47 protein-coding genes and 1 pseudogene (2 of these 48 cut by a window edge) are annotated in these 57,671 nt (G+C 35.1%); 24 read left to right on the top strand and 24 right to left on the bottom strand.

What is annotated here, in order from left to right:
- Together PI23P_RS10280 and PI23P_RS10270 are read right to left on the bottom strand one after the other, a co-directional pair.
- Positions 1-314, bottom strand: partial view of a hypothetical protein gene (locus PI23P_RS10280; protein ID WP_238300020.1) — the 5' end (the start) only. Its footprint begins 661 nt before the window's first position; the window shows 314 of its 975 coding nt (coding positions 1-314); it begins with the start codon at positions 312-314; the stop codon falls past the left edge of the window.
- A 1,703-nt stretch (positions 315-2,017) separates the two neighbouring features.
- On the bottom strand, positions 2,018-3,190 hold the full coding sequence (locus PI23P_RS10270) for an MFS transporter (RefSeq protein WP_004570772.1): 1,173 nt from the start codon (positions 3,188-3,190) through the stop codon (positions 2,018-2,020).
- Positions 3,191-3,272: 82 nt separating this feature from the next.
- Between PI23P_RS10270 and PI23P_RS10265 the strand changes: the two genes are divergently transcribed.
- From PI23P_RS10265 to PI23P_RS10240, 6 genes are all read left to right on the top strand, one after another.
- Complete coding sequence (locus PI23P_RS10265) at positions 3,273-4,145, top strand: hydroxymethylglutaryl-CoA lyase (protein WP_004570771.1); 873 nt, start codon at positions 3,273-3,275, stop codon at positions 4,143-4,145.
- A 46-nt stretch (positions 4,146-4,191) separates the two neighbouring features.
- Entirely contained in the window at positions 4,192-5,697 is a 1,506-nt protein-coding gene (locus PI23P_RS10260; protein ID WP_238300019.1) for a bifunctional metallophosphatase/5'-nucleotidase, read from the top strand.
- A 947-nt stretch (positions 5,698-6,644) separates the two neighbouring features.
- On the top strand, positions 6,645-7,835 hold the full coding sequence (locus tag PI23P_RS10255; RefSeq protein WP_004570769.1) for a DUF4856 domain-containing protein: 1,191 nt from the start codon (positions 6,645-6,647) through the stop codon (positions 7,833-7,835).
- A gap of 91 nt (positions 7,836-7,926) precedes the next feature.
- The gene (locus PI23P_RS10250; protein WP_004570768.1) at positions 7,927-9,027 is read left to right on the top strand and encodes an imelysin family protein; all 1,101 of its coding nucleotides are present in this window, start codon (positions 7,927-7,929) and stop codon (positions 9,025-9,027) included.
- A gap of 74 nt (positions 9,028-9,101) precedes the next feature.
- A complete protein-coding gene (locus PI23P_RS10245; RefSeq protein WP_004570767.1) occupies positions 9,102-10,469 on the top strand; it encodes an HTTM domain-containing protein in 1,368 nt (455 codons plus the stop codon).
- Positions 10,470-10,472: 3 nt separating this feature from the next.
- Positions 10,473-12,890, top strand: a complete 2,418-nt coding sequence (locus PI23P_RS10240) for a TonB-dependent receptor family protein (RefSeq protein WP_004570766.1) — start codon at positions 10,473-10,475, stop codon at positions 12,888-12,890.
- Between the two features lie 447 nt (positions 12,891-13,337).
- Here PI23P_RS10240 and PI23P_RS10235 read toward each other — a convergent pair whose 3' ends face one another.
- The 3 genes from PI23P_RS10235 to PI23P_RS10225 all read right to left on the bottom strand — a co-directional run bounded on the left by PI23P_RS10235 (position 13,338) and on the right by PI23P_RS10225 (position 17,135).
- Positions 13,338-14,408, bottom strand: a complete 1,071-nt coding sequence (locus tag PI23P_RS10235; RefSeq protein WP_004570765.1) for an imelysin family protein — start codon at positions 14,406-14,408, stop codon at positions 13,338-13,340.
- A gap of 1 nt (position 14,409) precedes the next feature.
- Complete coding sequence (locus PI23P_RS10230) at positions 14,410-15,807, bottom strand: di-heme oxidoreductase family protein (RefSeq protein ID WP_004570764.1); 1,398 nt, start codon at positions 15,805-15,807, stop codon at positions 14,410-14,412.
- An 86-nt stretch (positions 15,808-15,893) separates the two neighbouring features.
- Positions 15,894-17,135 (bottom strand): imelysin family protein, encoded by a 1,242-nt coding sequence (locus PI23P_RS10225; RefSeq protein ID WP_004570763.1) that lies wholly within the window; start codon positions 17,133-17,135, stop codon positions 15,894-15,896.
- 729 nt (positions 17,136-17,864) lie between these two features.
- On the opposite strand from PI23P_RS10225, the gene guaB reads away from it, so the two are divergent.
- On the top strand, positions 17,865-19,340 hold the full coding sequence (gene guaB, locus PI23P_RS10220) for an IMP dehydrogenase (RefSeq protein WP_004570761.1): 1,476 nt from the start codon (positions 17,865-17,867) through the stop codon (positions 19,338-19,340).
- Between the two features lie 70 nt (positions 19,341-19,410).
- On the opposite strand, the gene PI23P_RS10215 is transcribed toward guaB, so the two are convergent.
- Positions 19,411-19,923, bottom strand: coding sequence for a VOC family protein (locus PI23P_RS10215; RefSeq protein WP_004570760.1), 513 nt, complete (start codon positions 19,921-19,923; stop codon positions 19,411-19,413).
- A 112-nt stretch (positions 19,924-20,035) separates the two neighbouring features.
- Between PI23P_RS10215 and PI23P_RS10210 the strand changes: the two genes are divergently transcribed.
- The 3 genes from PI23P_RS10210 (at position 20,036) to PI23P_RS12435 (ending at position 23,365) form a co-directional block, all read left to right on the top strand.
- A complete protein-coding gene (locus PI23P_RS10210) occupies positions 20,036-20,356 on the top strand; it encodes a winged helix-turn-helix transcriptional regulator (RefSeq protein WP_004570759.1) in 321 nt (106 codons plus the stop codon).
- 191 nt (positions 20,357-20,547) lie between these two features.
- A complete protein-coding gene (locus PI23P_RS10205; protein ID WP_026288375.1) occupies positions 20,548-23,043 on the top strand; it encodes a M14 family zinc carboxypeptidase in 2,496 nt (831 codons plus the stop codon).
- A gap of 163 nt (positions 23,044-23,206) precedes the next feature.
- Positions 23,207-23,365 carry a YqaE/Pmp3 family membrane protein gene (locus PI23P_RS12435; RefSeq protein WP_004570756.1) on the top strand — a complete coding sequence of 53 codons (159 nt, stop codon included), beginning with the start codon at positions 23,207-23,209 and terminating at the stop codon, positions 23,363-23,365.
- Positions 23,366-23,415: 50 nt separating this feature from the next.
- Here PI23P_RS12435 and PI23P_RS10200 read toward each other — a convergent pair whose 3' ends face one another.
- Positions 23,416-23,754, bottom strand: coding sequence for a tRNA-binding protein (locus tag PI23P_RS10200; protein WP_004570755.1), 339 nt, complete (start codon positions 23,752-23,754; stop codon positions 23,416-23,418).
- Position 23,755: 1 nt separating this feature from the next.
- Positions 23,756-24,223, bottom strand: a complete 468-nt coding sequence (locus tag PI23P_RS10195; RefSeq protein ID WP_004570754.1) for an Mpo1 family 2-hydroxy fatty acid dioxygenase — start codon at positions 24,221-24,223, stop codon at positions 23,756-23,758.
- Between the two features lie 786 nt (positions 24,224-25,009).
- Between PI23P_RS10195 and leuC the strand changes: the two genes are divergently transcribed.
- The 6 genes from leuC (at position 25,010) to PI23P_RS12430 (ending at position 31,132) form a co-directional block, all read left to right on the top strand.
- Positions 25,010-26,407, top strand: coding sequence for a 3-isopropylmalate dehydratase large subunit (gene leuC / locus PI23P_RS10190; protein ID WP_004570753.1), 1,398 nt, complete (start codon positions 25,010-25,012; stop codon positions 26,405-26,407).
- An 81-nt stretch (positions 26,408-26,488) separates the two neighbouring features.
- Positions 26,489-27,088, top strand: coding sequence for a 3-isopropylmalate dehydratase small subunit (leuD, locus tag PI23P_RS10185; RefSeq protein WP_004570752.1), 600 nt, complete (start codon positions 26,489-26,491; stop codon positions 27,086-27,088).
- Positions 27,089-27,109: 21 nt separating this feature from the next.
- Positions 27,110-28,630, top strand: a complete 1,521-nt coding sequence (locus PI23P_RS10180) for a hydroxymethylglutaryl-CoA lyase-like TIM-barrel protein (RefSeq protein ID WP_004570751.1) — start codon at positions 27,110-27,112, stop codon at positions 28,628-28,630.
- A 186-nt stretch (positions 28,631-28,816) separates the two neighbouring features.
- Positions 28,817-29,872: a 3-isopropylmalate dehydrogenase gene (leuB, locus tag PI23P_RS10175; protein ID WP_004570750.1), complete on the top strand. Its 1,056-nt coding sequence runs from the start codon at positions 28,817-28,819 to the stop codon at positions 29,870-29,872.
- 102 nt (positions 29,873-29,974) lie between these two features.
- Complete coding sequence (locus tag PI23P_RS10170; RefSeq protein ID WP_004570749.1) at positions 29,975-30,808, top strand: hypothetical protein; 834 nt, start codon at positions 29,975-29,977, stop codon at positions 30,806-30,808.
- 156 nt (positions 30,809-30,964) lie between these two features.
- Positions 30,965-31,132, top strand: a complete 168-nt coding sequence (locus PI23P_RS12430; protein ID WP_004570748.1) for a T9SS type A sorting domain-containing protein — start codon at positions 30,965-30,967, stop codon at positions 31,130-31,132.
- A gap of 297 nt (positions 31,133-31,429) precedes the next feature.
- Here PI23P_RS12430 and PI23P_RS10165 read toward each other — a convergent pair whose 3' ends face one another.
- From PI23P_RS10165 to PI23P_RS10155, 3 genes are all read right to left on the bottom strand, one after another.
- Positions 31,430-32,362, bottom strand: a complete 933-nt coding sequence (locus tag PI23P_RS10165; RefSeq protein ID WP_004570747.1) for a peptidylprolyl isomerase — start codon at positions 32,360-32,362, stop codon at positions 31,430-31,432.
- Positions 32,363-32,460: 98 nt separating this feature from the next.
- The gene (locus tag PI23P_RS10160; RefSeq protein ID WP_004570746.1) at positions 32,461-34,053 is read right to left on the bottom strand and encodes a peptide chain release factor 3; all 1,593 of its coding nucleotides are present in this window, start codon (positions 34,051-34,053) and stop codon (positions 32,461-32,463) included.
- 44 nt (positions 34,054-34,097) lie between these two features.
- The gene (locus PI23P_RS10155) at positions 34,098-34,805 is read right to left on the bottom strand and encodes a peptidylprolyl isomerase (protein ID WP_004570745.1); all 708 of its coding nucleotides are present in this window, start codon (positions 34,803-34,805) and stop codon (positions 34,098-34,100) included.
- A gap of 118 nt (positions 34,806-34,923) precedes the next feature.
- Between PI23P_RS10155 and idi the strand changes: the two genes are divergently transcribed.
- Both idi and PI23P_RS10145 read left to right on the top strand, forming a co-directional pair.
- Positions 34,924-35,442 carry an isopentenyl-diphosphate Delta-isomerase gene (gene idi / locus PI23P_RS10150; RefSeq protein ID WP_004570744.1) on the top strand — a complete coding sequence of 173 codons (519 nt, stop codon included), beginning with the start codon at positions 34,924-34,926 and terminating at the stop codon, positions 35,440-35,442.
- Positions 35,435-35,848, top strand: a complete 414-nt coding sequence (locus tag PI23P_RS10145) for a 6-pyruvoyl trahydropterin synthase family protein (protein ID WP_004570743.1) — start codon at positions 35,435-35,437, stop codon at positions 35,846-35,848. Before idi ends, PI23P_RS10145 begins: the two co-directional genes overlap by 8 nt.
- A 60-nt stretch (positions 35,849-35,908) precedes the next feature.
- Here PI23P_RS10145 and PI23P_RS10140 read toward each other — a convergent pair whose 3' ends face one another.
- The 4 genes from PI23P_RS10140 to PI23P_RS10125 form a co-directional block, all read right to left on the bottom strand.
- Positions 35,909-38,122, bottom strand: a complete 2,214-nt coding sequence (locus PI23P_RS10140) for a M1 family metallopeptidase (RefSeq protein ID WP_004570742.1) — start codon at positions 38,120-38,122, stop codon at positions 35,909-35,911.
- 141 nt (positions 38,123-38,263) lie between these two features.
- The gene (locus PI23P_RS10135; protein WP_004570741.1) at positions 38,264-40,393 is read right to left on the bottom strand and encodes a M1 family metallopeptidase; all 2,130 of its coding nucleotides are present in this window, start codon (positions 40,391-40,393) and stop codon (positions 38,264-38,266) included.
- A gap of 23 nt (positions 40,394-40,416) precedes the next feature.
- Entirely contained in the window at positions 40,417-40,917 is a 501-nt protein-coding gene (locus PI23P_RS10130) for a DUF6702 family protein (RefSeq protein ID WP_004570740.1), read from the bottom strand.
- Positions 40,918-40,997: 80 nt separating this feature from the next.
- A complete protein-coding gene (locus PI23P_RS10125; protein WP_004570739.1) occupies positions 40,998-41,744 on the bottom strand; it encodes a hypothetical protein in 747 nt (248 codons plus the stop codon).
- A 101-nt stretch (positions 41,745-41,845) separates the two neighbouring features.
- On the opposite strand from PI23P_RS10125, the gene pepE reads away from it, so the two are divergent.
- Positions 41,846-42,547: a dipeptidase PepE gene (gene pepE, locus PI23P_RS10120; protein WP_004570738.1), complete on the top strand. Its 702-nt coding sequence runs from the start codon at positions 41,846-41,848 to the stop codon at positions 42,545-42,547.
- Here the strand turns inward: pepE and ribB are convergent.
- Genes ribB through tpx form a run of 6 tightly spaced genes read right to left on the bottom strand, consistent with a single transcriptional unit; the run spans position 42,544 to position 49,253 of the window.
- Positions 42,544-43,689: a 3,4-dihydroxy-2-butanone-4-phosphate synthase gene (ribB, locus tag PI23P_RS10115; RefSeq protein WP_004570737.1), complete on the bottom strand. Its 1,146-nt coding sequence runs from the start codon at positions 43,687-43,689 to the stop codon at positions 42,544-42,546. The genes pepE and ribB overlap by 4 nt on opposite strands.
- A gap of 4 nt (positions 43,690-43,693) precedes the next feature.
- Positions 43,694-45,142, bottom strand: coding sequence for an LptF/LptG family permease (locus PI23P_RS10110; RefSeq protein ID WP_004570736.1), 1,449 nt, complete (start codon positions 45,140-45,142; stop codon positions 43,694-43,696).
- A 60-nt stretch (positions 45,143-45,202) separates the two neighbouring features.
- Positions 45,203-45,862 (bottom strand): outer membrane lipoprotein periplasmic chaperone LolA1, encoded by a 660-nt coding sequence (gene lolA1, locus PI23P_RS10105; protein WP_004570735.1) that lies wholly within the window; start codon positions 45,860-45,862, stop codon positions 45,203-45,205.
- A 30-nt stretch (positions 45,863-45,892) separates the two neighbouring features.
- Entirely contained in the window at positions 45,893-48,337 is a 2,445-nt protein-coding gene (locus tag PI23P_RS10100; RefSeq protein ID WP_004570734.1) for an FtsK/SpoIIIE family DNA translocase, read from the bottom strand.
- Positions 48,338-48,370: 33 nt separating this feature from the next.
- Positions 48,371-48,751, bottom strand: coding sequence for a diacylglycerol kinase family protein (locus tag PI23P_RS10095; RefSeq protein ID WP_004570733.1), 381 nt, complete (start codon positions 48,749-48,751; stop codon positions 48,371-48,373).
- Between the two features lie 4 nt (positions 48,752-48,755).
- On the bottom strand, positions 48,756-49,253 hold the full coding sequence (gene tpx / locus PI23P_RS10090) for a thiol peroxidase (protein WP_004570732.1): 498 nt from the start codon (positions 49,251-49,253) through the stop codon (positions 48,756-48,758).
- Positions 49,254-49,381: 128 nt separating this feature from the next.
- Here tpx and PI23P_RS10085 point away from each other — a divergent pair, with 128 nt between their 5' ends.
- A complete protein-coding gene (locus PI23P_RS10085) occupies positions 49,382-50,773 on the top strand; it encodes an MATE family efflux transporter (protein WP_496559457.1) in 1,392 nt (463 codons plus the stop codon).
- 97 nt (positions 50,774-50,870) lie between these two features.
- Complete coding sequence (locus tag PI23P_RS10080; protein ID WP_004570730.1) at positions 50,871-51,095, top strand: DUF8828 family protein; 225 nt, start codon at positions 50,871-50,873, stop codon at positions 51,093-51,095.
- Between the two features lie 63 nt (positions 51,096-51,158).
- Here PI23P_RS10080 and PI23P_RS10075 read toward each other — a convergent pair whose 3' ends face one another.
- The 3 genes from PI23P_RS10075 to PI23P_RS10065 are packed head-to-tail and all read right to left on the bottom strand — an operon-like array spanning position 51,159 to position 53,474.
- Positions 51,159-51,677 (bottom strand): OmpH/Skp family outer membrane protein, encoded by a 519-nt coding sequence (locus PI23P_RS10075; RefSeq protein ID WP_238300018.1) that lies wholly within the window; start codon positions 51,675-51,677, stop codon positions 51,159-51,161.
- A gap of 45 nt (positions 51,678-51,722) precedes the next feature.
- The gene (gene miaA, locus PI23P_RS10070) at positions 51,723-52,649 is read right to left on the bottom strand and encodes a tRNA (adenosine(37)-N6)-dimethylallyltransferase MiaA (protein ID WP_004570728.1); all 927 of its coding nucleotides are present in this window, start codon (positions 52,647-52,649) and stop codon (positions 51,723-51,725) included.
- Complete coding sequence (locus tag PI23P_RS10065) at positions 52,650-53,474, bottom strand: ion transporter (protein WP_004570727.1); 825 nt, start codon at positions 53,472-53,474, stop codon at positions 52,650-52,652.
- Between the two features lie 190 nt (positions 53,475-53,664).
- On the opposite strand from PI23P_RS10065, the pseudogene PI23P_RS12820 reads away from it, so the two are divergent.
- The 3 genes and pseudogenes from PI23P_RS12820 to PI23P_RS10045 all read left to right on the top strand — a co-directional run.
- Positions 53,665-54,930: pseudogene (locus tag PI23P_RS12820) on the top strand (DUF4331 family protein).
- Between the two features lie 164 nt (positions 54,931-55,094).
- Complete coding sequence (locus tag PI23P_RS10050) at positions 55,095-56,390, top strand: tetratricopeptide repeat protein (RefSeq protein ID WP_004570724.1); 1,296 nt, start codon at positions 55,095-55,097, stop codon at positions 56,388-56,390.
- A 26-nt stretch (positions 56,391-56,416) separates the two neighbouring features.
- Positions 56,417-57,671: the 5' portion of a TonB-dependent receptor gene (locus tag PI23P_RS10045; protein WP_004570723.1), read on the top strand. The gene runs 971 nt beyond the window's last position; only the first 1,255 of its 2,226 coding nucleotides appear in the window; its start codon is at positions 56,417-56,419; the stop codon falls past the right edge of the window.

The following is a 57,671-nucleotide window of genomic DNA, read 5'->3' as shown; positions in this document are numbered from 1 at the left end:
AGCAAAGCAAGTTGGGCAGTTAAGGAAACTGCAGTGCTTTCTCTTTCTTCTGAGTCTAAAAGCAAACTGTCTAACTGATACTGGAATAGGGTAGAGGATGCTTGATAGTTTAAGGCTTCTTCGGTAGCTGCGTTATTTTTGAGTTGCAGTGTATCTGAAAGCAATTGAAATGCTTCTTTGTCCTTGTTGGCGTTGCTGAGTTGATTGCTTAGATTTTTGTTCGCTTGCACTACTTTTTGGTGGTCTTGCAAGCATACGCAAGAGCTGAAGAACATCGCGAACATCCAAAGTACTATACAGGTTTTCTTTTTCATAATTATAAAATTTTAATGTATCAATTAAGTAACGCCTCGTTTTTTAAATTCGTGATACTCAAATGTAAGAGTAGGTGCTGAGAAAGAGCTGGGATTGTTGTGGCAGAAAGTGCGGAATTAAAACAGACAGGATTTGTGTTTTTTTTGGATTGATCTTTTAGTGTTGTATTTCGGAGTAAAAGTGTTGTTTCTAATTTTCCCATAATACGCTTGCTTCAAGTTGTTTAATGATTGGAATATTTAAATCCAAAGCAATAGGTGTACACTAATTTTACAGCAATGTTTCTCGGTTCTTATGAAAGAGGAACAACCGCCTTTGAAAAAACGGTATGCTGATACCCTAAATATATAGCATAAATAGGTAGGTGTCAATCCCTACAATCAGTATAAATTTCAGCACCCTGAAAATGGTAGGTCGATTTTTTATTCTTAACGTTTTCTTAGTATCAGCAGCTATAAAGTGTCTGCTTTGGACACAAGCTTTTTCAGCGAATTACATGACAATTTATAAGGTTGCTAAATTTTCGCGTTATTTCTTTGATACCGATAACAATCCAATGTGCTATTTTTATAGGATTTGATCAAAATGAATTGATAGAAGACAGGTGGAGGTCTTTTATAAAGGGATATTGCAACGGCAACAGGGTCCTTTGAAAATAGGTTTTGGTTATTATAATTGAATCGGGCTTTTTTTACTAATTGTGCCAGTTAAATATGATTTTTTTTGCGTGCTTGTGGCTCTAAATAGTAAAAATTTATTTTCTTACGAGAAAACAGTTTTTTTAGAGTCAACGTTTTAGCCCTTTTGAGAAAATGATGCATTTTTTGTGCACTTCCGCAGTGAATGCTTTGTTCATTTTAAGTTGCATACTGTCATCAAAAAAAGCCAGGGTGTACAACTGCTTTTTGAGATACAAACACGGCTCTTCCGAAACCTTTATTGCTAGACTTTTGTTTTTGAAACCGAACAACAAAGCGTTTATTCAAGCATTTAGATGTGTACTACTTTTTAATTTGTCTTATTTTTTTTAGAAAATTATAGAACGAAACAATAGGTTTTAAAATATTGGGAATCTGCGAACAAATATGGAGTGAGGTCCAAGTATGAAAATAGCGATCTCCAAGTAACCAAGCAATACTACTACTACTACCTGATACAAGTGCAGTGATGCTTTTAAAGCGACTGCTCAGGGATTACGAAGCTTCAACTTGAGTCTGTAAAAAATGCAGTCTATATTTTGAAGAACCTACTAATTTTTGGATGCGAGACGCCACTTCCGCAATCATTTTGTGATTTGTCGCGGCAGCTGCAATCGCAAAATATTCGGCTTGTTAGATTTACATCGTTAGCACTCCGCTTACTTTGTTATTTGTCCCTTTCAATTTAAACAAATTTAAGACACCTTTCAATCTTTGCATACAGGAAAATTAAGAGTCACCAGATGCAGTGATACAGTGTCTTATTATTACTAAAGAGGTGTAATTAAAATCGCAATAATGTTTACTTTAAGTTGTGAAATGTAAAAATTAAATTAGTATGGTGCTAAATACAATTGAGTAGTAGCTTGAGAATCGTGTTTTTGAAGTCTTCGACGAAGTCACAAAGTGCATGCTATGGTTTGCAGCGATTACCAAGTGGATTTCAATTTATTCGTGTAAAATCGCATTCAAGCTTTAATAAAATGAAAGTAAGGTCTGCTTCTCTACAGACGTTTTCTACTTTTCAAGGCAAGAACACCAAAGAGAGGACCGATTGCCAATATCCAATAGATAAAGTCTGAACTTGTAGTTTGATGCAAACCACTTAATATTTGTATGCTAAAAATAGTAATCGCAAAACCTAGGCAGTTTACAATAGTGAGTGCTGTCCCTGTATTTTCACGCGGAGCATTTTGCGCCACTAACGTCGCAAAAAGGGGGGAATCTGCAATTACAAGCATGCCCCAGAGAAATAGGAAGATGATAAACACAGTCTCATTTGCTATCCATAAAAGTAGCGGGGTCGCCAAGCAGCAAATACCAGAGAGCAATAAGGTATAAAAAGCTGTTTTTTGGGTTCCAAATTCTTTGGCGAGATAACTTCCAATAACGCAGGAGATACCGCCAATACCGATGCTAAAAAAAGAGAGTAATGGAATGTTAAAAGTCACATCTGGCCTCATTTCTGCGTATGTTTTTAGTAAGATGGGTACAAAAGCCCAAAAAGCATACAGCTCCCACATGTGTCCGAAATAACCAAAAGCTGCTTTTCTAAAAGCGCTATTTTTAAAGAGTTGAAAGCAACTGTTTAAATCGATGCTATTTTTCTTTTTTCGAAAGGGTCCGTCTGAAACAAATAACCACAAGATAGCTCCACCAAAAGTAGCAAGTACAGAGATGGCCAAGAGCACTGTTTTCCAAGAATAGTCTCCCATACTATTTTTTAACAAGTGAGGTAATGCTGTTCCAAGTGCTAGAGCACCCACAAGAAATCCTAAAGAAGTCCCCAAGCCTTTTTGATAATAATCTGTGGCAATTTTCATTCCTACAGGGTAAATTCCCGCTAAAAAAAAGCCCGTTAAAAATCGAAAGGCTAGTAAAGTTGCAGTTGTATTTCCATCCCAGATAAGACAGATATTAGAGAGTGCTCCTAAAAGTGCGCACACAAAAAAAACTTTAGAGGGTGAGAACCGGTCCACGACGGTAAATAGCGCAAACAAAAGGGTTCCGATAATAAATCCAAATTGAACCGCAGACGTGAGATTGCCTAAGGCGTTTGTATTTAAATTAAAATGCGTTACAAGCGCTGTTAAAACAGCGTTTCCTGCAAACCACAAAGTGGTGCAACAAAACTGCGCAATAACGATAAGCGGGAGTACTGCATTCTTTTTTTTCATTCCGAAGACGAAAGTACAAAAAGAAGGTAATAATCAATCGAAAAGAGATGGCAACTTCATTAGTTTCTATATCTTTGAAATGATGAAAAGAGTCAAAATCATAGAATGTCCGAGAGATGCGATGCAAGGAATAAAATCTCATTTTATTTCGACAGAAAAAAAAGCATTGTACATCAACGCCCTGTTGACTGTTGGTTTTGATACCATTGACTTTGGAAGTTTTGTCTCTCCAAAGGCCATTCCACAAATGCGAGACACTGCAGCCGTATTGTCAAAGTTAGAGCTCTCTACTACCGAAAGTAAGTTGTTGGCAATTATTGCGAATGTTAGAGGTGCAGAACAGGCAGCACAATTTGAAGAAATAAATTATTTAGGCTATCCCTTTTCTATTTCAGAGAACTTTCAAATGCGAAATACGCACAAAACAATTGCGGAGTCTATTGCTGCGCTGGACGAAATATTACAGATTGCAGATCGTTCGAAAAAAGAGGTTGTAGCCTACATGTCTATGGGTTTTGGAAATCCATATGGAGATCCTTGGAATGTAGATATTGTGGGAAGATGGACAGAAAAACTGTCTAAAATGGGGGTGAAAATATTATCTCTTTCAGATACCATTGGAAGTTCTACGCCCGAAGTAATCGATTATTTGTTTGCCAATTTAATACCAGCGTATCCAACAATTGAATTTGGGGCACATTTACACACAACACCAGACAGTTGGTTTGAAAAAGTAAATGCAGCCTATAAAGCTGGATGTACTCGTTTTGACGGTGCAATCAAAGGGTATGGTGGTTGTCCGATGGCAAAAGACGCGCTGACAGGGAACATGCCTACCGAAAAGTTACTTTCCTATTTTACAACAGAAAAAGCAACGACCAATATTAGACCGATGCGTTTTGAAAGTGCCTATAATAAAGCGTTGGAAGTTTTTGATGTTTCGAAGCAAGATTGAAAGTAAAAATGAAAACGTCTGTATGTGGGGTTTTAAAAATTAGAGTATGATGAAATTTATAAAAATAATAGTAGCCTCATTTTTTTTATGTACAGCGTGTACAAAAGACGATGGTAGAATAGACTTTACATTTTTACAATTAAACGATGTCTATGAAATAGCAGCAATACAAGGAGGAGAATTTGGTGGAATGGCCAGAGTAGAAACTGTGCACCAAGAGTTGTTAAAAGAGAATAAAAATACCATGCTTTTCATGGCAGGTGATTTTTTAAGTCCCTCTTTATTAGGAACCTTAAAAGTAGGAGGCAACCGTGTTGGTGGAAAACAGATGGTTGAAGTAATGAATGCTATGAATTTTGATTTGGTGGCTTTTGGGAATCATGAATTTGACATTCCTAAAAAAGACCTTCAAGAAAGATTGAATGAAAGTAACTTTCCTTGGATTTCGGCAAATGTTCAGTTAAAAACAGCCGATGGTGCAGTTCCTTTTTACAAAGAAATAGCGGGAGAAAAGAGAGCTGTAAATGAAACTTTTATACAAGAGTTTATAGATGAAGATGGTACTGCAATAAAAGTGGGTTTTATAAGTGTTTGTATTCCATCAAACCCAAAAGAATTTGTGCAATATGGCGATATGTATCAGCGAGTAAAAGCTTCGCATGCCGCTTTAAAAGGCAAAGTAGATGTAGTTTTTGGATTGACCCACGTGAAATTAGAAAATGATAAGAAGATTGCAGTCTTGCTTCCCAACTTACCACTAATTATGGGGGGACATGAGCACGAAAATAGTCTTAACTTTGTGGGGGATGTTCAAATCGCGAAGGCAGACGCCAATGCAAAAACGGTATATATTCACCGCATCTCTTACGACAAAAAGACAAAGAAAACCTTCGTTGTTTCTGAGTTAAGAGAAATAAATAGTCAGATAAAAGAGGATAAAAAAGTAGGACAAATTGTGCGTAAATGGCAAACAATATTAACTTCAAAAATTAGAGAGACCATACACAATCCAACAGATATTATTTATACGACTGCGATTCCTTTAGATGGAAGAGACACACCTATAAGGAATGTACAAACAAATTTAGGACAGGTGATTACCGAAGCCATGTCTTTTTCCTATCAAGATGAGATAGATTGTGCCCTGGTAAATGGAGGTTCAGTAAGAATTGATGATCAGTTGACAGGAAATATTACGGCAGTATCCATTTTTCGGGTTTTGCCTTATGGTGGCGCCATTTTGAAGGTTAAAATCAAAGGGAGTTTGTTACAGCGCGTTTTAGAGTACGGAGACTCAGCAGCAGGCACTGGTGCCTATTTACAGCGTTTTAATGCCGAAAAACTGGACGGAAATTGGCAAATTAAAAAGGAGCTTCTAGATTTGGATAAAACGTATACGGTGGCTTTTTCAGAATATTTGTTAAAAGGTTTTGATATTTCTTTTTTATCTGGCGCAAATGAAGGCGTTTTAGAAATCTACACACCCTCAGAAACAGAGTTGGCTTATGATATTCGAAAAGGAGTAATTTCGTATTTAAAAGCAAAAGAATAAAAAAATATGCTTTAATAGGTGTTCAATATTTTAGGCACTGAGATGCAATTATGAACACATTCTAAATAGATTTCTAGGTTTTGAATGCAGCGGTATTGAATGCAGCGGCAATGTAAATATAGATTCCTTATTATTTCTTGGCTTGCCAATGTTGTATTGGCAGTGCACTAAGAACAATCAATACAACAGGCAAACAACCTTGTGATAAAGCAGAAAATAATTGTGTGCAATCTGTAGTTGTTTGCGCTCCTTTAGCGCTTCTATACACAGCGTGATAGCCTTCACTTATTTTTTTAAAGTTTCAATCCAAAATTTAACAAAAGCTTCAAAAAAAATTATTGCAGTCCTCTTTATTGTAGGTTATTCTTATTTGTTCGAATTCTTAAATCTCTTTAGAGATACAAAGTGTAGCAAGAGGAATCCCTAAATAAGAATAATAATTTTTAATTGGCGAATTGGTGTGATCACATATTGCATTCGTGTTTATCGCACCGCAACTTATTTTTACAATGAATTAAAAGCGGATAAAATAATGCAGAATTCTCAATTCAATAATTATAGAAGTGAATTCAACAAAAAACTTGATGTACATTATTTTTTTGTTGAACAATTTCAGGAATATAGAAAGACAAAAGCAAAAAGGTAACACCGTACACAACTGGAATAGAAAAAGTGACTTCTAGTGCATAAAGAAGATCAATATGTTGACATGTGCGACGGTATCAACGTTTTTTTGATAAAAAAGCACGCATCTTAAGGTTGTTATTAGTCAGTTTATTAGATTTCATATATTTAATTTAATTCTATAATACTGTAAATCAGTTTCTTATATGTTTTTTTTAGTATTGTTTTAATTTATTCTAAATAAGCTTTGTTAGAAGTAGATAGGAGCACTATATTTGTACAAAATTTAAGAATTATCTTTAATTAATCTAAATAATATTAAAATGAAAAAAGTACTTTTATCAATCAGCTGCATTATTTGTTTAATGTCCTGTAATAATACTAAAACAGAGTCTACAGAGACTGTTGCACCGTCAACCTACACTTTTGAACGCAATGGAGCTTCTTCTGTAAGCTTTGGTGGACAAACAACAAGAATTGAAATGGGAGGAGAATTTGTTTCAGCCCTTAAAGATGAGATGAAGACGGTTGAAAGTTTAAATGCAATGTTTTCACATACTGAAGGAGCCGATAATTTTTCAGAGGCAGATTTAAACGCATCTTCAAAAAGTGTGCGAAGTAAAGTAGCAGCATCAACCGATTTTTATGGAACGAATGCAACGGATGCAGCGGCTATAAAAGCAGATTTCGATTCTTGGATTAGTGCACAAACAACTGAAGTATTTCCAAATTGGGATACGGAAGCTACTACAGGAGTAGCGGGTCAAATCCAACAAGCAGGTGGAGGTTCTAAACGATATGTGAGTGCAAAAGGAATAGAATACGATCAATTGATCGCTAAAGGACTGATTGGTGCTTTAATGGCAGATCAAATTCTAAACAATTACTTGAGTCCAGCTGTTTTAGATGAGGCATCGAATGTTGCTGACAATGATGGTGAACTTCTAAATAGTGGTAAAAATTATACGACTATGGAGCACAAGTGGGACGAAGCTTTTGGATATTTATATGGAACGGAAGCAGACATTACCGCTCCTGTTTTAAACAATGACAGTTTTTTAAACAAGTATCTTGCTAGAGTAAATGGCGATTCTGATTTTTCAACAATAGCAGAAGAAATTTACAATGCTTTTAAATTAGGTAGAGCTGCAATTGTGGCTAAAGATTACGGTACAAGATCAGAACAAGCAGAAATATTAAGAGAAAAAATATCGGAAGTAATTGGTGTGAGAGCAGTATACTACTTAGTGTCAGGCGGAAAGGATTTAGCAACAGATAAAGCGAAGGCTTTTCACAGTTTATCTGAAGGAATCGGTTTTGTTTACAGCTTACAATTTACAAGAATGCCAAATTCAACAGCACCTTATTTTACAAAGGCAGAAGTGGATGGTTTTATGGCAACCTTACAAGCCGGTAATGGTTTTTGGGATATTACTCCAACTGCTTTAAATGAAATGGCAGCAACTATTGCAGCTAAATTTAACTTTACACTTGAAGCAGCAGTAAGCGAATAAATAAATAGTGTAAATAACTTACCAAAAGCAATCTTAACTGGTTGCTTTTGGTTATTTTTGTATCCTTATTAAGATTCAATAAAAATATAATATGTTTAGAAAATTTATACTCCTTTTTGTAGCCGCTATTGCTATAAATGCTTGTTCTTCATCTGAAGAAATGAGCCCAATAATTACCGATAGTTTTGATAGAAGCGCATTGTTAGAAAATATAGCAGACAACATAATGATTCCTGCATACGAAGACTTTAGTGTTGAAATGAGCGCACTTAAATCGCAGGGTGAAGTATTTACGACAACACCCAATCAAATGAACTTGGAAGCTTTAAGAGTTTCTTGGTTTGCTGCTTATAAATCATGGCAATACATAGAAATGTTTGATATTGGCAAAGCAGAAGATTTGCAGTTCAAGTTTTACATGAATATTTATCCAGTGACAGTGAGTGATATTGAAGGTAATATTGCTAGCGAAAGTTATGATTTAAACAGTGTAAACAATCAAGATGCGCAAGGATTTCCTGCTTTAGACTATTTATTATACGGTCTGGCTGACACCGATGCTGCAATTTTAGATAAATATGTGACCGCAGAAAATAAAGAGAGTTACAAAAATTATATCGGAGCAGTTTTAGAACAGATGAATACACTTACTACAACTGTAGTTTCAGATTTTAAAGCGCAACGCAACAGTTTTGTTATTAGCATAGAAAATACAGCAACGAGTAATATTAATAAGTTGATAAACGATTATATCTATTATTACGAAAAAGGATTGCGAGCGAATAAATTTGGAATTCCATCAGGTGTTTTTTCAGATACACCTTTGCCAGAGAAAGTAGAGGGTCGTTACAATAGCACTGTTTCTAAAGAATTGGCCTTAACTGCGGTAATGGCAGTTCAAAATTTATTTGAGGGAAAACATTACAAGGCTTCAACAACAGGGGTTAGTCTAAAGTCATATTTAATCAAATTAGATAGAACAGACATTGCGACGAGTACTACTAGTCAATTCAACATCGCAACAGCACAAATAGAAACCTTAGCAGACAGTTTTGCAACTCAGATTGATACGGATAATATTGCAATGACAAAGGCGTACGATGAACTGCAAATAGCAGTTCGTTTATTAAAATTAGACATGTTGCAGGCATTCAATATCAGTGTAGATTACCAAGACGCTGACGGGGATTAAAACGAATTTGATAATTTAAATAGCAACCTGATGTTCTATTGAAATTTCAATAAAGATCAGGTTTTTTTATGTTGATGAAAATACTTAAATACAACTTAAAAGAACAAACAAATGCTGCGCCTCTGGCCATATTTCGTTTGTTTTTTGGCTTGATGATGTTTGCGAGCATTGTCCGGTTTTGGGCGAATGGATGGATAGAAAAACTCTATTTGGTGCCAGAGTTCCACTTTTCATACTTGGGTTTTAGTTGGATAAAACCAATTGGAAATTATACCTATTTACTTTTTATAATCTGTGGAGTTTCGGCACTCTTTGTCGCCATAGGGTATAAATACAGAATTGCAATAGGGATCTTTTTTCTCTCTTTCTTGTACATCGAGTTGATGGATAAAACAACGTATTTAAACCACTACTATTTTATAAGCATTGTTACCTTTCTTTTGCTGTTTTTACCCGCAAACGCCTATTTTTCGGTAGATGCTTTTCTTCGGAAAAAACAGTACCAGCAAGTGCCAAAATGGACTATTGACAGTCTCAAACTAATGCTATTTATCATTTATCTCTCTGCAGGATTTGTGAAGTTAAATTCTGATTGGTTGTTTCGAGCCATGCCCTTAAAAATATGGTTGCCTTCGAAATATGATTTGCCAATAATTGGTGAAAATTTAATGCAACAAAATTGGTTTCATTTTGCGATGAGTTGGTCGGGCATGCTGTATGATTTGACAATTCCTTTCTTACTATTGTACAAAAGAACGCGATTTGTTGCTTTTTTATTCGTGGTTTTCTTTCACGTTTTTACTAGAGTGCTGTTTCCTATTGGCATGTTTCCTTTTATTATGATTGTCTCTGCGCTCATTTTCTTTGATGCAACACTGCATAATAAAATGATAGATTTTCTTCGGAAATATGTACTAAAGTCAAAGCGCGTGCTGCTGTCAACTCCGAACTTTTATTTTTCAAAAGTTAAAAGAAAAGTTGTTTTAGCTATATTTTCAGTATTTTTTATAGTCCAAATTTTATTTCCATGGCGTTCGCTATGCTATCCTGGTGAGCTGTTTTGGACAGAAGAGGGATATCGATTTTCGTGGCGCGTAATGTTAATGGAAAAAGCAGGAAGTACCAACTTTAAAATTGTAAACTTAGCTACAGGACGCTCTTTTAGCGTAAATAACACGGACTTTTTAACTGCTTTTCAAGAAAAACAAATGAGCTATCAGCCTGATTTTATTTTGGAATATGCTCATTTTTTAGGAGATCACTTCACAAAACAAGGCCATAAAAATGTCGGTGTTTTTGCCGATAGCTATGTTGCTCTAAACGGCAGGTTAAGCACGCGTTTTGTTGATGAAAAAGTAGATTTATACCAGCAAAAAGCTTCATTTAGTCACAAAAAATGGATTCTTCCATTTCAGTCAGAAATAAAAATTAAAGGAATATAAATAATGAAAGCAAGCGTTCTAATTCTCTTTTTATTTTTTTTACAAACTTTTGTTTATGGTCAATACAAGATATCAGGAACTGTGGTTTCAGATGCTAATAAACCAATAAATAAAGTTCAAATTTATAACGAATCGGGAGCTTTGTTGGCGCAAACAGGTATTTTAGGGAAGTTTAATTTTTCCACAAAAAGAGAAGCTTTGCAATTGATTTTTTATGTGGAGGAATACCAGCTTAAAAACGTATACCTGCAATTGGTGGATTATGTAGATTTAAAAGTGACCTTAGAAATTTTTTCACAAAACCTATCAGAAATTCAAATCAAGGCGAGAACGGTAAAAGTTTTCGAATTGAAAAGATTGAAAGATGTAGAGGGAACCTCTATTTTTGCAGGCAAAAAGACAGAGGTTGTCTTGGTAGATCAGTCTGCGGCAAATTTAGCAGCGAACAACGCCAGACAAATATTCAATCAAATTGCGGGTTTAAATATTTTTCAGAATGATGATGCTGGTTTGCAATTAAATATTGGAGGTAGAGGATTAAATCCAAACAGAACGGCGAACTTCAATACACGGCAAAACGGTTATGATATCAGTGCAGATGTTTTAGGGTATCCAGAGAGCTATTACACACCGGCATCGGAAGGTTTAAAGGAAATTCAGATTGTGAGAGGCGCTGCCTCTTTACAATATGGGACTCAGTTTGGAGGATTAATTAATTTTATTACCAAGAAACCAAGCACAAAGCCGCTAGAAGTGGTCACTAGAAACACGGTAGGGAGTTTTGGTTTGTACACCAATTTTACCAGTTTTAGCGGAACCAAGGGAAAGTTTTCTTATTACACTTACCTAAATTATAAACAGGGAAACGGATTCAGACCCAATTCTAATTTCGATTCTAAAAATATATTTACACATCTAGAATACAAGCTTAATGAGAAAGATGTGCTTTCTTTTGAAGTCACGTATCTAGACTATTTAGCACAACAGCCTGGGGGTTTAACAGACCGCACTTTTAATGAGAATCCTTTGCAAAGCAATCGTGCAAGAAACTGGTTTAAAGTTGATTGGTTGTTATATAATTTTAAATGGGAGCACGTTTTTTCTAATAAAACGAATTTTTCTTTTAACTTATTTGGCTTAGATGCAACGAGAAAAGCATTGGGCTTTAGAGAGCGCAGAGTTGATTTGGCAGACAGTGGGGGGGCGAGAGAATTACTAATAGGAGACTTTAATAATTTTGGTTTTGAGGCTCGTTTCTTAACAAAATACACGGTTTTTGGAAAAAAAGCGACGTATTTAATAGGAACCAAGTTATACAAAGCAGACAATACAGATTTTCAGGGTCCTGGCACAAATACGGCAGATGCCAATTTTACTAGTGCATCGAGTGCCTTCCCAGATTATCGAATTCAAGGTAGTTTTAGAAATCCAAATACAAACATTGCCTTGTTTGGTGAAAATATCTTTTACATTACCGACAAAATATCCATTACACCAGGAGCGCGTTTGGAATACATTAAAACAGCGAGTACGGGATTGGGCAAAATTACAAATACAGATAGTGCTGGAAACCCTATTGGGAGTATAGAAAATGTGGTGGACAGCGCAAAAGAGCGTTCCTTTGTTTTGTTAGGCTTTGGTGCGAGCTATAAAAAAAATGCAGTTGTAGAATTTTACGGAAATATTTCTCAAAACTATAGATCTATTACCTTTTCAGACTTAAATATAGTAAACCCTTCCAATGCAGTGGATAGAAATTTGCAAGACGAGAAAGGTTTCTCAATAGATTTTGGAGTGCGTGGAAATTGGAATAATTGGCTGTCTTTCGATGCAAATTTGTTTGGCCTTTTCTATAAAGAGCGCATTGGATTTTTATTCACGCAAATTCCACCCATCAATAATGTAGGCCAACTAAGAACAAATATTGGAGATGCTAGCATCTTTGGAATAGAGTCCGTTTTTGATTTCAACTTACAGAAAATCTTAAAAATGAGTAGGGAGCATACCTTTAATTATTTTATAAATACTTCTTTCATAAATTCTGAATATACAAAGGCAATTACAAGTGGCATCTTAGGTAAAAAAGTGGAATTTGTCCCTGACGTAAATATAAAAACTGGATTAAAATTTGGATTTAAAAATTTTAGTTCCAGTTTGCAGTATACTTATTTGTCTTCGCAATACACAGATGCACAAAATTCTGGATCAGGCGATGTTAGTGGTGTTGTAGGTGAAATTCCTGCCTATGGCATTTTAGATTTTTCTACATCTTATAAGTACCAGTTTGCAAAAATAGAAGCGGGTATAAACAATCTATTGGACAACTCTTATTTTACAAGAAGAGCAACGGGATATCCAGGCCCAGGAATCATTCCTTCTGCCCCGAGAAATTGGTATGTAGGTTTAGAATTTAAATTTTAAGAACTCCATTATGGACTGTGCATGCAACAGTTACAGATCAAGTGTTGGCAACCTTCAGTTTTATTAAAATAACAAGTTTTTTTGGTACTGGTATCTTTCGTTTACCAACATTCGAACGTTTTTGATTTTCTCCTTTTTGTAGTTGCAATTGATAGGAGGTGAGAAGCCTGATTTGATGTCAGAGAAAGCTATGGTAATGGCATTCTTTGCATCTTTTATTCTTGCCTTAGAAATAATGGTTTCCAAGACATAAGGCCTGGCATAATAACCAGCTTTGGCACTAGTAATATTGACTTAGATGATTTCCAAAGAAATAGTATTCCTGTAAGTTGGTTGTAAACTGTGGTTATTTTACAAAGAAGAGACATTCCACGGGCTGTTAAAGCGTGTGGAATGTCTCTTTAGCCCAAAGAAATTGGGAGCGAGGTTCAGAATTTAAATTTCAGGTTAATCACCGTCATTGTCTGTAAAGGTAACAGTTACAGATAACGTACTTGCAACATCCACTTTTATTAAAATAATGAGTTCTTTAATGTGCTTGTGCAACGCCGTTACAGTTGTATTCTTGTTTTCAATAGCCTTCTTTAAAGTTGTATTCGATAAAGAAGCGATATTTGCCTCAATGCTAGAAAAGGATGCGGTAATAGCGTTATTTATATCTTCTGTAGTTGCTATTTCACGAACATAGTCATCCAAGCCGTCAGGCATGCCATAATAAACCGCTTTGACAGCAGTAATATTCTCTTGGATAATGGCCAAAGAAATTTCACTTCTGTAAGCTTGTAGCATTGTCGTGTTTGTGGATGATGTATTGTCTAAACCAGCAGGTTCCCCTATTTTAAACCGCAGCACATCCTCTAATAAGAAATTCAGTTGATTTACAATCAAGTTCACACTTCCAGTAATACCAGTAGCTGTATTATTAATAAAGTAGTCACTATAGACTTCCCATTGTTCTTTTAAAGAAGTCGCTTTTATCAAAAGGTTTTTATTTAATGCAATGAGAAAATCTTTTCTACGCACATCAGAAAAGGAAGATACAGTCTGCGCTGCATTATCATTAAATAGCAAGTATTCAACAGCACTCAACCCCCTAGTTTTAGTAGGCAATTTATTGACACTATCTTCATCAATGGTTTCCGTAGCCGCCACAAATTCCTCTATTTTGTTCTCATTTGCACCCCAACTATACATAGATATGTAGATGGCAGAAGATTGAATATCTCCTAGGTTACCAACTTCAGTCTTAGCATAAGAAAGTGCTGCGTTTTTCCATAAATTTTGTAAATTTAATAAATTTTCTTGATTGGTCTGTGCCGTAAATTTTGTGGTAGCCTCATTTAATTTTTTTATATCTGAAACAAATTCAGTAATTGCAGGGTTTATGAAATCAGTGGCATACGTTTGACGATATCTAAAAAGATCAAAAGCATTTTTTTCTGACAGTTCTTCTTTATTGCATCCAAAAAGCAAAACCAAACTAATTATTAATGTACCGATGGTTAATTTATTATTCATCCTAAAGAGAGTTTATAAAAGCAAGCACGTGTTGTCTTTCTTTTTTTGTTATTTTTTTATATGTGTTTTTTGATTCTTCGGCTTCACCACCGTGCCAAAGAATCGCTTCCTCTGCATTTCTCGCCCTTCCATCATGCAATAAAAAGCTATGTCCGTTTACTTCCTGAATCATTCCAATGCCCCATAAAGGTTGCGTTCTCCATTCTTTTCCTGTGGCTAAAAAATCGGGCCTATTGTCTGCTAAAGCATCCCCCATATCATGCAGTAAGAAATCAGAAAAAGGTCTTATGGTAACATTTTCTAAAAGCGTGTTAAATGAGTACGCATTGGAGGTTTTAAAAACGGAAGTATGACAGCTGGTACATTTTAAATCTCTAAACAGTTGTTTTCCTTTTAAAACATCTTCATCCTCATAATTTCTTCTAATGGGCACTGATAAAGAAGAAGTATAAATCAGTACATTATTTAAAGAGTTGTCTGGAACTTCAGGAATTCCTCCATTTGGGGCATCGTTGCAATCCAATTGTGGAGAGGGACAATTTATATCGGGAAAAATAGAGGTGGTCAAGCCCATGTCTCCACTAAAGGCATCTGCAACCTGCTGTCTTAGTGTTGGTTGATTGGCTTTCCATCCAAATTTCCCCAATTCATTTTGATGTGTTGTGTGATTCCAAACATAATTTGCTTTTCCAGAGATTCCATCATTATCGCGATCGAATTCGTCTACATTGCTAAGTATGTCTTCTGATGACAGCGCATCAACCAAACCCAAACCAATAACTTGCTGACCAACTCTTGGAGATGTCAGAACACCTTGCAAAGATCCAAACTGTTCCTGTATAATGGTATAATTTGGTTTGCGAAGTTGATAGGTTTCTCCATCCTCAAATGCACCGTTTATAAACGTGTAAGTAAGGGCTACTTTGGCCTCAAAAGGAACGCCTATGTTTGCTCTGTCTTGAATTTGACTTCCGTAGTTTGGTGCATGTTTTGGTCCTCCAAAATCATTCGTTCCCGCTGTACTTATGCGCATTAAAAAACCTGACGAAAATGCTTGACCAGGTTCTAATGGAGAGCCTCTTCCGTCTTTATTGTGGCACGCACTGCAAGCCCTTGCGTTAAATGTTGGACCCAATCCATCTCTTGCGGTTGTAGATGCGGGAGAGCTTACCCAATTTTGACGAAATAAAGAGTTGCCAACAAAAAAAAGCAAATCAGTATTAATAGGCAAACCAGGCACGGCTTGATCAAATGCATTTGCACCTAAGAGAGAACTTGTCAGGCGTCCCGCAGATAATTCTTCCCCATTTTCATAAGTGCTTAGAGGGACATACATTTCTTCTTTGCTGCAGGAAGTACTTAAGACAGCGATAAAAAATAGAAAAATTATATATTTCATTATTATTTTTGTAAAACAAGAAACCAAATTACCTGAAAACAGGCAATTTGGTAGTCTAATTTATAATTAGGAATGTATTCAAATAATTACACGCTTGGATCAATCGTATTTCCAGTGATTGATTTCCCCGCTTGTGCAAGTTCATCTCCTTGTTTTCTTAAGGTTAAAACAGCAGACATAATGGGATTGTTAAAATTATCCAGCGTTTCATCCATTAATTGATTGTCGAAATAACCAATAGTAAAGATGACCGTAACTTTATTCATAACCTCAGATGCTGTTGCAGTTAAAGCAGTAGCCTCGTCATTGTTAACTAGTGCTAAGATATCTAACAAAGAAGTTCCAGAAACAATAGAACCATCTGTATTTTTGTACGAGCCATGAATGATATTATCAATAGACTTGGCATTTAAATACACATCTCTGTGCGTGTTGTCAGAAAAACAAGAGTGTTCATCTTCTTGATTTTGGTTTTCAACAGCAACAGCCATTCTTTCTCCGGCCAATTCCCCTTTGCTCAATTTTGCAGCTCCTGTTAAAATTTTAGTGATGGCATCGTCTGATGACATTGCTAAAAACGAGCTGCTATAGCTTGCTCCTGGTTTCCACTGATCAACAACAGATTTTACATCGTCTACTAAAAGTGCGGTAACGGCTACTAAGTATTCTCCTCTTCTAACTGCATTGGTTGCTGTTGTGAAATCGGTCAATGCCCTTTGCCCGGCCATTTTTTCAGAAGGTTGTGTATTGTCTTGTCCCCACAAAAGAAATTCTATAGCATGGAAACCAACAGTAACGTTAGACTCATTACTATCATAACCAGAGAGTTCTTTTAAAGTCTCTTTTGTCAATGACGGATATTTCTCCTTATTATTGATAATATTTTGTCTGTCATCAGACAAGTCCTGTCCACCAGTGCCCGTTGTAACATAATCTATCAAAGCTTCATCTAAAGGCCATGCATTGATATAGCCTTCTGGTTCACCCTCACCACCATCGATAGGTCCATCATAGAAGCGGTATGCTTCTGTTTGACCGTAAGGTTCTCTAGATGCTAACCAAGTGTCTTTTGCAGTTTGAAAAGTGTTTTCATTTGGTGTTGCAACAAAAGTATCTACCGCTGTTTTTAACTCGTTTAACTTGTTTAGTGCATCTGCATAGCTTGCAAAAACAATGTTTGTGTAATTGGTTACAAATTCTTTCTTTTTAACTTCAATAGCGATCGTTGGATCTAGAATGTTGTCTTCAATAGTGTCTTCGCTAGAACATGCAATGCCAACTATAGCTAAGCATGACAGGATCAAAACGCTTTTAATTTGCTTTTTCATTTTAAATTATTTAGATTGATTAAAAATAGTTTCTTTATTTTTGCGCAAAGCTACAATACAATTTGAATAAAACAATATTTATTTAGAATAAATAAAGATAAAAAACTAAAGTATTGATATGTAGCTTTTTATGTAGCACTTAAGGCAGATAAATCCATGTTCGTGCGAATTACAACAGATGCTCACGAAACGTTCACAAAAGAACATGAAGACAAAAATGCCTTGTTGTGTGCTGCAATGTATTCCATATGATAGACATCACATTTAGTAATTTATTTTTGATACTTCAAAAAGAAAATTCCGTTGATATTTAAACTCAATGGGTTTGTGTTGGAAATTAATATGTCCTTTGTGAGATTCCGCAAGTAGACAACGGACTCGCGTATGATAATTAACGTTTGATTAGAATGTATTATTAGGAATATTTAGAGATTTGCTATTTTTGCGGGTTCTGATTTTTGTGATGAAAGTGTTTCACGATTTTCGTTTGTATTGTAAAACCAAGAATTAAAAAACAGCACTTTAAAATATTTTGGATGCAATGCCAAGTTCAAAAGAGAGGCACAATTGCCCAACAGCGTTTTCTTATGATGCGCATTAATGAATGCAAGTAATTTCTTTATTTTGGTGCGTTGTGGTTTTTCTCTTAGATTTTAATGAAAACAAATAAATCCGACTAAATTCATTAATATATTGTAAATTTGCATGCAATTAGATTTTAATTGTACCATGACAGCACACGAGAACAAAATTGTAGGCGAAGGATTAACATACGATGACGTATTATTAGTACCCGCCTTCTCAGAAGTACTTCCAAGAGAGGTAAATATCCAAACTAAATTTACGAAAAACATTACCATTAACGTTCCTATTGCTTCGGCAGCGATGGATACAGTTACAGAATCTGCTATGGCAATCGCTATTGCTAGGGAAGGTGGTATTGGTGTTTTGCATAAAAACATGACAATTGCGCAACAAGCACAGGAAGTGAGACGCGTAAAACGTGCTGAGTCGGGTATGATTTTAGATCCTGTAACCTTGCCGCTAACCGCAACGATCGCAGATGCAAAAGCAAATATGAAAGAACACGGCATTGGTGGCATCCCAATTGTTGATGATCAGGGAATATTAAAAGGAATTGTTACCAATAGAGATTTGCGTTTTGAACACGAAAATACACGTCCAATTATTGAAGTAATGACCAGTGTGAATTTAGTGACTGCGGCAGTAGGAACTTCTCTAAGTGATGCTGAGAAAATTCTTCAAAATTATAAAATTGAAAAACTTTTAATCGTAGACGATGCCTATAAGTTAATGGGTTTAATTACGTTTAGAGACATTACTAAAGTAACGCAAAAGCCAATTGCCAATAAAGATTCTTTTGGTAGGTTGCGAGTTGCGGCGGCCTTAGGAGTTACTAGTGATGCTGTTGAAAGAGCTGCGGCCCTTGTAAATGCAGGCGTAGATGCGGTAATTATAGATACTGCTCATGGACATACAAAAGGAGTCGTGGACGTTTTAAAACAAGTAAAAGCAAAGTTTCCAGATTTGGATGTTGTGGTGGGGAACATTGCAACGGCTGCAGCGGCTAAGTATTTAGTAGCTGCTGGTGCTGACGCTGTAAAGGTGGGAATTGGACCCGGTTCTATTTGTACTACAAGAATTGTTGCAGGGGTAGGTTTTCCACAATTTTCTGCAGTCTTAGAAGTTGCTGCAGCCATCAAAGGAAGCGGAGTTCCTGTAATCGCAGATGGAGGTATTCGGTATACCGGGGACATCCCGAAAGCGATTGCTGCAGGTGCAGATTGTGTGATGTTAGGATCGCTTTTAGCTGGTACAAAAGAATCTCCTGGGGAAACCATCATATACGAAGGAAGAAAATTCAAATCATATCGAGGAATGGGCTCTGTAGAAGCAATGAAGCAGGGTTCTAAAGACCGTTATTTCCAAGATGTAGAAGCGGATATAAAAAAGTTAGTTCCTGAAGGAATTGTTGGGAGAGTTCCTTACAAAGGAGATCTCGACGAGAGCATCCATCAGTTTATTGGTGGTTTGCGTGCAGGAATGGGCTATTGTGGTGCTAAGGATATTGAAACGTTAAAGGAAACGGGAAGTTTTGTTAGAATTACCGCAAGTGGTATCAATGAAAGTCATCCACACGATGTAGTGATTACCAAAGAATCTCCGAATTACAGCAGAAGATAACATAATACGATTTATATACAAAAAGCTCAAGAATCTTATTCTTGAGCTTTTTTTGTTTGTAAAACTTTTTTTAATTTGAATACGCCCCTGATGAATACGTCAATTCGTAACTGTGTGTGTAGATTTCAAAAACAATTCCAAAGGGATCTTCAACATAACACATTTTAAAAGGCTTGTCTTTAGGATAGTAAGATCTAATTGGCATGCGCTGTTTTCCACCATAAGACACAATTTTATCTACGAGTTCTTCAATATTTGGATCTTGTACGCAAAAATGAAAAAGGCCGGTATTAAAAGGATTGAATTCAGGAGCTTCTTTCACTCCGTTTGGAAATGAAAATAATTCGACTCCAATGCCGTCTGAAGTTGCTAAATGCGCAATCTCAAATTCGGTCCAATCGTTTCCAAAAACATCAATACACATTTGACCAATGGCAGTTTCCTTTTCTTTCTTGACCGCCGAAGGTTCCATAATTACATACCAACCCATTACTTCTGAATAGAATTTTACGGCTTCTTTTATATTTGGAACTGTAAGTCCAATGTGTGAAAATGATTTGGGATAATTTTTAGTTGTTGACATCTATTAAAATTTAGAAGACAAAATTAAACTAACTTCGCGATATAGGCAATAACTTACTAAATAGTGGTATACATACCAAAAAGAGTAAAATGACACATGTCAACATTTTAATATGAAAAATTTGAACAAAAATAACAAATGCCCTTTGAATTACACGATGCATCTCATAGGAACAAAGTGGAAGCCTTTGATTTTATTTCACTTATTAGATGGTGGCTTGCGTTCTGGGATTTTACAAAAGAAAATTGAAGGCATTTCAAATAAAATGTTCACTCAAACCGTAAGAGAGTTAGAAAAAGACGGACTACTTACCCGTAAAGTATTCCCTGTAGTTCCTCCCAAAGTGGAGTATACATTAAGTAAAAGAGGAGCTTCTTTAGAAAAGATCTTAAGAAATTTAGACACTTGGGGCTTGGAAGATGCTGCACATTAATTGCACTATCTTAGGAATAGATGCATGTACTAAGGTGTTAAAAAATTAATACTTTTTTGCAAGTTATGTTATTTGTAGGATCTGCTATCGATTGGAGCAGCGCGTATTTATTAATTTGATTCGGAGTGTTAAAGTCTGAATACGCGCTATTTGTTTTCATACATTTGCTTTAGAACCTAATTTTAATTTCTATGAAAAACCTGTTATTTCTTTGCTTGTGTATTTCCTTATCGATGTCAGCACAAAAAGTAGCGTTGTCTTATTATTTACCTGCAAATGTTACCTACAATCAAAATATTCCAACACCAGCGTCCGTAATTGGTCATGAAGTAGGGGAGTGGCATATTACACACGATAAATTAGTGGAGTACATGAAGGTTTTAGCAGCAAGTTCTGATAGGATTGCAATTGAAAATAGAGGAAAAACTTTTGAAGACCGGCCATTGTTGCTGTTGACCATTACAGCTCCAAAAAATCATCAAAATATAGAAACCATTAGAAAAAATCACATAGCGGCAACGAACAATGAGGCCATTGATATTTCTAAAAATCCGATTATCGTGTATCAAGGCTTTTCTATTCACGGAAATGAACCCAGTGGTTCCAACGCTGCACTCGCTGTAGCCTACTATTTGGCAGCTGCAGAAAGTGCGGAAATAGACGATTTGTTGGAGAACACGGTAATTTTATTCGATCCTTCTTTTAATCCTGACGGTTTGCAGCGTTTTGCTTATTGGGCAAATACAAACAGAAGTAAAAATATCAATCCAGATCCTAACGACCGGGAGTACAGCGAAGTTTGGCCTGGAGGAAGAACCAATCATTATCAATTTGATATGAACAGAGATTGGTTGCCTGTGCAATTGCCAGAAAGCAAAGCACGAATTGCAAGTTTTCATAAATGGTTGCCAAACATTTTAACAGATCACCACGAAATGGGAAGTAATTCAAGTTTCTTCTTTCAGCCTGGAATTCCAAGCAGAACAAATCCGTTGACACCGCAAATGAATCAGGATTTAACGAGAGAAATTGGAACTTATCACGCGAAAGCACTGGATAAAATTGGATCGCTATACTATTCTGAAGAAAGTTTTGATGATTTTTATTACGGAAAAGGTTCTACGTTTCCAGACATCAACGGAGGGATTGGAATTTTATTTGAACAAGGAAGTTCAAGAGGACATGCCCAAGAAACAGTCAATGGTGTTTTAACGTTCCCTTTTACAATTCGCAATCAATTTACGGCAGCGCTGTCAACTTTAGAAGCAGCAAGAAAAATGCGCGTTAAGATTTTACAATATCAGCAAGATTTTTATGAAGAGTCTAGAAGCACAGGAGAGAACAAAGCCCTGGTTTTTGGCGATGAAAAAGATGCTGCAAAGAGTTACCATTTGGCAGAAGTGTTAAAACGTCATCAAATTAAAATCCACGAGGTAAAAACTGATTTTACTGAAAATGGGAAAACCTTTAAAAAAGGGTATAGTTATGCAGTGCCAATGAACCAAAAGAATCAACGCTTGGTAAAGGCAATGTTTGATGTGAGAACACAATTTAAAGACAGCTTGTTTTACGATGTTTCGGCTTGGACTTTTAACCATGCTTTTGGAGTAGATTATGCCGAAAACATTTCACTTTCTAATATAGGAGATGAAATCTCTAATTTGAAAATGAAAAAAGGAACCGTTTCTTTCAACAGCGCATACGGATATTTAATGCCATGGAACGAATATTACACCCCGAAAGCTTTAAATGCAATTTCTAAAAAAGGTTTGCGCTCAAAAGTTGCTATGAAAAATTTTAAAAATGGTGAAAATTCCTATGACTATGGAACTATTTTTATTCCAGTTCAAAATCAAAAATTAGACGCAGAAGAAATATTTGAATTTCTTAAAAAAATAGCTGCAGAAAGTCATGTTGTAATACACGGTGTTACAACGGGTCTGAACGACGGAATTGATTTGGGAAGTAATAATTTCAGCAATATTAAAGAGCCGAAAGTAGCAATGCTCGTTGGAGATGGAATCGCAGGAAATGATTCAGGAGAGATTTGGCATTTGTTAGATCAACGTTTTGATATGGCTTTAACGCGCTTAGACATGCGTTATTTTAGTAAAGTGGAAATTGCAAAATACACGCATATTATTATTCCTAGCAGTGCAATTGATAAAAAGTCCATCGCGCACTTAAAAACTTGGGTGAACAACGGTGGGGTTTTAATTGGATATAAAAACACGGTTAAATGGTTGGAGAAAAGTAAATTCATCAATTTAGAGTTTGACCAAACAAAAATGGATACGATTGCAGGGGTCTCTTTTGAAGACAAATCTCTAAAATCAGGTGCACAGTTTATTGGAGGTGCTATTTTTGAAGCAGCCATAGACCGATCTCATCCTATAAATTTTGGATATAAAAATGATAAAATTGCATTGTTTAGAAATTCTACACTTTTTATAAAAGCAGATAAAAAGAGTTATAACAATCCGATTCAATATACTTTAAACCCTTTATTGAGTGGTTATATTTCGAAAGAAAATGCAGAGGTTATTAAAAATACGGTTCCATTTAAAGCTCAAAAATTAGGAAAAGGCCGCGTCATTGTTTTTACCGACAACACCAACTTTAGAGCTTTTTGGTACGGAACTAATAAATTGTTGATGAACGCTATTTTCTTTGGAGACAAAATGTAATTTTTCTAAAAGGGACTCTTTTGATTTGAGTGCAGTCTGGACCCATAAAATTGTTTTAAAAAGAAGTAACAGCAATGCAAATGAAGCAAAAGTGCTTGTTTTAAATTAAAGTGTAACAAAATTAGGATTTTAACGTCTTATACTTATAGGCTAAAAATAAAATATGAGCTTTTTCAGAGTGTTATTTGCTATTATCTTTCCACCGTTGTCTGTTATAGACAAAGGGTGTGGCTCTTTTTTTATTATTTTTTTATTGACACTTTGTGGGTGGATTCCGGGTATTATTGGTGCCTTAGTGATTTTAAACAATCCTAAATATTGATTTATTTTTCGCTATTATGCATCTAGAAGGCCATAATGTAAAAGATAGATTTAGTGTACTTCGGTGCCATTTGTAGTCTTTTTAGAAGTTGCCAACAATACAACGTCTCCATCGGTATTGTAAATACCGAGAATGAGACATTCACTCATGAAATTGGCAATTTGTCGTGGTTTAAAATTTACAATTGCAGTTACCTGTGTGTTCAATAAGGCTTCTTTAGAGTACAGACTTGTTATTTGAGCGCTTGTTTTTCGGATCCCTAAACAACCAAAATCAATTCTTATTTGGTACGCAGGATTGCGCGCTTTTGGAAAATCGTCTACGGCTATAATCGTCCCGGTTCTAATGTCTATTTTTAAAAAGTCCTCAAAGGTAATCTCTGCTTTCATCTTAGTTCTTTTTTTTACTTAATTTTTGAATCAACCACAAAGGGCCAATTAGTAAAAATTGTACATCTTTTGCAAAAGAAGGCTTTTTACCTTCTACTTTATGTCCCCAAAATTGTCCAATCCAGCCTCCAATAAATAATATAAAGGAAGTAGAAAGCAGTGGGATGTTTTTGCTTAACCAGAAGTTTCCAACAACACAAAGCAACATTACAAAGAGCATTTCTATGCATTGCCAAAAACCCAGCCGCATGTAGAAAACAGAAATTAGCAGTCCAACCACAACCGCCCAATTTTCTAATAAAGGATTGTATAACTCAAAAGTATCCTCTAAAATTGCAGTAGGTATGCTCATGAGCAATCCAATAAGACTAAAGTATATAATAGGAACACAGATGTAATGTATCCTTTGATTGGTGCTATTCTGGTGACTTATGGCATATTCATCGAACCATTGTTTTGCAGTTTTCATGTCTATTTATTTTGTTTTCTAAAAAGAAATTGGTGCGCAGTTTTATAGTGGTCTTTTTCCAAATTTGGCAATGCATTTTTAAGACTTCGCCGCTGTGGTTTCTCCAAATTTTAAAACAATCCTCGTTTTTGAACATTTCTTCGCAACAAAAGGCATGATAAAAATAGTGCGATTGCCACAACAGTATTCTTTTATTTTAAATTTGTTAGCACTCAAATATACATGTAATTCTTTTGACTTTGCAACTGTCTAGTGCTTGTATCGGATACAAGTATTTGAAAATTAAAATCCAATACCAATTCAAAAAGAAAAACTCTTATTTTAAATTGAATAAAACCAATTGAGCAATATTTTACAAATGAGTGCCAAAAAAAAAAGAGTATTGAAAATAAATACATTCAGGCGATGTGCTTTTGCGTTTTAGATGGTAAGAAGTGCTCAATAAATTAATTTTAAACGTTGTATTTGTTTTTTTATACACAGCATTTGCTTCATTTTTATGATTTTAAAAAACATCAGGAACTGAATACTAAAAGGATTTTAATGGTTAAAGTTAATGCGGATTTGAACAGCGCTAATAATTGATATGGCTATTTTCATAAAATTAATAGGCAATAAAATAAATAGACATCGTATTTTAAAACAATTTATAATGTTGATATTCAATATTTTAAAACTTTCTTTAACATTTGGGGATAATACTTAAAAATGGAGAAAGCCTCAGGTACACAATAAAAACAGTATTTTTGATAGTTCGATATAATTTGAATATTTAAAGATATAAAAATGGCAAATACATTATTTGATAAAGTATGGGATTCACACGTTGTTCGTCATGTTCAAGACGGGCCGGATGTGTTTTTTATAGACCGTCATTTTATCCATGAAGTAACAAGTCCTGTTGCTTTTTTAGGATTGGAAAATAGAGGAAATAGTGTGGTGTATCCAGCGCGCACTTTCGCAACAGCAGATCACAACACACCAACAATAAATCAGCATTTACCGGTAGCAGATCCGCTGTCTGCAAACCAGTTGAACGCTTTAGAAAAAAATGCTGCGAAGTACGGTATTTCGCATTGGGGTCTTGGGGATGAAAATAACGGAATCGTGCATGTAGTAGGGCCTGAAAACGGAATCACTTTGCCAGGTGCAACGATTGTTTGTGGAGACTCACACACTTCTACACATGGTGCTTTTGGAGCTATTGCTTTTGGTATTGGAACTTCTGAGGTAGAAATGGTTTTGTCTACGCAATGTATTATGCAGCCAAAACCGATGAAAATGCGCATCAATGTAACCGGAGCTTTAGGACTTGGTGTAACCGCTAAAGATGTTGCACTGTTCATTATTTCAAAGCAAACGACTTCTGGTGCGACTGGGTATTTTATAGAATATGCGGGAGATGTTTTTGAAAACATGTCTATGGAAGGTCGGATGACCGTTTGCAACTTATCGATTGAGATGGGGGCAAGAGGAGGAATGATTGCTCCAGACGATAAAACATACGAGTATATGCAAGGGCGTTCGCAAACTCCAACAGGAGCTGCTTGGGACAAAGCCATGGAGTATTGGAAAACGTTATATACTGAAGAGACTGCCGTGTTTGATGTCGAATTTCAGTACGATGCTGCCGATATTGAACCCATGATTACCTATGGTACAAACCCAGGAATGGGAATGGGACTTACAAAATCAATCCCAACTGCAGAAAGTTTGGAAGGTGGTGTAGAGACCTATCGAAAATCATTAGGTTATATGTCTTTCAATGAGGGAGATTCCATGATTGGGAAAGAAATTGATTTTGTTTTTTTAGGATCCTGTACAAACGGGCGTATTGAAGATTTTAGAGGCTTTTGTTCCATTGTGAAAGGAAGACAAAAAGCAGCCAATGTAACGGCTTGGTTAGTGCCAGGATCACACAAAGTAGTTGCTCAGATTAAAGAAGAGGGTTTAGATAAAATAATTTCTGACGCAGGTTTTGTTTTAAGAGAGCCTGGTTGTTCCGCATGTCTGGCAATGAATGATGACAAAGTTCCTTCAGGAAAATTATCTGTATCTACCTCGAATAGAAACTTTGAGGGTAGACAAGGACCGGGTTCTAGAACCTTATTGGCATCGCCTTTGGTAGCAGCAGCGTCTGCAATACAAGGCGTGGTAGCAGACCCAAGAATGTTTTTAGCATAAAATAAAAAGTATTTAAGCAAAGCTCATAAAGGTTCTTAAAATATTTTTTTAGGCCTTAAAGCGATGTAAACACAGAAAAAAATGGCATACGACAAATTTCAAGTATTAACAAGTACGGCATATCCGTTACCAACGGAAAATGTAGATACAGATCAAATAATTCCTGCACGTTTTTTAAAGGCTACAGAGCGTGTAGATTTCGATGTCAACTTTTTCCGTGACTGGAGATACAATCAAGATGGAACTCCGAAAGCAGATTTTCCTTTAAATAAAGAAATCTATGCGGGATCTAAGATTTTAGTTGGTGGAAGAAATTTTGGCTCTGGCTCCTCCAGAGAGCACGCGGCATGGTCTGTATATGACTTTGGATTGCGTTGCGTTATTTCATCGGCATTTGCAGACATTTTTAAGAACAACTGTTTAAATGTGGGGGTTTTACCTGTGCAGGTTTCGGCAGCCTTTGCAGATACGTTATTTGCAGCAATTATGGCAGATCCAAAAACGGTAATCACCGTTGATTTACCAAACCAGAAAGTAACTTTAGTGGCAACTGGAGCCTCTGAATCTTTTGTAATTAATACCTACAAAAAAGACAATATGCTAAACGGTTTTGACGATATTGATTATTTAAAAAATATCGAAAATGAGATTACAGCTTTCGCGAAAACAAGACCCTTTTAAAAACGATTGTAAGGCAAGCGTATGGTGACCAGAAAGATTGAAATAATGGATACGACACTGCGTGATGGAGAACAAACATCAGGAGTGTCTTTTTCAGTTTCAGAAAAACTAACAATTGCTAAGCTATTACTAGAAGAACTAAAAGTAGACCGGTTAGAAATTGCGTCTGCAAGAGTTTCCGAAGGGGAATTGCAGGCAGTAAAAAAAATCACAGCATGGGCTCTTGAAAATAATTGCCTTGATAAAATAGAAGTACTCACCTTTGTGGATGAAGGAAAGTCTATCGATTGGATGCTTGAATCCGGTGCGAAAGTTCAGAATTTATTAACCAAAGGTTCTTTAAATCACCTTACACATCAACTTAAAAAAACGCCCAATCAGCATTTTACAGAGATTCGGGCAACATTGCAGGCCGCAGCCAAGTTTAACATTAAAACCAATGTTTATTTGGAAGATTGGTCCAACGGCATGCGGAATTCTAAAGAATATGTGTTTGAATATTTAGATTTTCTCACAACCCAGAAAGTTGAGCGTGTTTTGTTACCCGACACACTTGGAATATTGACGCCAGAAGAAACTTTTCGCTTTGTATTGGAAGTGCGTCAGAAATATCCAAATACGCATTTTGATTTTCATGGGCATAATGATTACGATTTAGGGGTTGCCAATGTAATGGAGGCTGTAAAGGCAGGTGTAAATGGATTACATTTAACAATTAATGGCATGGGGGAGCGCGCAGGAAATGCACCTATGGCCAGTGTAATTGCAGTTATTAAGGATTTTTTAAAAGAAGTAAAGGTTACTGTAAATGAAAAAGCGCTCCATAAAGTTAGTAGGCTTGTAGAAACGTTCTCTGGTTTTAGGATTCCTGTTAATAAGCCAGTAGTAGGAGCTAATGTTTTTACACAGACTGCAGGAATACATGCAGATGGAGATAGTAAAAACAACCTTTATTTTAATGATTTAATGCCAGAGCGTTTTGGAAGAAAACGCAAATATGCATTAGGAAAGACATCAGGAAAAGCAAACATTCAGAAAAATTTGCAAGATTTAGGATTGAGTCTAAATGATGAAGAGCTCAGAAAGGTTACCCAAAGAATTATTGAATTAGGAGATCAAAAAGAAGTGGTATCTCAAGAAGATCTCCCTTATATTATATCTGATGTTCTGGACAGTGCCACAATCGAAAAACGGGTAGTAGTAGAAAATTATGTTTTAGGACACGCGAAAGGAATGAAACCATCTACTACTATAAAACTGAAGGTAGAAGGGGTTGTTTATGAAGAGCATGCACAAGGAGACGGGCAATTTGACGCTTTTATGAATGCTTTAAAAAAGTTATATAAAATCCACAGTAAAAAAGTGTTACCGAAATTAATTGATTACGCGGTACGAATCCCTCCGGGAAGTCATTCGGATGCGCTGTGTGAAACAATTATTACCTGGAAAAATAAAGACAAGGAATTTATAACACGTGGTTTGGATTTAGACCAAACGGTCTCGGCAATTAAAGCTACAGAGAAAATGCTGAATATTATTTAAAAGTGACGGTTACTTGAAGACTTTGTAAGATAAAATAAAAACGTCTTTCTATTCGATTTACTTAGATCTTGGAAGACTATTTGAGGTTATTTTAAATAAAATCAGCGTTCATAACAAAGAAGAATATAATAATGTATCAATTGTTTCTTATGCAGATCGCTTGAGTAACAAATAAAAGAGAAACCTATGAAATTAAGTATCGCAGTATTAGCAGGAGACGGAATTGGACCAGAAGTCATCGAACAGGCAATCAAAGTATCGGATGCCGTTGCAAAAAAATTCAATCACGAACTTACTTGGAACCCAGCATTAACAGGTGCAGCGGCAATTGATGCCGTTGGAGAGCCGTACCCGGACACAACACACGATATTTGTGTTGCTGCAGATGCTGTTTTATTTGGTGCCATAGGACATCCAAAGTATGACAATGATCCTTTAGCAAAAGTAAGGCCAGAACAAGGACTTTTACAAATGCGAAAAAAACTGGGTTTGTTTGCAAACGTAAGACCTACGTTTACGTTTCCTTCTTTGTTGGACAAATCTCCTTTAAAAAGAGAGCGTATTGAAGGGACTGATTTGGTTTTTTTACGCGAATTAACAGGGGGCATCTACTTTGGTGAAAAAGGGAGAAGAGACGGAGGAGAAACTGCTTTTGACAATTGTGTTTATACCAGAGCAGAAGTGCAACGTTTGGCAGTAAAAGGTTTTGAATTGGCAATGACCCGATCAAAAAAATTATGCTGTGTAGACAAAGCAAATGTTTTAGAAACCTCAAGATTGTGGAGAGAAACTGTGCAAGCAATGGAAAAAGACTATCCTGAAGTAACGGTTTCTTATGAATTTGTAGATGCCGTAGCGATGCGTTTAGTGCAATGGCCAAACAGTTATGATGTGTTAATTACAGAGAACTTATTTGGAGATATTTTAACAGATGAGGCTTCAGTAATTTCTGGGTCTATGGGGTTAATGCCGTCTGCATCAGTAGGAACAGAAAATGCTTTATTTGAACCGATTCACGGTTCATATCCTCAAGCAACAGACTTAGATATCGCCAATCCTATGGCAACCGTGCTATCTGCGGCCATGATGTTTGAGTACTTTGGTTTGAAGGAAGAAGGTCAGGCCATTAGAGATGTAGTAAACAGTGCCTTAGATACTGGAATGGTCACTGAAGATTTAGCAGATGGAGGCAAGGCGTATGGGACGATTGAAGTTGGTGATTGGTTGGCTAAAAATGTATAGTAATTAATTTTAAAAAATAATCAAAACGTTCCTTACAGAACGTTTTTTTTTGTCTATCTCATTTTCAAATGCAATGCATTTAACGGTATTGGACCCTCTTCTATGGGCAAGGCATATGTTGTTCCCTCAGTTTTTAAAACAGAAGAACCTACGAATAATGGCAGTGCCAATAGTAGTATTCATGTGATAAGTAAACCGCTAGATGCAAGAGGGATGACTAATGTAAACGTTTCTTTTGATTGGTCAGCCGGAGTAGAAAATGATGGAACTGCACTTTTAGATTTGGGAGAATTTATATATTTACGGTATGGTGTATGCTATGAGTCCGTCGCGCAATTTTCAAATGCAGCGCTTTCAGGAATAGGAACTGGTCTTAGAGCAAATGGAACTTTTAATATGGAAATGCCAAAATTGGATGGCAATACCTTTAGTTTAATTTGGAGATGGTATAACGATGCCTTGGTGCAGGGGCTTTTCAGCTTTGCGATAGATAATGTCTTCGTAACGGGACTTTCAGCGCCTGTAGAAATAAATCGATCGCACGCAGATAGTGAAAGTGTAACAATAGGAAATCAAGTGTATGATATCAGTGATCAAGATGGAGGTGTAATTGGCATCATAGAAAATGCTGATGAAGACCTTGGTTGTGTAGCTTTAAAGGTGAAAGAAACAGGAGGTAGCAAGGTTTTTAGCAACCTTGCAGCAAGTCATTCTGGAAAAGTATTAGAAATTACGATGGACGGTGCTGTGAGTACTTCAGCCAGTTATGATATTACTTTGTACTTTTCGGAGGAAGAATTAAGCGATTATATACAACCAAATACATTGCAAATCCTTAAAATTAACAGTACCAATATTGATGCCGCAGACGGAAAGTCAAAACCCAACTACGTGATTACGGGAGGGGTTCTTGAAGAAAATACTGCACGTAAATAGCGCTCCTTTAAGGGAAGCTTTGTAGGCGGTAGTGGCACAATTGCTTTAGTCAAGCAAGAAACACTGGCAAGTAACAACTTTAATATTTCTGATTTTAAAATTTTTCCAACGGTTTTTATTAATTTCGAAATTTTGACGGTTTAAAACTCAAAAATATTGATAGACAATGTCACTATTTACAGTATTACCGGACAAGTTGTGAAAGCATTTACATTTAATAATAAGAATGATGTTCGCATCCCACTTGATAAATTATCTACGGGCATTTACTTTATGCATATCCATAATGCAAAAGCCAATGCACATAAGTTTATTGTTAAATAAACAAAGTAAAACCGTTGTCATTTCTATCTTACAGCGGTTTTTCTTTTAAAACAGTGCTATTAAATAATTGTGTAAAAAAATAATTTCTATTTATTTTTGTGCTGTATGATTTAAATAATTCTTGATTTTTGAAAATTTAAAAAACAATGATGAAGTTAAAAATTCTTTGGCTACAAAGTTGTGATATTAAAAAAAACCACCAATAGGTGGTTTTTTTTAATATGTCTAGATAAAGAGAGATTAAAATTTCGAAGCTTTTGTAAGCTAAACGATCTTAAACCTTCAAATTATAGCAGCTTACTTTACACCCATAAGTTCAACGTCAAAAATAAGTGTTGCATCTGGTGGAATTACCCCTCCAGCACCAGCAGAACCGTATGCTAAATTACTAGGAATTACGAAACGTGCTTTATCACCCACTTTTAATAATTGAATTCCTTCGTCCCAGCCAGCAATCACCTGACCAACACCCAAGTTAAAATCTATGGGTTCCTTCCTTTTGTAAGAAGAATCAAAAACGGTACCGTCTAACAATTGTCCTTTATAGTGCACAGAAACTCCAGCGCCTTTAGTCGCTTGCTTTCCGGTTCCTTCCTGTAAAATTTGGTAGCGCAAACCACTTGCAGTTTCATCGTAGCCAATAGCTACAGAATCTAATAATTCTTTTTGTTTTGCCTGCTCTTCAACTTCACGCTTTTCGCGAGATCCTTCAAAAGTTCTGAAAGCTTCCACTGCGTTAAATGCTTCTGCTACTGCACCAACTCTTAGAATTTCTACCGCTGACAGCGCATCACCTTGCGCAATGGCGTCCACCACGTCTTGTCCTTCGATCACAGCTCCAAATACTGTATGCTTGCCGTCTAGCCAAGGAGTAGGAACATGCGTAATGTAAAACTGACTTCCGTTTGTTGCAGGTCCAGAATTGGCCATTGCTAATTTTCCAGGAGCATCGTGTTTTAAATCAGGATGAAATTCATCATCAAATTTATAACCAGGATTTCCTGTACCCGATCCCTGTGGACATCCTCCTTGTACCATAAAGTCTGGAATTACTCTATGGAATTGTAAGCCATCGTAATAAGGAGTTCCTTGCCCTTTTACTGAGTTCTCCAAATTACCTTCTGATAAGGCAACAAAATTACCAACCGTTCCGGGTGTTTTTTCGTGTTCTAATTGTACTAAAATTTCACCTTTAGGCGTGGTGAATTTGGCATATATACCGTCCTTCATAATGTTTAATTTTACTTTTTTTCCCCTTCCGAAAAATCGGCAACAGTCGTGAGGTTTTTATTCAATAATTAATTCTAGACTGAAGTCGAACTAATTTTTTATTTTTCAAACTCGCTTGTAAAATGCAATTTTACTGAGGGATATTTATTTTGTGTCATTTGTATGGTAAACTCTGAATCTGCTAAAAAGACTAATTTTCCTTGTTTGTCTTTCGCTAAATACCGTTGTTTTATGCGTTTGAATTCTTTGAATTCAGTACTTTTAGGGTTTTCAGGTGCTACCCAACACGCTTTGTGTGCCTGCAAATTCTCATAAGTACATTTGGCACCATATTCGTGCTCTAATCGATATTGAATCACTTCATATTGCAAAGCACCCACGGTACCTACAATTCTTCGTCCATTCATTTCTAAAGTAAACAACTGTGCAACTCCCTCATCCATGAGCTGGTCTAAACCTTTGTACAATTGTTTGGACTTCATAGGATCTGCATTGTTCACATATCGAAAGTGTTCTGGTGAGAAGCTTGGAATTCCCTTAAAGTTTAAGTCTTCCCCTTCTGTAAACGTGTCTCCAATTTTAAAGTTACCAGTATCGTGAATTCCAACAATATCTCCAGGAAAGGATTCATCTACAATTTCTTTTCTTTCTGCGAAGAATGCATTGGGACTCGAAAACTTCACTTTTTTGCCCGTTCTAACGTGCAAATAAGGAGCGTTTCTCTTAAAGGTGCCCGACACGATTTTTATAAAAGCAAGTCGATCTCTGTGTTTAGGATCCATATTTGCATGAATCTTAAAAATAAATCCAGTGAGTTTTTCTTCTTTCGAATCTACCAGGCGTTCTTCAGCTTTTTTAGGCTGTGGAGAAGGTGCAATTTCTATAAATGCTTCTAACAACTCCTTGACACCAAAGTTATTTAACGCAGAACCGAAGAATACTGGTTGCAATGCCCCCTCTAAATATTCTTCTTGATCATAAGGTGGATACACCTCTTCAATTAATTCTATTTCTTCACGCAAGGTTTGGGCAGCCTTTACTCCAATTATGAGATCCAATTCAGGATTTGAAAGATCACTGAATTCAACTCCTTCAGAAATAGATGTTTTATTGTCTCCTGAAAATAAGTTCAATTTTCTTTCCCAAATATTATAAATTCCCTTAAAATCATATCCCATTCCAATCGGAAAACTCATCGGGGTAACACGCAGTCCTAATTTTTGTTCAACTTCATCTAGTAAATCAAATGCGTCTTTCCCTTCTCGGTCTAATTTATTTATAAAAACCAGCATTGGAATGTTCCTCATTCTGCAGACTTCTACCAATTTTTCTGTTTGAGGTTCTACACCTTTTGCCACATCTATCACAACAATCACACTGTCTACAGCGGTTAAAGTTCTAAAAGTATCTTCTGCAAAATCTTTATGACCAGGAGTGTCTAAAATGTTTATCTTTTTGTCTTTGTAAATAAAAGCTAAAACAGAAGTTGCTACAGAAATTCCCCGTTGGCGTTCAATTTCCATAAAATCTGAAGTTGCTCCCTTCTTAATTTTATTGTTTTTAACAGCTCCAGCCTCCTGAATGGCACCACCAAAAAGTAATAATTTTTCAGTTAACGTGGTCTTCCCCGCATCCGGATGCGAGATAATTCCGAAAGTTCTTCTGCGTTTAATTTCCTTTAAAAAGTTCATCTACAAAAATTGAGATGCAAAGATAGGTTTTACAAAGAGAATTATCAATCTAAAACTTCAATCGTCATTTTAATATCATCAACAGGCCATTCATCTACGCCTACTTTCACTTCTGAGATCTTGTCCATCGTGTCAAATCCCGAAATTACTTCTCCAAATACAGTATGCTCATCGTTTAAATGATGTGCCCCCTTTCTGTTGTGTACCAAATAAAACTCAAAAGGACTGGAGAGTTTGTCTGGATTATTTTCCCATTGTCTAGCGGCAGCTAAAGCACCATATTTGTGTTTTCTATGCGCTTTAAATTCAGATGCTAAAAGATAATTTCCATACAATGTTCTTTGCTCTCGCGTATATGTTTCGTCAGAATTACCACCTTGAATTACAAAGTTTTTAGCCACCCTATAAATTACAGTAGTGTCAAAATAGGTTTGTTGAACTAAAAACAAAAAATTAGCTCTGTGGACGGGAACATCTGCGAACAATCTAATTTTAATCGCTCCAAAATCAGTTTTTATTACGACCATGGATTCTTTATGCTGTTTTCCATATTCGGTAAAGAAAGCAGTCACATTTTTTTTAGTTAAGCTATCCCACGGGGTTTCAATTACTTCTTGTAGCTCTTTTTTAAGGGTTGCTGACTTTTTTTCTTTGGAACTCCCTACTTTTATTTTCTTAACTTGTTTTTTCGGTGAGCATTGTTGTGAGGAAAAAGCAAATAAAATTAAAAATAAAAAGGGAATAATTTTCATAGAAAAAAAACATTTTACCTTTCAAAGATAAATCATCTGCATGCAAGAATAGAAAAATCTTATGAACTTTATTTGAAATCTTCGATTTATTGGTACCACATTTCTTATTTTTGTAACAATGAATGAATTTGTTATTTTAGTAGACGAAAAAGACCAGCAAATAGGTTTAATGGAGAAAATAGAGGCACACGAGAAAGCACTCCTTCACAGAGCTTTCTCCGTTTTTATTTTTAATAAAAAAGGAGAGTTAATGCTGCAGCAAAGAGCAGCTTCTAAATACCATTCTCCTTTATTATGGACAAATACATGTTGTTCCCATCAACGGGAGGGAGAAAGTAATGTAAAAGCAGGTAGAAGACGGCTACAGGAAGAAATGGGTTTTGTTACCGATATTAAAGAAGTGTTTTCTTTTATTTACAAAGCTCCTTTTGACAATGGTCTAACAGAGCACGAATTTGATCACGTAATGATCGGCTCATACGAGGAAGCTCCAAACGTGAATACAGACGAAGCCGCAGGGTATAAATGGATGCGTATGGAAGACATCAAAAAAGACATGGAAAATCATCCGGCAATTTATACAGAATGGTTTAAAATTATATTTAATAAATCTTACGAAAAACTAACACATGCCTAAAGTAACCGTTCACAGAAAAGCACATTTTAATGCAGCACATAGATTGTATAGAAAAGATTGGAGTGATGAGAAAAACTTTGAAGTTTTTAACAAGTGCAGCAATCCTCATTTTCACGGGCACAATTATGAATTAATTGTTTCATTGACGGGAGAAATTGACCAAGAAACGGGATATGTATTTGATCTGGGTATTCTAAAAAATCATATTAAGGTTGAAATTGAAGACGCTTTTGATCACAAAAACTTAAACATTGAAGTGCCTGAGTTTAAAGATTTAAATCCGACAGCAGAAAATATATGTGTTGTTACTTATAAAAAACTAAGAAACTTATTGCCAGAAAATTTAGATTTAGAGGTTACTTTGTATGAAACTCCGCGAAATTTCGTGAGTTATTCAGGAGAATAATTTCAGTTTAAAAAAAAACCTCGTTTACAAATTGTAAACGAGGTTTTTTTTGGATTTATTTTATTTTGACATTTTGTCTTTAAAAGTATCAAATTTTGAGTTTTCTTTTGATGGCCAGCTGTTGTTTGAAATATCTACATCTGCAGTTTCAAAGTTTGGATCTACAACAATACGCACTACTTCTTTACTAGAAGCAAAGATTCGTTTTGCAACGGTGTCATTGCGCATCCAAATTTGGGCAGGAAACGTTTCTTTTTTAGTCGTGCCGTCGGCGTAAGTAAGCTCTACAATAATCGGCATCACCAGACCTCCTGGCTTTTCAAATTCCACAGCGTAAATATAGCCAGGCACTGAATTTCCATCCACATAGGCATCCATAGCATTTGGATTTGCATCTTCTTTTTTATCTGTGATATAGACAAGATTTCCTAAATTATCAAAATACTGTTTGTATTGTTCTTTTAATTTTAACGTTTTTTCATTTGGCTTATCTGTTAAATACAACATTTTCACTTCTTTAATACCAATATCTGTAACATCTGTTGAATAAAACCATCCTCTAAAAAACCAGTCTAAATCCATTCCAGAAGCATCTTGCATTGTTCGAAAGAAATCTTCAGGTGTTGGGTGTTTAAACATCCAACGTTGCGCATAGGTTCTAAATGCATAATCAAATAATTCAGGACCCATAATTGTTTTTCTCAACATGTATAAGCCTGCCGCAGGTTTGGTATATGCATTTGGACCAAATTGTTTAACATAGTCTCCTTGTGACATGATAGGAGAGAGGTTGGATTGATCCCCACCCATATATCGCGTAATTTCTTTTGTAGGATTTGTGGCAAAGAGTTCAGGATCATATACCAATTCGGCTAAAATTTCAACAAATGAATTTAAACCTTCATCCATCCAAGTCCATTGTCTTTCATCTGAATTTACAATCATTGGAAAGAAATTATGTCCAACTTCATGAATAATAACTCCTAACATTCCTTTTTTTGTTCTGTCAGAATATGAACCGTCTGCATCCGGTCTGCCGTAATTAAAACAAATCATTGGATATTCCATTCCTTGTCTTTCAGAATGAACCGATACAGCCTTTACATATGGATAATCAAATGTTAATTTAGAATATTCAATAAGGGTAGTTGCTACGGCTCTTGTTGAATGCTCTCCCCATAACGGGTTTCCTTCTTTAGGATATATTGAAGTTGCCATTACTGTTTTACCATTAACATTCACTGCCATCGCATCCCAAATATATTTTCTTGAAGTTGCAAATGCAAAATCCCGCACTTTATTCGCCTTAAACTTCCACGTTTTGGTTTTTGTAGTGCTCCCTTTTTCTGCCAATTCAGCTTCTTCTTGAGTTACAATTAAAACAGGATTGTCAAAAGTATTTCTAGCTTGTTCATACCTTTTGCGTTGTGTATTTGTCAATACTTCCTTTTCATTTTGAAGGGTACCTGTAGCTTCCATGATATGGTCGGCGGGCACTGTTAAGTTTACTTCGTAATCTCCAAACTCTAAAGCGAATTCACTTCGGCCCCAAAACTGCATATTTTGCCATCCTTCTACATTATTGTACACGGCTAATCTTGGAAAAAATTGTGCAATCGTATAATTCTTGTTGCCATCAGGAAACGTTTCTAAACCAGAACGTCCACCATCCTTATTAATATCATTAATTAGGTAATTCCATTGAATACTGAATTCGAATGATTTTCCAGGAGCCAATGCCTCTGGTAAGTTTATGCGCATCATGGTACTATTAATGATGTGAGAAAGTGGCTTTCCATCATTGGTTACTTTTGTGATATGATATCCAAATCCTTTCTTTTCATTCATATAAGAAGACTTGAAGTCTGCTGTGGTTACAAATGCACGTGCGCCATTGATACCTTTGGAGACTGTTAACGGAGTTTTAGAATCGTCAGCTCTCATATTTTGATCTAATTGCACCCATAAATAGGTTAAATGATCCTTAGAATTATTGTGGTAGGTAATTTCTTCATCCCCATAAATTTTATTGGTACTTTCCTCTAAACGAATGTCCATTACATAATCTACTTTCTGCTGAGTGTATTGGTGGCCTGGTGCACCAGAAGCTGCATGTTGGTCATTCGGTGTTGCCAAAACATCTTTCATCTGTCTGAATTTGTTTTGATCTGTATGTCCTTGTTGTGTTGTTTTTTGTGTTGTTTTCGATTCTTGTGCTGTTGTTACAAAAGTGACAAAAAAGAGCGCAAAGACAAATAAAGAAATTTTTTTCATTTTTAATTATTTAGTTAGTGTCCAAAGTAAGCATATCCCTGGAGCTTTGTGAAAAGGCTTTAAAATTTTAACAAATCTTTATAAAAAAAAAGCAGTATGAAATTAATTCATACTGCTTTAAAAAATAGGTTTCTGTTTGCCTTAGTTTTTCATTTTCGTTTTAAATTTACTAAAAGCATCCTTTTTCTCTCTAGGGAAACTATTGTTGGACACATCTACATCTGCTGTTTCTAGGTTGGGATCAATCACAATTTTGGTTATTTGCTTTTCTGAATGCATTGCTTTTGTAACCTGTTTGTCATTGTATCTCCAAATTTGAGCAGGATATGTTTTCTTTTCTGTGGTTCCGTCATCATACGTATATTCTACAAGAATAGGCATTACAAGTCCACCTGGTTTATTGAATGTAATCTCATAGAAATATTTAGACTTTGCTGTTTTTGATTTATTAATTTTTAGACCCTTGCTAGTATCTTCAATAAAATTAACTTTTTCATTATCGCCGTCTTCAGCATAAAATTTTCTTACGTTTTCAATGCCAATATCGGTAACGTCTGTGGAATAAAACCAACCTCTCCAAAACCAATCTAAATCAATACCAGAGGCATCTTCCATGGTTCTAAAGAAATCTGCCGGAGTAGGGTGTTTAAACATCCATCTTTGAGAATACGTTCTAAAAGCATGATCAAATAATTCTTTGCCCATAATGGTTTCTCTTAAAATCCATAAGGCCGTTGCTGGTTTTCCATATGCATTGTTTCCAAACTCATATACATAGTCTCCTTTTGACATAATGGGCGCAATTCTAGATTGATCTCCTGCCATGTATTTTACAATATTTTTAGGTAAGCCTCTTCTCATTGGAAAATTAGGGTCATATGCTAACTCAGCTAACATTTCTACATAAGAGTTTAAGCCCTCGTCCATCCAAGTCCATTGTCTTTCGTCAGAATTTACAATCATTGGAAAAAAGTTATGGCCAACTTCATGAACGGTCACTTTAATCATTAAATATTTTACTCTATCAGAGTAGCCTCCATCTGGAAGGTCTGGTCTTCCTGGATTAAAACAGATTTGTGGATACTCCATTCCCATCTGCCCATCTACAGAAATTGCTTTGTGATATGGGTAATCAAAGGTATATTTAGAATAGGTCTTTAAAGTTTGTGCAACGGCTCTTGTAGAATGATCGCCATACAACGGATTTGCTTCTTTAGAATACAAAGAATACGCCATTACTGTCTTTCCGTTAATGTCTACTGCCATTGCATCCCAAATAAATTTCCGTGAAGTGGCAAAGGCGTAATCACGCACATTTTCTGCAAAAAATTTCCAGGTTTTTGTCTTTTTTGATTTATTTTTTTCAATTTTTTCTGCTTCTTCTTGTGTTCTAATCAACACAGGAGCATCAAAAGTTGTTTTTGCTTTTTCTAATCTTTTTAATTCAGTCCGAGTTAAAACCTCGTTTTCATTTGTAAGAATACCAGTTGCGCCTAACATGTGGTCTTCTGGTGTGGTAATATTTACCGTAAAATCTCCAAATTCTAGAGCGAATTCACTACGACCCCAAAATTGGTCATTTTGCCAACCTTCTACATTGTCATAAACACATAATCTTGGGTAAAATTGGGCAATTACATAGTTGTTATTTCCGTCGGCAGGAAAGTGCTCATAACCAGATCTACCACCATCTGTTCTGTGATTGTTGATATTGTACCACCATTTTATTTTAAATTCAAAGGTGTTTCCTGACTCTAGCGGTGCTGAAAGATTGATACGCATCATCGTTTGATTTACAGTATAAGAAATTGGTGTATTATCAATATTCAACACATTTTCAATTTTAAATCCACCATCAAAAGGAGCATCTACGTATGTTTTATTAAACCGTTTAGTAGAAGTACTCTTTGGAATATCATTTGGTTGAATGTCCGGAGTTTTAGAATCTGCAGCGCGCATGTTTTGATCTAACTGCACCCATAAATAGGTTAAAGTATCATCTGAATTGTTGTGGTAGGTAATGGTTTCATTCCCATAAATACGCGTATTTTCGTCATCCAAAAGAATGTCCATTGTATAATCTACCTTTTGCTGCGTATATTTCACTCCAGGAGCGCCAGAGGCTGTCCTTTGCAAGTTTGGTGTTGGCAACAACTCTTTTAATTGTTTGAACTTATTTTGATTTGTGTGGCCTTGTTGTGTTTGCGTTTTTTGGCCAAAAGCAGTACCCGTTACAAGTATAATAGCGAGTAGTAATCTTCTTGTTTTCATTATCATAGGGATTTAATTAATTTCTATTCGTAGGTTAATTTTTCTTTATATTTATCTTTGGAAAGTAAAACACTTTTATTGTTGTTACCAACTTCTGATTTTATTAGATTTTCTTGTCTTGGAAAATGCGATAGTAATAGTGTATTTGTCACTTCGATAGAAGTCACTTTTGCTATATTTTCAATTTCCAAATAAAAATAAACCAAGTCATTGTCATATTCTTTTCCGATGTAGGAGAACTCTCTTTCCAAAGAGTTCACTTTAAATTGAAGCTTATTTTTCAAATATTGCTGAAAGTACACATCATTATCTTTTAATTCTTTTTTAGTGGTCAATTGCAGATTGATATCATAATCGGTATTCAAGGCAACTTCAATATCATCCATAAAAACGTTGATTATGATCTGTATCGATTTTGTTTCTTCTTTAAATTTTATTTGCGTTAAACTCAAATAGTATTTATGAGTAGAGAAGGCGAGAAGTGGAATAAAGAGTAATAGTAAATAGCGGTTCTTGATTTTCATAAATTTTTAAAAAACACACATGAATACTCTGTCCTTAATGATATTCTGAAGAACAAACGTAAGCATATTTTTTTATTTTTTTAAAGTTGGTTAAATTCAATTGCTTTTTTTTGCAAAAATTCGATTAAAGTAAACTCCTCTTGCAATATGCGTTTGCTAAAAAGGGTATCTGTTCTACAGTAATATAGAAATCGATATTCGTCTTCTTTTTTAATATTAAACGTCTTTGTTAGATAGTACCTCATTTTAGAATAGATCAATGCAACCTCTTTTTCTTCCTGCTGTATTTTCTTTTTCTTCTTAAGAACTTTTAAATTTCCTGACAAGATATTACTAATTAACATTAAAGCACCATCAGATGCTGTATAAATTTCACGATCCACTTGGCTCATCAGCGGTCCCCCGGCGTTTGGCAATCCTAAAGTAACCGCATTTATTTCGGGCACTACATTTTTTGGAATGGCATTGATATCTATTCCAAGGATGCCAGCTAAATCATGCCGTTTTATTTTTATTTCTTCTAATTGATATATTTTGGAAATTAAATACAACTCCAAACCTTGAAAACTAAAACTGTCGTCTTTAATCTTGTATTTTTTTTCTTGATGTTGTATCGAACTGATTGCTATCGTATCTCCAATTTTAACGAAAATCTTAAAAGATCCGTCTGCTCCAGATAGTGTTCCACGACGAGAATTTAAATTTAAAATATGTGCATTGTTAATCAGTTCTAATGAATCTCTAATAATTCCGAAAAGTGCTTTTGATTCTTGAGAATAAAAAGGAATGCTAAAAGATAATAAGCAAACAAGAATTATTTTTTTCATGCACACAAAGAAAAAGAAAGTAGGGCTTTAAAAGCTGTTAACAGTATTGTAATTTTTTGTTAATTATACATTGGATACAACAATTTTACTATTTTTGAAGTATGAAAAAAATGATCCTCGCAAGTACCTCAACAATTTATGGAAGTGACTATTTAGAATATCTAATTCCCATTTTAAAATTGCATTTTAAAGAGGTGAAAACCATTACTTTTATTCCGTTTGCAAGACCTGGAGGAATTTCTTACGATGCTTATACTAAAATGGCAAAGAAAGCATTTGCGAAAATAAATAAAGAGGTAATTGGAATCCATGAGGTTAAAAATATAAAAGAGGGCCTTTTAAATGCGGAAGCTATTTTTATTGGTGGAGGAAACACCTTTGAACTTCTCAATCAGCTGCACCAAAAGCAAATCTTGATAGACTTAAAAGAAGCTATTGAAAGAGGTATTCCTTATCTAGGGACTAGTGCAGGAAGTGTTATTTGTGGATTAAATATTAAAAACACAAATGACATGCCTATTGTATATCCACCAAGTTTTAAAGGCCTGCGGTGTATATCGTTTAATATCAATGCGCACTATTTAGATCCTGTACAAGGATCTCAACACATGGGAGAGACACGAGAAACTCGATTAAAAGAATTTCACATCTATAATGATACTCCTGTTTTAGGTCTGCGAGAAGGCAGCTGGATTTCAATAGAAGGAGATAAGGTCTCACTTCAAGGAAAGCATACTGCCAGGCTGTTTAAGAAAGCGTGTGAAGCTGTAGAGTTAGAAAGTGGCGTTCTTTTAGATCTTTAATATTTAACGTAGTCCACAATTTCCAATCCATAACCGATCATACCCACTCTTTTCGTTTGCTGAGAATTTGTAATTAATTTTAGCTTGCTAATATTCAAATCATGCAGTATTTGGGCTCCAATACCAAAGTCTCTGTTATCTAGCTTAATCTCTGGCGCTTTTATCTGGCCATTTACCTGGTTTTCTTTGAGTAGTTTTAAGCGTTTTAACAAGTTTTGAGACTGATTTTGTTGATTTACAAAGAGGATTGCGCCTTTTCCTTCCTTTGTAATTACCTGAAACATTTGTTCTAGTTTTTTATCGGCGTTGTTGGTGAGAGTTCCTAAAATATCATTATTCACTAGTGTTGAATTGACCCGCGTTAATACCTGGTCTTCTTTAGACCAAGAACCTTTTGTTAATGCGATATGAATCTGATGATTATTTGTCTGCTCATACGCACGCAATCTAAATTCTCCAAAACGGGTAATAATATTATAATCTTCTTTTTTTTCTATCAAAGAATCGTGTTCCATCCGATATGCCACTAAATCTTCAATAGAAACAATTTTTATATCAAACTTTTTTGCCACGATTAATAATTCTGGCAATCGCGCCATACTTCCGTCTTCATTCATGATTTCTACGATGACTCCTGCTGGATCTAATCCCGCCAAGCGCGCAAAATCGATAGCAGCTTCTGTATGCCCCGTTCTTCTTAATACCCCACCTTCTTTCGCTCGTAGCGGAAAAATATGACCTGGTCTCGCCAAGTCAAAAGGTTTTGTTGTTTTGTCAATTAAAGCCTTTATTGTCAATGCTCTGTCTGAAGCAGAAATACCAGTAGTCACTCCTTTACCCCGAAGATCTACCGAAACGGTGAATCCAGTTTCCATAGGATCTGTATTGTTATTGACCATCATATTTAATTCCAATTCTGCACAACGTTGTTCTGTCAAGGGTGCACAAATTAAACCCCGACCGTGCGTGGCCATGAAGTTGATCATTTCTGGAGTTGCTTTTTCTGCAGCGGCTAAAAAGTCGCCTTCATTTTCTCTGTTTTCATCATCCACAACAATGATTATTTTTCCATTTCTTACATCTTCAATTGCTGCTGCAATATCGTTGAGTTGTGTTTTGTTACTATTAGATAAAGAGGTCATATTTTTATTGATCGTTTTTAGACTTGAATTTTATAAATAAATTTTTAATAGGAGTAATTATTGCATCAATATTAAACAATCCTTTGTCTTTTGTAGCTCTGCGGGTTAAGAAAATACCAAAAGGAATCATAACCATTGCTGAAATCCAGGAGCCGAGTACTGCGCTTATGGAGCTTTCCTCTGCTAAATTTTTCCCCATTGTATTGCCAAAAAAGTAGGTTACATAAATGGCAATGGCTAAAATCATTGGCAAACCAAAACCACCTTTCCTAATAATGGATCCCAAAGGTGCACCAATAAAAAATAAGATCAGACAAGAAAAAGATAAGGCAATCCTACCATAATATTCAGAATCAAAAAAGTTTAATGTTTTTCGTTTCCATTTGATACTTGTTACATTATTTTTAACACTGGTTAACGCACTGTTCATTTTTGTTTTTGCGCCATTTAAAATTCCAATTTTGTCCTGCAATTCAAAATTAGCAAGAATGCTAGTGGTGTCAATGTCAACAGGCTGTAATGAATCGTGATACACATGCAATTTTTCCGAATCTGTTATTGAAGAAATACTCCCGGCTCTGGCTGCTATCATGTCATTATAAGAAGTTTTTAAAATCGGAATCGTATCGTTTAGTTGTTCCAATTTGAGCATTTTATAGCTATTTTTAAAGCGCTCTTCGTCCAATGCTCCATCGCCAACAAGATCTGAAATATCAATATTGAACTCATATTCTTTAAACGTTGCTTGGGAAGCAGGCATGTTCTTCTTTTTCGAATAAGATCTGGTTGTCTTCGTATGGTCTTCATAATAATAGCCATCGTAGAGTATAAAGGTCATGTATCTACTACCTTCCTCAGAAATGATTTTCCCTCGCTTTGCGGTGATTATTTTCTGATTTCCTTTACTAGAACTCAAATCATATATTAAAACATTTTTTAATAAATTCTTCTCTTCACCATATTTTTCATCAAATTTAATTTGATAGCCCGGTAAGTCACTATTAAAGCTCCCTGGAATCAATGCCAAGGCGGGTTTTTTCTTTTTAATATTATAATATAAATTCTGCTGTTTTAAGATGGCATATGGAAATATATTATTCAAAAATAAAAAGTTAATTCCACTTAATAGCAACGTTAAAAAAATAAGAGGTCTTACCAATCGCTGCAGAGAAATTCCGGAAGACTTTGCCGCAGCAAACTCGTAATTTTCTCCAAGACTTCCCAGTGCCATAATAGAAGAAAGTAAAACGGCAATAGGCATTGCTTGAGGTACGATACTTAGCGAAGTATAGTACAAGAATTTTAGAATAAAAGAAAAACTAATTCCTTTGCCTGCTATGTTTTCAAAAGTCTGCCATAGTAATTGCATTACTAAAACAAAAAGAACAATTAAAAAAGTAGCCAAGAAGGGACCTAGAAACGTCTTTAAGATATATTTATCTAAAATTTTCATGGTTGCAAAAATAGTTTCTTAAAGACGCATATGCTACTAAAATACTGTTAATTGACATTATTAATCGATCGTATAATTTTCACTAAGATATTTTGCTTTGTTAAACGTAAAAAAAGCATTAGGTAAAGTTTCATTTTTTCTAAACTCAGTAATTGTAAAGGTTGTTTTTGATCCGTTAGCACCCGTTTGGATAAGTTTGAAAATATGAGAGTTCGCTAGATCGATGCCAAGTTCTACTTTTACAATTTCTGAATTACTATCCATGGGATTTAATGTAACAAACTGGATGCGTCTTCCTTCAATATTGGAGATTTTCCCCATTTTTAAATTATAACCTTCTTTGTAAAAAGTTAATAATTTAGAAGGATAAATAAAGCCATCGTCTCCACTTAAATCATTTTCAGAAGTTGAAATTTCTCTTTCGTCACGATTGATTACATAGAGGGTTTTTCCGTCATATAAGAACTGGTTTCCTAAATATGATAAGCGATACTTTTGGTCTTGTAAGTAGATAGTTCCTTTAAGCGGTTGTTCATCACCTTCTTTTATTCCAGCATCTTCATTACTTAATGTTTGACTAAAAGCGATGTACATATTTTCATACGCACCCATTTTTTTTGAAACAGCATCTAACAGCACATGAGCATTTTCATTGCTTTGTGAAAGTACCGTAATGGACATTAAAAAGAAAACGAATGATAAGCCTATTGTATTTTTCATAATTTACTATTGTTTTTTTTTGATAAAAATTTAGTTCCCTTGTTCATTTCCTAATAGATGGTCTAACGCCACAAAATCTTGCACTAAAACCTGTCTAGCTTTACTCCCTTCAAAACCTCCAACAATTCCAGCGGCTTCTAATTGATCAATTAATCGGCCAGCCCGATTGTACCCTAGTTTTAGCTTTCGCTGTAAAAGAGAGGCAGAGCCTTGTTGTGCTGTAACTATAATTTCTGCAGCATCCCGAAACAATTTGTCTCGATCGCCAATATCAATGTCCATGGTGGTTCCACTATCATCGTCTACATATTCTGGCAATTGATATGCTTCAGCATATGCTTTTTGAGAACCAATAAAGTCCGTTATTTTTTCAATTTCTGGGGTATCAACAAAAGCACACTGGATTCTATTAATTTCATTTCCAGCAGTATATAATAAATCTCCTCTACCAATTAATTGATCTGCACCACCAGCATCTAAAATGGTTCTAGAATCTATTTTAGAAGTTACTCTAAACGCAATTCTAGCTGGAAAATTCGCCTTTATGATACCAGTAATTACATTTACTGAAGGTCTTTGTGTCGCTACAATAAGATGAATGCCGATGGCTCTTGCGAGTTGTGCAAGACGTGCAATAGGAGTTTCTACTTCTTTGCCAGCAGTCATAATTAAATCTGCAAATTCATCAATAACGAGTATGATATAGGGTAAAAATTGATGTCCATCATTTGGATTTAATTTGCGGGCTTTAAATTTTGTATTGTATTCTTTTATATTTCTTACCATGGCCAGTTTAAGCAAATCATAGCGGTTGTCCATCTCAATGCAAAGCGAGTTTAAGGTGTGCACAACCTTAGTGGTATCTGTGATAATGGCCTCTTCTACGTCTGGTAATTTTGCCAGATAGTGCCGTTCTATTTTATTAAAGAGGGTTAGCTCTACTTTTTTTGGATCTACCAAAACAAACTTTACTTCGGCAGGGTGTTTTTTATAGAGTAGCGAGGTTAAAACAGCATTCAATCCTACAGATTTTCCTTGACCTGTGGCACCTGCCATCAGTAAATGTGGCATTTTAGCTAAATCCACGACAAAAGTTTCATTGGAAATTGTTTTGCCAAGGGCTATTGGAAGTTCCATCGATGATTCCTGAAATTTCTTTGATGAAATTACAGAATGCATCGATACAACGGTAGATTTTTGATTGGGTACTTCGATACCAATGGTTCCTTTTCCTGGGATTGGTGCAATAATTCGTATTCCTAAAGCCGATAAAGACAACGCAATATCATCCTCTAAATTTTTTATTTTAGAAATTCGAATTCCGGCTTCTGGTACTATTTCATATAAGGTGATTGTTGGACCAACAGTCGCTTTAATTTCAGCAATGCCAATTTTATAGTTTTTTAAAGTTTCAACAATTTTATCTTTGTTTGCCTCTAATTCCTCTGGATCGATAGAAATAGTCTCGTTGTACTGTTTTAATAAGTTAAATGTTGGAAATTTAAAATTAGCCAACTCCAAAGTGGGATCGAATTCCCCAAAATCTTTCACCAACTTATCAGATAAATTCTCAGCAACACTTTTTTCCTCTGCAATCTCCTCGATATTAATTTCTACTTTCTTTTCATCTGTAATAACAGACGCTGTAGCCTTCTCTGGTTCGATTTTTTCTTCTACCGTAAGTCTAATCTTCTCATTTTTTTTGTGAGTATCGGAATGCTTAGAGATGGTTGGTTTTAAATCAATTACAGATTTTTCAAATTCAGACTGTTTCTTTTTATCAGAAGACAAAGGAATAGATGCTGATACTTCTTCTGCTGCGTTTGAAGTGATATGCTCTTCTTCTGCTTGTTTGTTTTGATGAGTGAAAGCTGCTTTTTTCTCTTTTATCAAATTAATTAATTGATCAAAAGTAATTTTATAACGCACAATTACGTAGGCTAAAAACAAGAAAAAAAGCAGTATTGTAAGTCCTGTTTTTCCAATAAAATCAATTAAATAGTCATTTATCTCAAAACCGATTACTCCTGAAAGTACGGCATATTTTTCAGGTAAAAACCCAAAGGTCACGGAGCATAAAATCATGGCAGTCAAACCGTAATTCCAAGAAACAATGATTTTAGATAGCTTTCTTTTAAATAGAATAAATAATCCACTTAAGAAAAGTTGATAAGCAATAATGAATCCTGCAATTCCAAAACCTCTAAAAATAAAAAAGTGACTTAAATTAGCACCAAATTTTCCTAATAAATTTTCGCTTTTTATTGCTCTATCAGAAAGGTGGTGGAGTGTGCTTTGATCTTCTTGGCCTTTAGAAAAAAACGAAATAAAAGCAATACACAAGAAAAAAGAAAATGACATTAAAAAAAATCCAAAAATTGTCTGTGCCTGTTTTGTTTTTAAAAAAGCAAAAATACTTTGTTTACTCTCTGTGGTGTCAGTTTTGTTTTTTAAGCTCGGATTTCTTTTAGCCATCGCTATTTAGGGTATTAAATATAATAGTTAGTACTAAAATAGTAAATTGATTTTTGGAATATAAATAAATCCCGCAATAATTAAAGAAGTAATTCCTGCGAACGTTGGCGCTCCAGCAGCGATATCTTTAATAAAACCTATCTTTTCATGATAGTCAGGATGCACAAAGTCGGCAATTTTCTCTACAGCTGTATTCAATGATTCAGCAACCAAAACCATACCTATAACCAAAAATTGGAACATCCATTCTGTACTAGAAATATTAAAAAAGCAGCCTAAAACAGTAACAATTATAGCCACAAAAACTTGTGCTTTGATACTGTCTTCCGTTGTTAATAACAACCAAGCCCCTTTAAATGCAAATTTTAAACTTCGCAATCTTCCCCTTACAAAACTATCCTTTGAATTTTTCATGCAACTACATTACTTTTAATGCCGCTTCATAATTTGGTTCTTCAGAAATCTCAGGAACTTGCTCAGCATAGGTTATGGTTCCTTTCTCATCAATAATTATTACAGCCCTAGAATGCAAATAGGCAAGGGGACCATCTGTAATTTCCAATTCATATGTTTTTCCAAAATCACCGGTACTAAAATCAGATAACATTTCAACGTTTGCAATCCCTTCAGCACCACAAAAGCGCGCTTGTGCAAAAGGCAAATCTTTAGAAATACACAGCACAACAGTATTTTTTAATTCAGCAGCGCTCTTGTTAAATGCTCTTACTGAGGCAGCACAAGTGCCGGTATCTAGGGAAGGAAAAATATTTAAAATTATTTTTTTTCCTAAGAAATCTTTTAAAGACTTTGTCTCAAGACTTGTTGTTTTTAGAAAGAAATCAGCAGCTTTTGTACCTACATTAGGTAAGGATCCTATTGTGTTTATTGCATTTCCTTTTAACGTGATTTGTGCCATTGTATTAGTTTTTTTATTTTTCAAAAGTAATTGTTTTTATTTGAAAAGTTAAATGAAAAAGGGAGAACTTCAAACTTATAATTATGAGTTTATTAGTACCTTTGCAACCGGAAAAAACGAATTTTAAAGTGAATATATCTCAGTACACGTCAGAGTTTAAGTACAATTGGAAATTGGCAGCACCCGTTATGTTGGGGATGTTAGGACATACGTTTGTAAGTTTTGTTGATAATATTATGGTCGGTCAAATAGGAACGGCAGAATTGGCAGCAGTTTCTTTGGGCAACAGTTTTATGTTTATCGCCATGTCTATTGGTATTGGTTTTTCTACTGCAATTACCTCTTTGATTGCTGAAGCAGATGCATCTGAAAATTTAGCACAAGCAAGATCTACCTATAAAAGCGGCTTGTTTTTGTGTACAACTTTAGGTATTTTATTATTCGGCTTTGTATATTTTTCTCATCCGTTAATGTATTTAATGAAACAGCCTAGCGAAGTAGTGGTTTTGGCAATTCCATATTTGAAGTTAGTCGCATTTTCTTTAATTCCTTTGGTTGTTTTTGAGGCGATAAAGCAGTGTAGTGATGGGATGTCTATGACAAGATATCCCATGTATGCCACCTTATTGGCAAATATTATAAATGTGATTTTAAATTATGTGCTTATTTTTGGGAAGTTTGGTTTCCCCGAATTGGGTATTGTAGGTGCAGCATACGGCACTTTAATTTCTCGAATTATCATGGTTATTTATTTGTGGCTGTTATTGCGGTACAAAGAACGATCGGCACAAATTGTAAAAAATATAAAATTCTTTGTTTTAGACCTTCCGAAAATGAAGAAAATTATTAGTTTAGGTTCACTAACAGCCATGCAAATGTTTTTTGAGGTTGCTATTTTTACTGCAGCTATTTGGCTTAGCGGTCTGTTGGGTAAAAATCCACAAGCTGCAAATCAAATTGCGTTAAACCTTTCCTCTATGACTTTTATGGTGGCGATGGGGCTTAGTGTAGCTGCTACCATTAGAGTTGGAAATCAAAAAGGTTTGCAAAATTACAAAGAGCTGCGTAGAATTGCATTTTCGATCTTTTTATTAGGCATATTGCTTGCTACTTTCTTTGCTTTTATGTTTTTTATTTTTCATGAAAGTTTGCCGAACATGTATGTAGATTTAAACGACACCGCCAATTACGCCGACAATATGGAAGTAATTTCTATCGCTGCAAAATTATTGTTGGCAGCTGCATTTTTTCAAATTTCAGATAGCATTCAAATTGTGTTTTTAGGCGCATTGCGTGGATTGCAAGATGTGAAAGTGCCTACTTTATTGACCTTTATTTCTTACTGGGTGATTGGATTTCCTGTTTCCTTTTATTTCGGGAAAGAGGATATGTACGGGAGTTTTGGTATTTGGTTAGGTTTGTTAGCAGGTTTATCAACAGCGGCTGTATTGTTATTCATCCGATTTAATACCTTAACTTTAAAACTCATAACAAAAAAATCAAAACTAGTAAAAAATTGAAATTTAGCTGAAGGTTTTTTAACAACACCGCATTTATTATCCCTCAATACCTTTTAAAGCTTATTGCAATTGCACACACATAAATAGTATAATTAACATGAATTTACCAAAATTTTTATTAGCAGACAACAGTGCTTCTCCAGAAGATATTTTTGTTTTACACACAGAGTTTCCTCGTTTTATGATTAATTTAAAAGATGATGAGATTGAGTGGTTCGAGGACTTAACTGGCGAAAATGAAGAAGATATTGCGACTGAGTTGGCAGATTTAATGGATAAAGCTGGCGTTTTTTATGATCAGGAGATGAAAGCGTATGAATAACGAAGACATCATAAATAAAAAAGCCTCCATTTTTTTAAATTGAAGGCTTTTTTACATTTTCTTTTATTGACGATCTGTAGGAGTTGAAATCCCCAATTTATCCATCACCAATTTCGTAATGTCAAAATTAGAATCAAAATAAGCAAATTGATTGCCTGTTACTGTAAATACTTGCGAATAGCCATTTTCTTTAGATACCACTGCTATTAAGTCACTCAACTTTTTATACAAAGGACGCATTAATTCGTCTCTTCTTAATTTTAGCAGCATGTTTGCGTTTTTTTGGTATTTTTGAAGTTCTTTCTCCAGTGTTGCTAATTCTTGCTGGATGGTCTTTTTTTCTAAAACACCCATCTCTTTTTCTCGCATCGCATACTTGTCTACTCTATTCTTAAAATCTACTACCTGTATATTAAAAGAGGAATCTAAGGTACTTCCGTATTTTTGTGAGGTGTCCATTGCAACTTTTGTTTCCGGCATTAAATTAACAATATAGTCACTATCGATAGTGCCTACTTTATTTTGCGCTATGGAAAAGGAAGTTGAAATAATTAGGAATGTAACGGCTATTTTTAATTTCATTTTTTTCATTTTTTAGATATTGAAACGCGCAAATTACAAAATTTATTAGTTTTTTAAGTTGTTCATTTTTTCAGCAATTTTAGAAATAATCGTGTTGGTTGGTGTTAAGTAATCGAACCAGAGCGTTGACAAATCCCTTTTAAACCAAGTCAATTGCCTTTTTGCAAAACGTCGGCTATTTTTTTTAATTTCAGAGATGGCAAATTCTTTTGTAATACTGCCGTCAAAAAAAGAAAACAACTCTCTATAACCAACCGTTTGTAAAGCGTTTAGTGTTCTGTGGGGAAATAATTTTTTTGCTTCCTCCAACAAGCCATTTGCCAGCATTTGATCTACACGCTGATTTATTCTCTGATAAATAATAGCTCTGTCCGCATTTAAACTAATGGTAATTATTTGAAAATTTCTAGGTTTTTTGGGCTTGTTTTTAAAAACAGCGTAGGGTATTCCAGTGCCAATACAAATTTCTAAAGCGCGCATTACGCGGTGTGGATTCTCTAAAGCAATGGTCTGATACGTTTCTATATCTAAGTCTTTTAATTGTTGCTGAAGTGAAGCAATTCCTTCTTTTTCCAATCGCTGGGTCAAGGCTTCGCGTATTTGCGGAGCAACTTCTGGAAAATGATCCAAGCCTTTTAAAACAGCGTCTACATACAAACCGCTACCCCCAACCATTATTTGAGTTGGATTCTCTTTAAAAAGAACGGTTAGTTTTTCTAAGGCATCTCTTTCAAATTCGCCTACATTATAGGCGTCAAAGACGCTTCTGTTTTGAATGAAGTAGTGTTTTGCCGCTGATAATTCGGCTTTATTCGGCACTGCTGTTCCGATGGTCATTTCTTTGAAGAACTGTCGGGAGTCACAAGAAATAATACTCGCATTAAAGGCTTTTGCCAGCTCAATACTCAAAGCTGTTTTTCCAATAGCTGTGGGACCAACAATGGTGATTAAGGTGTTTTTAATTATATCCATTTAATTTAATGTACTTCCGCAATGATAACAAAAAACCGCCTTTTCTATGTGCTTTTCTTTTAAACAAGCTGGGCAAGATTGCGTATTTGTATCGATATCTGAATCTTTTTTTGTCATTTCCGCACTTACAATTCCTGTTGGAATGGCAATAATTGAATAGCCTAAAATCATGATTGCGCTTGCAATTAACTGCCCTAGTGCAGTCTGTGGAGCAATGTCTCCAAAGCCTACGGTCGTTAGTGTAACAATTGCCCAGTAAATACTTTTTGGGATGTTTGTAAAACCGTTTTCCGCACCTTCGATCATATACATTATTGTTCCTAAAATGATGCAAATAATCAAAACAAAAAATAAAAATACGGCTATTTTTGCACTGCTTGATCGCAGTGCAAATAGTAGTTTGTTGGAGGCACCAATGTACCGCGCGAGTTTTAAAATTCGAAAAACCCGCAACAGTCGAAGCGCTCGCAAAGCCACCAAACCTTGAGAGCCAATAAAGATTAAAGACAAATACATTGGAATGGTGGATAGAAAATCAACCACCCCATAAAAACTAAAAATATATTTGAAAGGCTTCTTTATTGAGACAACACGGAGTGTGTATTCTATTGTAAATAATATCGTTATGATCCATTCACCAATGTTTAAGGAAGTATGAAATTTTAAATCAAAACTATCGATACTTTCAAGCATGACCAGCATTACACTAGCTAGAATTGCTATTAATAAGACGATATCAAAGAATTTACCTTCTTTGGTGTCTGCCTCGTAGATAATTTCGTGAAGGTGTTCCTTCCAAGAACGTTTTTTTACAGAATCAATCAAAATTCAGCGTGTTTTCTTTTACAATACTACAAATATTTCGTCAAATTAAAAATTATTACCATCAATTTTATCAATATCTGTAAGGGTTTTAAAAATAAATTGAAAAATAACACCTTTTTTTAAAACCAGATGTCAAAGCATCTCGTAAGTATGTTTGAGAATCAATTAAATATAAACAAAAACTCAAACAATGAAAAAAAGTAAAATTTTATTAGGAACTGCTTTACTAGCAGTAATCGGATTAATTACAGTTGCAGCTGATCACATTGATGCACCAGCAACACAGGGAACTACCGCAGACATTTCAGATTTTTATGCCTTTCAAGGAGAAAACACAGACAATTTGGTTTTTGTAGCCAATGTCCAGGGTTTATTAAGTCCTATTGCAACAGATGGCGCATCCTTTGATGAAAATGTACTGGTAGAGATTAACATTGATACTGACGGAGATAGTGTCGAGGATTTAGTGATACAAGCAATTCCAAGAGACGGAGTTATGCATTTCTTTGGTCCAATATTGCCCTCATACACTGGAAAAAATAGTGCTATTTCCGAAATGTCTTCTGTACGTGGAGAAGTGGCAATTACACCGTATGGTTCAAATGCTATCATTGCAACAAGTGATGCGGGAATAAAAATGTTTGCAGGACCAAGAGATGATCCTTTCTTTATGGACTTTGCGAGATATGGAGAAATTATTGCAGGTACTGCCACAGGTTTTAATAATCCTGGAGCCGATACATTTGCAGGTTCAAATGTGCTCTCTATTGTAGTAGAAGTTCCCAAGCAGATGATTGGTACTTCCGGTGCAATTGGCGCTTGGGTAGAAGCAAAAGTAAAACAATAACTAACAAAAATTTAAAAACAAAATATCATGAAAATCAATTTTATAAAATACACGGCTGCAATAGTACTATCATCAATAGTTTTGATAGGGTGCAGTAAAAATGATGCTGACGATAATTCAATGATGATGGCAGAAGAAATGGGACCCGATTTTTCTGGAACCTATATCTTAAAAGATCAAATTGGAAGACCTGCTGTAAACACAGTATTTGTTTCTTCAGCCAATAAAGATGAATTCAACGGTACTATTCCGTCTGAGCAAAATGCAAATTTTCAAGGAAGATTTGAAACAAATTTAAAAGCTTTAAGTCCGGCCTTTGCAAATGAAGGTGATATGAATGCTTTAGGTCAGGATGCGGCAGCATTTACCGGATTATTAGCAACAGATGTATTGGGTGTTTCTTTAGATGGTAAAACTACCTTTTATGACGGCGTTGCAGAAAATACATTGTCAGGAAGAGCGCTAGCAGATGATGTAATTACCGTAGAATTATTGTTGATTTTTGGTGGAGAAGATTTTTCCGAAAATCCAACCTTATCTAACGACAACGTAGACAAAAATGATAAAGAATTCTTAACTAGTTTTCCGTATTTAGCTTCTCCTTGGTAAAAATTATTTAGATCTGGCATATGTTTGGGGGAATGTGTGTCAGTATTTAAAAAATAACAATGAGCCTTTATATTAAATTTCTAGTGTGTTTTATTTTTAAAAGACACTAGTTATTTTTATTATTTGTAAGCAAACAAACAGACCAATAAACTAAAAAACAAACAATGAAATTTTTCCAACTACTTTTATTATTTGTAACTTTTTCTATCGCAACGAGTTGCAATACACCAAAAAACAAACAAATAACAAATATTAGAGAGTACAACGCGTTTCTAAAAAACTCAAAAAATACATCCCTTAAAAACATACAAGAAGAATCTAATTTTTGGACAAAAAAATTAGAGAAAACTCCCAATCAATATCCATACAATGTCAAATTAGCGGCAGCAAATAATGCTGTTTTTCAATTAACAGGAGAAATACAGTCTCTGAAGAAAGCAGAAGAAAATTTAAGAATAGCAAATAAAAAGACAAATTATAAAAATGCAGGCTTCCTAAGAAGCTTGTCTAAAAATTACATTTCTCAACATCGTTTTAAAGAAGCGCTAAACCTGCTTAAAAAAGCAGAAATCAATGGAGAAAATTTACAACAGACCTATTTTATGTTGATTGATGTACATCTAGAATTGGGAAACTTAGTAGCAACGGAAACCTATTTATCTAAAGTAAAAAACTTTAAAAGTTTTGAGTATTTGATTCGAATTTCTAAGTACAATGATCATTTAGGGAACTTAGACAAGGCCATTGAATATTTAGAGGCTTCTTTAAAGATTGCAAAATCATCAAATAACAAAGCACTAATCCAATGGAATTATACAAATCTAGCAGATTATTATGGGCACGCAGGTAGAATTAAAGATTCTTATAAAGCATATTTAAGTGCTTTAAAACTAAACCCTAATAATAGTTATGCAAAAAAAGGAATTGCTTGGATTGTCTATTCTTACGAGAGAAACCCCACAGAGGCGTTGCGAATTTTAGAGGTTGTAACAAAAGAAAATACAGCTCCAGATTACCATTTGTTAAAAGCAGACATTTTAGATTTTATGGGGGATGCTGTTGGTAAAAGGAAACAGATAGAAGCATATCTCGTCAAAGTATCTGATATTAATTACGGTGTAATGTATCATAAATATGACGTTTTGCTGTATGCAGAAAATATTGAAAAAAAAGAAAAAGCATTGCAAATTGCAGTACAAGAAGTCTCTGAAAGACCAACAGCACAGTCCTACGATTTACTGGCGTGGTCTTACTTTAAAAATGGGGAAATAGTAAAAGCCTTACAAATTGCAGAAAGCTATGTAATTGATAAAAGCTTTGAGCCCGAAGCAATGTTGCACACTGCTTATATTTTAAAAGCAAATGGCAACACAGAAGCTGCAAATAAACTAAAAGAGGAACTAATTAAAAGTCTGTATGAATTAGGTCCCTTAGCCGAAGATGAAATATTAGAAATATAAATTCTTGGATTCTAAAAAGGTATAAAATGAAAAGTAAATTAATTGTATTTATTTTCTTAGCAAATTGTCTGCAACTGATAGGTCAAGAATTAAAAGGCCGTGTTCTTGACGTTTTTAATGCGCCAATAGAAAATGCATATGTTTTTAACGCTGTATCAAATGCGCATACACACACTAATTTTAACGGAACTTTTAAAGTAAATAACTCTAAAGTTGGAGATACCATTCAAATTGGAATTTTAGGTTTTAAAAAGCAAAAAATAGTTCTTGAAAAAAAGAGTTTTAAAGATTTAGTAATCGTTTTAAATACCAAGATTTTTCAACTGAAAGAACTGGTTTTACGAAAAGAAATGAATGCTTTACAAACGATCGCTAAGCTAGATTTACAAGTGAATCCTGTAAACAGTTCCCAAGAACTTTTAAGAAAAATTCCGGGTTTAATTATTGGACAACATGCAGGAGGAGGAAAGGCAGAGCAGATTTTTTTACGTGGCTTTGACATAGACCATGGCACTGATATTGCTCTTTCCGTGGATGGGATGCCAATTAATATGGTTTCACATGCACATGGGCAAGGGTATAGTGATTTGCATTTTATAATTCCTGAAACCATTCAGAAAATAAATTTCGGCAAAGGACCTTATGATGCGAATCAAGGTGATTTCAACACTGCTGGTTTTGTTAATTTTTCAACAAAAAAGAGCCTTCAGAAAAACAGGGTTTCTTTAGAGGTAGGTCAGTTTAATTCTCTTAGAACTTTAGGCATGTTCAATCTTTTAGAAAATAAGAAAAATGAAGATGCATATATGGCCATAGAATACATTTCAAATGACGGTCCTTTTGACTCACCGCAAAACTTTAGTCGGTTAAATGTATTTGGAAAATACACCGCCTTTTTGAATGGGAAAGACAGGGTTACACTAACAGCTTCTCATTTCACTAGTCGTTGGGATGCTTCTGGTCAGATTCCAGAAAGAGCGGTAAAAAATGGAAATATAGATCGCTTTGGTGCTATTGATGACACCGAAGGAGGAACTACTTCAAGAACTAATTTTAATGTACAAATGCAGAAAGTTTTGTCTGAAGAGTCGGTTTTGAAAACCAATATTTTTTATTCTAATTATAACTTTGAACTGTTTTCAAATTTCACATTCTTTTTGGAGGATCCGATAAATGGAGATCAAATTAGACAATTTGAAAACAGGGATATTTTTGGAGCAAATGCTAAAGTAATTTCAGACATACAATTTGGAGATATACCAGCAAAATTCACTAAAGGTG

Source organism: Polaribacter irgensii 23-P, from assembly GCF_000153225.1.
Classification (GTDB): Bacteria; Bacteroidota; Bacteroidia; order Flavobacteriales; family Flavobacteriaceae; genus Polaribacter; species Polaribacter irgensii.
The sequence above is the reverse complement of the archived record's forward strand: the minus strand, read 5'-3'. Positions and strand labels throughout refer to the sequence as shown.

Bases quoted from the DNA above. Each gene is read 5' to 3' on its own strand.
- pepE (WP_004570738.1), top strand. From the start codon at position 41,846: ATGAAAAAAATGATCCTCGCAAGTACCTCAACAATTTATGGAAGTGAC.
- PI23P_RS10270 (WP_004570772.1), bottom strand. From the start codon at position 3,190: ATGAAAAAAAAGAATGCAGTACTCCCGCTTATCGTTATTGCGCAGTTT.
- PI23P_RS10100 (WP_004570734.1), bottom strand. From the start codon at position 48,337: ATGGCTAAAAGAAATCCGAGCTTAAAAAACAAAACTGACACCACAGAG.
- PI23P_RS10145 (WP_004570743.1), top strand. From the start codon at position 35,435: ATGCCTAAAGTAACCGTTCACAGAAAAGCACATTTTAATGCAGCACAT.
- leuB (WP_004570750.1), top strand. From the start codon at position 28,817: ATGAAATTAAGTATCGCAGTATTAGCAGGAGACGGAATTGGACCAGAA.
- PI23P_RS10210 (WP_004570759.1), top strand. From the start codon at position 20,036: ATGAAAAATTTGAACAAAAATAACAAATGCCCTTTGAATTACACGATG.
- PI23P_RS10235 (WP_004570765.1), bottom strand. From the start codon at position 14,408: ATGAATAATAAATTAACCATCGGTACATTAATAATTAGTTTGGTTTTG.
- PI23P_RS10240 (WP_004570766.1), top strand. From the start codon at position 10,473: ATGAAAGCAAGCGTTCTAATTCTCTTTTTATTTTTTTTACAAACTTTT.
- PI23P_RS10130 (WP_004570740.1), bottom strand. From the start codon at position 40,917: ATGAAAATCAAGAACCGCTATTTACTATTACTCTTTATTCCACTTCTC.
- tpx (WP_004570732.1), bottom strand. From the start codon at position 49,253: ATGGCACAAATCACGTTAAAAGGAAATGCAATAAACACAATAGGATCC.
- PI23P_RS10155 (WP_004570745.1), bottom strand. From the start codon at position 34,805: ATGAAAATTATTCCCTTTTTATTTTTAATTTTATTTGCTTTTTCCTCA.
- lolA1 (WP_004570735.1), bottom strand. From the start codon at position 45,862: ATGAAAAATACAATAGGCTTATCATTCGTTTTCTTTTTAATGTCCATT.
- PI23P_RS10180 (WP_004570751.1), top strand. From the start codon at position 27,110: ATGGTGACCAGAAAGATTGAAATAATGGATACGACACTGCGTGATGGA.
- PI23P_RS12435 (WP_004570756.1), top strand. From the start codon at position 23,207: ATGAGCTTTTTCAGAGTGTTATTTGCTATTATCTTTCCACCGTTGTCT.
- PI23P_RS10215 (WP_004570760.1), bottom strand. From the start codon at position 19,923: ATGTCAACAACTAAAAATTATCCCAAATCATTTTCACACATTGGACTT.
- PI23P_RS10200 (WP_004570755.1), bottom strand. From the start codon at position 23,754: ATGAAAGCAGAGATTACCTTTGAGGACTTTTTAAAAATAGACATTAGA.
- PI23P_RS10245 (WP_004570767.1), top strand. From the start codon at position 9,102: ATGAAAATACTTAAATACAACTTAAAAGAACAAACAAATGCTGCGCCT.
- PI23P_RS10140 (WP_004570742.1), bottom strand. From the start codon at position 38,122: ATGAAAAAAATTTCTTTATTTGTCTTTGCGCTCTTTTTTGTCACTTTT.
- PI23P_RS10250 (WP_004570768.1), top strand. From the start codon at position 7,927: ATGTTTAGAAAATTTATACTCCTTTTTGTAGCCGCTATTGCTATAAAT.
- PI23P_RS10135 (WP_004570741.1), bottom strand. From the start codon at position 40,393: ATGAAAACAAGAAGATTACTACTCGCTATTATACTTGTAACGGGTACT.
- PI23P_RS10265 (WP_004570771.1), top strand. From the start codon at position 3,273: ATGAAAAGAGTCAAAATCATAGAATGTCCGAGAGATGCGATGCAAGGA.
- PI23P_RS10165 (WP_004570747.1), bottom strand. From the start codon at position 32,362: ATGAAGGACGGTATATATGCCAAATTCACCACGCCTAAAGGTGAAATT.
- idi (WP_004570744.1), top strand. From the start codon at position 34,924: ATGAATGAATTTGTTATTTTAGTAGACGAAAAAGACCAGCAAATAGGT.
- PI23P_RS10160 (WP_004570746.1), bottom strand. From the start codon at position 34,053: ATGAACTTTTTAAAGGAAATTAAACGCAGAAGAACTTTCGGAATTATC.
- PI23P_RS10255 (WP_004570769.1), top strand. From the start codon at position 6,645: ATGAAAAAAGTACTTTTATCAATCAGCTGCATTATTTGTTTAATGTCC.
- PI23P_RS10050 (WP_004570724.1), top strand. From the start codon at position 55,095: ATGAAATTTTTCCAACTACTTTTATTATTTGTAACTTTTTCTATCGCA.
- PI23P_RS10195 (WP_004570754.1), bottom strand. From the start codon at position 24,223: ATGAAAACTGCAAAACAATGGTTCGATGAATATGCCATAAGTCACCAG.
- miaA (WP_004570728.1), bottom strand. From the start codon at position 52,649: ATGGATATAATTAAAAACACCTTAATCACCATTGTTGGTCCCACAGCT.
- PI23P_RS10125 (WP_004570739.1), bottom strand. From the start codon at position 41,744: ATGAAAAAAATAATTCTTGTTTGCTTATTATCTTTTAGCATTCCTTTT.
- PI23P_RS10110 (WP_004570736.1), bottom strand. From the start codon at position 45,142: ATGAAAATTTTAGATAAATATATCTTAAAGACGTTTCTAGGTCCCTTC.
- PI23P_RS10260 (WP_238300019.1), top strand. From the start codon at position 4,192: ATGATGAAATTTATAAAAATAATAGTAGCCTCATTTTTTTTATGTACA.
- ribB (WP_004570737.1), bottom strand. From the start codon at position 43,689: ATGACCTCTTTATCTAATAGTAACAAAACACAACTCAACGATATTGCA.
- PI23P_RS10075 (WP_238300018.1), bottom strand. From the start codon at position 51,677: ATGAAATTAAAAATAGCCGTTACATTCCTAATTATTTCAACTTCCTTT.
- guaB (WP_004570761.1), top strand. From the start codon at position 17,865: ATGACAGCACACGAGAACAAAATTGTAGGCGAAGGATTAACATACGAT.
- leuC (WP_004570753.1), top strand. From the start codon at position 25,010: ATGGCAAATACATTATTTGATAAAGTATGGGATTCACACGTTGTTCGT.
- PI23P_RS10080 (WP_004570730.1), top strand. From the start codon at position 50,871: ATGAATTTACCAAAATTTTTATTAGCAGACAACAGTGCTTCTCCAGAA.
- PI23P_RS10230 (WP_004570764.1), bottom strand. From the start codon at position 15,807: ATGAAATATATAATTTTTCTATTTTTTATCGCTGTCTTAAGTACTTCC.
- PI23P_RS10095 (WP_004570733.1), bottom strand. From the start codon at position 48,751: ATGAAAAATTCAAAGGATAGTTTTGTAAGGGGAAGATTGCGAAGTTTA.
- PI23P_RS10225 (WP_004570763.1), bottom strand. From the start codon at position 17,135: ATGAAAAAGCAAATTAAAAGCGTTTTGATCCTGTCATGCTTAGCTATA.
- PI23P_RS10205 (WP_026288375.1), top strand. From the start codon at position 20,548: ATGAAAAACCTGTTATTTCTTTGCTTGTGTATTTCCTTATCGATGTCA.
- PI23P_RS10170 (WP_004570749.1), top strand. From the start codon at position 29,975: ATGGGCAAGGCATATGTTGTTCCCTCAGTTTTTAAAACAGAAGAACCT.
- leuD (WP_004570752.1), top strand. From the start codon at position 26,489: ATGGCATACGACAAATTTCAAGTATTAACAAGTACGGCATATCCGTTA.